The 57,671-nt window shown below is 32.9% G+C and carries 49 protein-coding genes and 1 tRNA gene (2 of these 50 only partly in view); 36 read left to right on the plus strand and 14 right to left on the minus strand.

The features are described from left to right. Positions 1-1,188: the 5' portion of a Tex family protein gene (locus ACNH59_RS05615; RefSeq protein ID WP_418264450.1), read on the minus strand. It extends 936 nt beyond the left edge of the window; only the first 1,188 of its 2,124 coding nucleotides appear in the window; its start codon is at positions 1,186-1,188; the stop codon falls past the left edge of the window. A gap of 54 nt (positions 1,189-1,242) precedes the next feature. Here ACNH59_RS05615 and ACNH59_RS05620 point away from each other — a divergent pair, with 54 nt between their 5' ends. Next, positions 1,243-1,530 (plus strand): DUF1294 domain-containing protein, encoded by a 288-nt coding sequence (locus ACNH59_RS05620; protein WP_418264451.1) that lies wholly within the window; start codon positions 1,243-1,245, stop codon positions 1,528-1,530. Here ACNH59_RS05620 and ACNH59_RS05625 read toward each other — a convergent pair. From ACNH59_RS05625 to ACNH59_RS05635, 3 genes are all read right to left on the minus strand, one after another. Further along, complete coding sequence (locus ACNH59_RS05625) at positions 1,520-2,662, minus strand: ATP-binding protein (protein WP_418264452.1); 1,143 nt, start codon at positions 2,660-2,662, stop codon at positions 1,520-1,522. The two genes, ACNH59_RS05620 and ACNH59_RS05625, sit on opposite strands and share 11 nt — an antisense overlap. Before the next feature lie 316 nt (positions 2,663-2,978). Next, positions 2,979-3,410 (minus strand): ribose 5-phosphate isomerase B, encoded by a 432-nt coding sequence (rpiB, locus tag ACNH59_RS05630; protein WP_418264453.1) that lies wholly within the window; start codon positions 3,408-3,410, stop codon positions 2,979-2,981. Between the two features lie 684 nt (positions 3,411-4,094). Next, a complete protein-coding gene (locus ACNH59_RS05635; RefSeq protein WP_418264454.1) occupies positions 4,095-4,334 on the minus strand; it encodes a DUF2007 domain-containing protein in 240 nt (79 codons plus the stop codon). Positions 4,335-4,477: 143 nt separating this feature from the next. Here ACNH59_RS05635 and rnr point away from each other — a divergent pair, with 143 nt between their 5' ends. The 3 genes from rnr to ACNH59_RS05650 are packed head-to-tail and all read left to right on the plus strand — an operon-like array spanning position 4,478 to position 8,070. Continuing rightward, complete coding sequence (gene rnr / locus ACNH59_RS05640; RefSeq protein WP_418264455.1) at positions 4,478-6,661, plus strand: ribonuclease R; 2,184 nt, start codon at positions 4,478-4,480, stop codon at positions 6,659-6,661. A 20-nt stretch (positions 6,662-6,681) separates the two neighbouring features. After that, on the plus strand, positions 6,682-7,350 hold the full coding sequence (locus ACNH59_RS05645) for a head GIN domain-containing protein (RefSeq protein WP_418264456.1): 669 nt from the start codon (positions 6,682-6,684) through the stop codon (positions 7,348-7,350). Positions 7,351-7,386: 36 nt separating this feature from the next. Next, complete coding sequence (locus tag ACNH59_RS05650) at positions 7,387-8,070, plus strand: LysE family translocator (RefSeq protein WP_418264457.1); 684 nt, start codon at positions 7,387-7,389, stop codon at positions 8,068-8,070. A 287-nt stretch (positions 8,071-8,357) separates the two neighbouring features. Here ACNH59_RS05650 and ACNH59_RS05655 read toward each other — a convergent pair. Further along, positions 8,358-8,428 (minus strand) — tRNA-Cys (locus ACNH59_RS05655). A 104-nt stretch (positions 8,429-8,532) separates the two neighbouring features. Further along, the gene (folB, locus tag ACNH59_RS05660; RefSeq protein ID WP_418264458.1) at positions 8,533-8,892 is read right to left on the minus strand and encodes a dihydroneopterin aldolase; all 360 of its coding nucleotides are present in this window, start codon (positions 8,890-8,892) and stop codon (positions 8,533-8,535) included. A 110-nt stretch (positions 8,893-9,002) separates the two neighbouring features. Between folB and ACNH59_RS05665 the strand changes: the two genes are divergently transcribed. The 4 genes from ACNH59_RS05665 to ACNH59_RS05680 all read left to right on the plus strand — a co-directional run bounded on the left by ACNH59_RS05665 (position 9,003) and on the right by ACNH59_RS05680 (position 12,951). Continuing rightward, entirely contained in the window at positions 9,003-11,126 is a 2,124-nt protein-coding gene (locus ACNH59_RS05665) for a glutamine--tRNA ligase/YqeY domain fusion protein (RefSeq protein WP_418264459.1), read from the plus strand. A gap of 845 nt (positions 11,127-11,971) precedes the next feature. Further along, positions 11,972-12,301 carry a YtxH domain-containing protein gene (locus ACNH59_RS05670; RefSeq protein WP_418264460.1) on the plus strand — a complete coding sequence of 110 codons (330 nt, stop codon included), beginning with the start codon at positions 11,972-11,974 and terminating at the stop codon, positions 12,299-12,301. Between the two features lie 41 nt (positions 12,302-12,342). Further along, entirely contained in the window at positions 12,343-12,693 is a 351-nt protein-coding gene (locus ACNH59_RS05675) for a competence protein (protein WP_418264461.1), read from the plus strand. Positions 12,694-12,696: 3 nt separating this feature from the next. After that, on the plus strand, positions 12,697-12,951 hold the full coding sequence (locus ACNH59_RS05680) for a DUF6327 family protein (protein WP_418264462.1): 255 nt from the start codon (positions 12,697-12,699) through the stop codon (positions 12,949-12,951). A gap of 16 nt (positions 12,952-12,967) precedes the next feature. Here the strand turns inward: ACNH59_RS05680 and ACNH59_RS05685 are convergent, their stop codons facing one another. Further along, positions 12,968-13,948: an SPFH domain-containing protein gene (locus ACNH59_RS05685; protein WP_418264463.1), complete on the minus strand. Its 981-nt coding sequence runs from the start codon at positions 13,946-13,948 to the stop codon at positions 12,968-12,970. Between the two features lie 75 nt (positions 13,949-14,023). On the opposite strand from ACNH59_RS05685, the gene ACNH59_RS05690 reads away from it, so the two are divergent. After that, complete coding sequence (locus tag ACNH59_RS05690; protein ID WP_418264464.1) at positions 14,024-14,665, plus strand: outer membrane beta-barrel protein; 642 nt, start codon at positions 14,024-14,026, stop codon at positions 14,663-14,665. A gap of 65 nt (positions 14,666-14,730) precedes the next feature. On the opposite strand, the gene gltX is transcribed toward ACNH59_RS05690, so the two are convergent. Next, on the minus strand, positions 14,731-16,236 hold the full coding sequence (gene gltX, locus ACNH59_RS05695; protein WP_418264465.1) for a glutamate--tRNA ligase: 1,506 nt from the start codon (positions 16,234-16,236) through the stop codon (positions 14,731-14,733). 158 nt (positions 16,237-16,394) lie between these two features. Here gltX and ACNH59_RS05700 point away from each other — a divergent pair, with 158 nt between their 5' ends. The 5 genes from ACNH59_RS05700 to ACNH59_RS05720 all read left to right on the plus strand — a co-directional run bounded on the left by ACNH59_RS05700 (position 16,395) and on the right by ACNH59_RS05720 (position 24,033). Continuing rightward, the gene (locus tag ACNH59_RS05700; protein ID WP_418264466.1) at positions 16,395-19,709 is read left to right on the plus strand and encodes a hypothetical protein; all 3,315 of its coding nucleotides are present in this window, start codon (positions 16,395-16,397) and stop codon (positions 19,707-19,709) included. Further along, positions 19,706-20,125 carry an rRNA maturation RNase YbeY gene (ybeY, locus tag ACNH59_RS05705; RefSeq protein ID WP_418264467.1) on the plus strand — a complete coding sequence of 140 codons (420 nt, stop codon included), beginning with the start codon at positions 19,706-19,708 and terminating at the stop codon, positions 20,123-20,125. The genes ACNH59_RS05700 and ybeY overlap by 4 nt, the downstream gene beginning before the upstream one ends. 152 nt (positions 20,126-20,277) lie before the next feature. Then, positions 20,278-22,149: a tRNA uridine-5-carboxymethylaminomethyl(34) synthesis enzyme MnmG gene (gene mnmG, locus ACNH59_RS05710; RefSeq protein WP_418264468.1), complete on the plus strand. Its 1,872-nt coding sequence runs from the start codon at positions 20,278-20,280 to the stop codon at positions 22,147-22,149. A gap of 213 nt (positions 22,150-22,362) precedes the next feature. Beyond that, complete coding sequence (locus tag ACNH59_RS05715) at positions 22,363-23,211, plus strand: class I SAM-dependent methyltransferase (RefSeq protein ID WP_418264469.1); 849 nt, start codon at positions 22,363-22,365, stop codon at positions 23,209-23,211. 243 nt (positions 23,212-23,454) lie between these two features. Next, positions 23,455-24,033, plus strand: coding sequence for an OmpH family outer membrane protein (locus tag ACNH59_RS05720; RefSeq protein WP_418264470.1), 579 nt, complete (start codon positions 23,455-23,457; stop codon positions 24,031-24,033). 28 nt (positions 24,034-24,061) lie between these two features. Here ACNH59_RS05720 and ACNH59_RS05725 read toward each other — a convergent pair whose 3' ends face one another. Then, positions 24,062-24,184 carry a hypothetical protein gene (locus ACNH59_RS05725; protein ID WP_418264471.1) on the minus strand — a complete coding sequence of 41 codons (123 nt, stop codon included), beginning with the start codon at positions 24,182-24,184 and terminating at the stop codon, positions 24,062-24,064. Positions 24,185-24,250: 66 nt separating this feature from the next. Between ACNH59_RS05725 and ACNH59_RS05730 the strand changes: the two genes are divergently transcribed. From ACNH59_RS05730 to ACNH59_RS05740, 3 genes are all read left to right on the plus strand, one after another. Next, positions 24,251-26,524, plus strand: coding sequence for a helix-turn-helix domain-containing protein (locus tag ACNH59_RS05730; RefSeq protein ID WP_418264472.1), 2,274 nt, complete (start codon positions 24,251-24,253; stop codon positions 26,522-26,524). 305 nt (positions 26,525-26,829) lie between these two features. Next, positions 26,830-27,783, plus strand: coding sequence for an AAA family ATPase (locus tag ACNH59_RS05735; RefSeq protein ID WP_418264473.1), 954 nt, complete (start codon positions 26,830-26,832; stop codon positions 27,781-27,783). A 6-nt stretch (positions 27,784-27,789) separates the two neighbouring features. Continuing rightward, entirely contained in the window at positions 27,790-30,270 is a 2,481-nt protein-coding gene (locus tag ACNH59_RS05740) for a S8 family peptidase (protein ID WP_418264474.1), read from the plus strand. A gap of 372 nt (positions 30,271-30,642) precedes the next feature. Here ACNH59_RS05740 and ACNH59_RS05745 read toward each other — a convergent pair whose 3' ends face one another. After that, entirely contained in the window at positions 30,643-31,590 is a 948-nt protein-coding gene (locus tag ACNH59_RS05745; protein ID WP_418264475.1) for an SPOR domain-containing protein, read from the minus strand. 103 nt (positions 31,591-31,693) lie between these two features. Between ACNH59_RS05745 and dprA the strand changes: the two genes are divergently transcribed. Further along, positions 31,694-32,794, plus strand: coding sequence for a DNA-processing protein DprA (dprA, locus tag ACNH59_RS05750; protein ID WP_418264876.1), 1,101 nt, complete (start codon positions 31,694-31,696; stop codon positions 32,792-32,794). Positions 32,795-33,059: 265 nt separating this feature from the next. On the opposite strand, the gene ACNH59_RS05755 is transcribed toward dprA, so the two are convergent. Continuing rightward, the gene (locus ACNH59_RS05755; protein WP_418264476.1) at positions 33,060-34,112 is read right to left on the minus strand and encodes a 2Fe-2S iron-sulfur cluster-binding protein; all 1,053 of its coding nucleotides are present in this window, start codon (positions 34,110-34,112) and stop codon (positions 33,060-33,062) included. A 246-nt stretch (positions 34,113-34,358) separates the two neighbouring features. On the opposite strand from ACNH59_RS05755, the gene ACNH59_RS05760 reads away from it, so the two are divergent. From ACNH59_RS05760 to atpG, 10 genes are all read left to right on the plus strand, one after another. Continuing rightward, positions 34,359-36,992 (plus strand): tetratricopeptide repeat protein, encoded by a 2,634-nt coding sequence (locus ACNH59_RS05760; RefSeq protein WP_418264477.1) that lies wholly within the window; start codon positions 34,359-34,361, stop codon positions 36,990-36,992. A gap of 1 nt (position 36,993) precedes the next feature. Then, entirely contained in the window at positions 36,994-37,401 is a 408-nt protein-coding gene (locus ACNH59_RS05765) for a bactofilin family protein (protein WP_418264478.1), read from the plus strand. Next, positions 37,367-37,594, plus strand: coding sequence for an AtpZ/AtpI family protein (locus tag ACNH59_RS05770; RefSeq protein WP_418264479.1), 228 nt, complete (start codon positions 37,367-37,369; stop codon positions 37,592-37,594). The genes ACNH59_RS05765 and ACNH59_RS05770 overlap by 35 nt, the downstream gene beginning before the upstream one ends. A gap of 35 nt (positions 37,595-37,629) precedes the next feature. Continuing rightward, positions 37,630-38,028: a hypothetical protein gene (locus tag ACNH59_RS05775; RefSeq protein ID WP_418264480.1), complete on the plus strand. Its 399-nt coding sequence runs from the start codon at positions 37,630-37,632 to the stop codon at positions 38,026-38,028. A 111-nt stretch (positions 38,029-38,139) separates the two neighbouring features. After that, on the plus strand, positions 38,140-39,300 hold the full coding sequence (atpB, locus tag ACNH59_RS05780; protein WP_418264481.1) for a F0F1 ATP synthase subunit A: 1,161 nt from the start codon (positions 38,140-38,142) through the stop codon (positions 39,298-39,300). A gap of 53 nt (positions 39,301-39,353) precedes the next feature. Further along, positions 39,354-39,551, plus strand: a complete 198-nt coding sequence (gene atpE / locus ACNH59_RS05785; protein WP_008465835.1) for an ATP synthase F0 subunit C — start codon at positions 39,354-39,356, stop codon at positions 39,549-39,551. A gap of 91 nt (positions 39,552-39,642) precedes the next feature. Continuing rightward, entirely contained in the window at positions 39,643-40,143 is a 501-nt protein-coding gene (locus ACNH59_RS05790; protein WP_418264482.1) for a F0F1 ATP synthase subunit B, read from the plus strand. A 5-nt stretch (positions 40,144-40,148) separates the two neighbouring features. Beyond that, positions 40,149-40,682 (plus strand): ATP synthase F1 subunit delta, encoded by a 534-nt coding sequence (gene atpH, locus ACNH59_RS05795; protein WP_418264483.1) that lies wholly within the window; start codon positions 40,149-40,151, stop codon positions 40,680-40,682. Positions 40,683-40,720: 38 nt separating this feature from the next. Further along, the gene (gene atpA / locus ACNH59_RS05800) at positions 40,721-42,298 is read left to right on the plus strand and encodes a F0F1 ATP synthase subunit alpha (protein ID WP_418264484.1); all 1,578 of its coding nucleotides are present in this window, start codon (positions 40,721-40,723) and stop codon (positions 42,296-42,298) included. An 81-nt stretch (positions 42,299-42,379) separates the two neighbouring features. Next, the gene (gene atpG, locus ACNH59_RS05805; RefSeq protein ID WP_418264485.1) at positions 42,380-43,240 is read left to right on the plus strand and encodes an ATP synthase F1 subunit gamma; all 861 of its coding nucleotides are present in this window, start codon (positions 42,380-42,382) and stop codon (positions 43,238-43,240) included. 54 nt (positions 43,241-43,294) lie between these two features. Here atpG and ACNH59_RS05810 read toward each other — a convergent pair whose 3' ends face one another. Beyond that, positions 43,295-45,169, minus strand: coding sequence for an NHL repeat-containing protein (locus tag ACNH59_RS05810; protein WP_418264486.1), 1,875 nt, complete (start codon positions 45,167-45,169; stop codon positions 43,295-43,297). A gap of 209 nt (positions 45,170-45,378) precedes the next feature. On the opposite strand from ACNH59_RS05810, the gene ACNH59_RS05815 reads away from it, so the two are divergent. The 7 genes from ACNH59_RS05815 (at position 45,379) to ACNH59_RS05845 (ending at position 52,622) form a co-directional block, all read left to right on the plus strand. Then, positions 45,379-45,789, plus strand: a complete 411-nt coding sequence (locus ACNH59_RS05815; protein WP_418264487.1) for a DUF547 domain-containing protein — start codon at positions 45,379-45,381, stop codon at positions 45,787-45,789. A gap of 105 nt (positions 45,790-45,894) precedes the next feature. Beyond that, positions 45,895-47,361, plus strand: coding sequence for a lipopolysaccharide biosynthesis protein (locus ACNH59_RS05820; RefSeq protein WP_418264488.1), 1,467 nt, complete (start codon positions 45,895-45,897; stop codon positions 47,359-47,361). A 36-nt stretch (positions 47,362-47,397) separates the two neighbouring features. Continuing rightward, on the plus strand, positions 47,398-47,832 hold the full coding sequence (dut, locus tag ACNH59_RS05825; protein ID WP_418264489.1) for a dUTP diphosphatase: 435 nt from the start codon (positions 47,398-47,400) through the stop codon (positions 47,830-47,832). Positions 47,833-47,989: 157 nt separating this feature from the next. Continuing rightward, a complete protein-coding gene (locus ACNH59_RS05830) occupies positions 47,990-49,006 on the plus strand; it encodes a sugar phosphate nucleotidyltransferase (protein ID WP_418264490.1) in 1,017 nt (338 codons plus the stop codon). A gap of 100 nt (positions 49,007-49,106) precedes the next feature. Then, positions 49,107-50,453: a tetratricopeptide repeat protein gene (locus ACNH59_RS05835; RefSeq protein ID WP_418264877.1), complete on the plus strand. Its 1,347-nt coding sequence runs from the start codon at positions 49,107-49,109 to the stop codon at positions 50,451-50,453. Continuing rightward, a complete protein-coding gene (locus ACNH59_RS05840) occupies positions 50,453-51,256 on the plus strand; it encodes a DUF4292 domain-containing protein (RefSeq protein ID WP_418264491.1) in 804 nt (267 codons plus the stop codon). The genes ACNH59_RS05835 and ACNH59_RS05840 overlap by 1 nt, the downstream gene beginning before the upstream one ends. Positions 51,257-51,317: 61 nt before the next feature. Beyond that, positions 51,318-52,622 (plus strand): murein hydrolase activator EnvC family protein, encoded by a 1,305-nt coding sequence (locus ACNH59_RS05845; protein ID WP_418264492.1) that lies wholly within the window; start codon positions 51,318-51,320, stop codon positions 52,620-52,622. 320 nt (positions 52,623-52,942) lie between these two features. On the opposite strand, the gene ACNH59_RS05850 is transcribed toward ACNH59_RS05845, so the two are convergent. Beyond that, on the minus strand, positions 52,943-55,507 hold the full coding sequence (locus ACNH59_RS05850) for a T9SS type A sorting domain-containing protein (protein ID WP_418264493.1): 2,565 nt from the start codon (positions 55,505-55,507) through the stop codon (positions 52,943-52,945). A 506-nt stretch (positions 55,508-56,013) separates the two neighbouring features. On the opposite strand from ACNH59_RS05850, the gene ACNH59_RS05855 reads away from it, so the two are divergent. Next, positions 56,014-56,700 carry a type ISP restriction/modification enzyme gene (locus tag ACNH59_RS05855; RefSeq protein WP_418264494.1) on the plus strand — a complete coding sequence of 229 codons (687 nt, stop codon included), beginning with the start codon at positions 56,014-56,016 and terminating at the stop codon, positions 56,698-56,700. A gap of 114 nt (positions 56,701-56,814) precedes the next feature. Here the strand turns inward: ACNH59_RS05855 and mfd are convergent, their stop codons facing one another. After that, positions 56,815-57,671 carry the 3' portion of a transcription-repair coupling factor gene (gene mfd, locus ACNH59_RS05860; protein ID WP_418264495.1) on the minus strand. 2,509 nt of this gene lie beyond the right edge of the window, so 857 of the gene's 3,366 nt are visible here — the last part of the coding sequence; the start codon falls outside the window, past its right edge; its stop codon occupies positions 56,815-56,817.

A 57,671-nucleotide genomic window follows, 5' to 3' on the forward strand; every position in this document is an offset into this window, starting at 1 on the left:
TACAGGCCTGTCAAAGGCAATTTTTTTAATAAAAAATTCAGTTTCTCTTGAAGCGGTTCCGTTTCCAATAGAAATAGCATCAATGTTATAAGCATTGACCATCGATTTGATTTTTTTCATTGCCATAGCCGTTTCATTCTGTGGCGCATGTGGATAGATGGTTTCATTATAAAGTAAATCACCTTTTTCATCTAAACAAACTACTTTACAACCGCTTCTAAACCCAGGATCAATGGCTAAAATACGTTTTTCACCCAATGGCGGAGCCAACAATAATTGACTTAAATTTGAGGCAAAAACCTGAATCGAATTGGTATCGGCCTTGGCCTTGGCTTCCTGTAAGGTTTCATTCGAAATAGCAGGCTGTAACAGGCGTTTGTAACTGTCTTCAATCGCTAATTGAACATGAGGTGTTGTGGCATTTTGACCTTTTAATACCAATTCATCAATGATATCATAAGCCTCGTCTAAATCTACTTCAACTTTAAACTTGATAAAACCTTCTTTTTCTGCACGTAACATCGCTAATAATCGGTGCGCTGGTGCTTTGGAAATTGGTTCTGACCAATCAAAATATTGGTTGAATTTTTGTGCAGCTTCCTCCTCTTTTTTTGATTTAACCACCTTGGTTGTTATCGTTGCTTTGCGTTCGTACAAACGACGCAATTGTTTACGAACAAATAAATTTTCGTTAATCCATTCAGCAATAATATCTCTGGCACCCTGTAAAGCTTCCTCTTCATTATTAACATTTTCATTCAAATATTTCGTAGCTATAAAATCAACATCATCATTGTTTTGCGCCATGATAATTTTGGCCAAAGGTTCCAATCCTTTTTCGCGAGCCAGATCAGCTTTCGTTTTTTTCTTCTTTTTGTAAGGCAAATAAAAATCTTCTAGCTCTTGAAGGTCAAAACTTTGCTGAATTTTTTTGGCTAATTCAGGTGTCAATGCTGCTTGTTCTTCAATAGATTTAAGAATGGCTTCTTTTCGTTTTACAATTTCATCGTACTGCTTACTTAACTTGGCAATTTGTTCAATTTGCATTTCGTCTAGATTTCCGGTAACGTCTTTACGGTATCTGGAAATAAAGGGAATGGTACAATCTTCGTTTAATAATTGAACTGTTTTTTGAATGTTGATAGCAGCTGTGGCTACTTTTTTGGAAATGAAATCTATATTGGTCATGAGTGTTTTTTTCGAATAGCTAAAATAATATCTTTGAAACTTAATTTGAGTTAAATGACTGTTTTATTCTACTATATTTTAATTGTCAATATAATTGCTTTTGTATTAATAGGCTACGATAAATTTCTAGCAAAAAACAAAAAAAAGCAAATTCCTGAGAAAACGCTTTTAAGTTTTGTGTTCTTTGGAGGTACATTAAGTTCGGCAATAGCAATGGTAATTTTTAGACACAAAACCTCCAAAAAAAATTATTTGTGGAAATTTTGGAGCATTATGATACTTCAAATACTTCTATTGTACTTCCTATATCAATGTGGTTTTATTTCAAAAATTATAGGATAAAATCTAAATAATTAGATTTATTAATTACTTCAAAACTGGCTTCAGGGTACGCTTTTGCAAATGCAGTAGGAATCTTTACTTTCTTGTTTTCATTCCATTTAAACTCAAAACCTGTTAGCGCTTCTCCCTTTTCTTCTAGCCAATCTAGTTCTTGCTGGTCATAAGTACGCCAAAAATAATTATTGGTTGGAATCCTGTGATATTGTTGTTTTTTTAAACGTTCCACAGCCAAATAATTTTCCCATAAATCGCCCACATCATTTCGAAAATCCAATCGATTAAAATTATTAATAATCCCATTTCGAATGCCGTTATCATAAAAATACCAGCGACTCGACTTTACAATTTCCTTTCTCAGATTACGACTAAAACCTTCGACTTTAAAAATAATAAAGACTTTGGACAATAAATCAAGATAATTGGCTACAGTGTTTTTGGAAATTTGTAATTGGTTGCCTAATTCCTGTAATGAAACTTCCTTTCCTACTTGAAAAGCAATCAATCGCAAGAGATTATAAATCTTATCGGCTTGCTTAATACCTTCAAAAACCAAAATGTCTTTGAGTAAATAGGAATTGATTATTTCAAATAAATATTCTTTTTTCTCTTCCCAATTGGGATACTGAATCAATTCTGGATAACCTCCAAAAAGCATACGCTCTTCCAAATTTTCGATAGTTTGTTTGTAATTTTCTTGAGTTGAAAATTCCATTTGTGCCAATGGATAAAGGAAAATAGTGTTTTTACGACCCACTAATGGTTCTCCCAAATTATTATTCAAATCAAAAACAGAGGAACCCGTAGCTATAATTTTGATTCCATCTATAGAATCTACAATCAATTTTAAAATCAAACCTATTTCAGGAATCGTTTGTGCTTCATCAATAACTAATAAATTTATGTTGTTTAACAACCGTTTATAATTAGCAACCGAACGTTCTTGTAATAAATTAGCATCCTGAATGTCTTCACCATTCAATTGTAAATAACTTTCGGCTGGAATAGTTTCAAGATAATTTTTTATCAATTCTGTTTTACCCACACGGCGTGCACCCAGTAAAATCAATACTTTATTAGGTAAAACTTTCTTTTCAAAATGATTAAAAACGGCTCTTTTTAAATAATTATTCATTACATAAGAATTAAAACACACATCAAATATAACTTAAAAAATACAAATTCCGTCAGTAAACTGACGGAATTAATGTAAATTCAGTCAGTTGATAGACTGAATTAATGTAAATTCAGTCAATATAAAACTAAAAAAACCGCAAACACACTTTCTAAAATTAGTGTATTTGCGGTTCAATATTTTTATAAAACCTAACTATTTAGTAGTTTTATGACATCAATATTCCAACTATTGAAATAAGTAATTATAATAGATATAATCATCCTTAAAAAACTTAGTAACTCAACGACTTAGAATCTTAAAAAAATAAATCTACTTATTTACAAGAGATTTTATCAACTCTATTTTGATGTCTTCCACCTTCAAATTCTGTATTTAAAAAAGTATCAACAATTTCTATAGCTTGTTGTACAGAAGTGTAACGTGCAGGGATACATAGTACATTAGCATCATTATGTGAACGAGTCAAATAAGCTATTTCTTTAATCCAGCATAAACCTGCTCTTACTTTTGGATGTTTGTTAGCAGTCATGGCAATTCCGTTACCACTTCCACAAATTACAATTCCATAATCAGCTTTTCCTTCTGCTACATCTAATGCAACGGGATGCCCAAAATCTGGATAATCAACACTAGCTTCAGAATCTGTTCCGTAATTTGTAACTTCATATCCTTTGCTTTTAAGCATTTTTACAATAGCCATTTTATACTCTGGACCTGCGTGATCGTTCCCTATTGAAATTTTCATTCTATATTATATTAAGTTGTAACTGCAAATTTACCAAAAGATTATTTATTATAACTAGAATCATAAGCATGTTTGCAAAATATTAATACAATTGGTCTAGTTATAAACTTTATAAACTCCTTATTTTAAAGTATTTAGTGGTTATAAACAATTATTAATAATTTATAAAATACTGAAAATCAATAAATAATACTCAGTATTTTAATAAAAAAAAATCATTGTTAATAGAAAATCTTAATTGCTTGATTTTCAGTTAACCTTAAGTTAACATTAAATGTTAATAAGTCAGGAAAGAAAATTAGAACTATTTTTTGGTTGTATTCATAAAAAATGTAATCAAAAATAGGAATTTAAAAACCTAAAAAAGTTTGCTTAATTTTTAGAAAAGTTATCAATACTCATTCGAACTTTATCAACATATTTTTTAAAAATACTTATTTACAATTTCAATTCGTTTTCAATTATTAACCGTTGTTAATTAAATTTAAAAAAATCTTAAAAATGAATACTTTAAGTATAAAACAACTTGTTAATAACTGTTGATAACAAGCAATAACTAATATTCAAAGCAGAAACAAATAAAATTATTGGCACTATTAACAAGCTATAATAACAATAAATAAATTATTTAAATTTAAATTTTCTTTTTGTTGTATTTAATATATGTTGACAACTTTGAAAAATTTAAACGATTCTCAAATTGTTTTCGTATTTCATTTCTTGAAGAATACTTTTGATATTTTCAAAATCGTTAGGATGCACTTTCAATTTGATTCCGCCTAAAGCCGTGGAATACATTGGGGCAAAGGATGACATAATTTCGTTTTCAAAAAAATATTGAAAACCCTCGATATTCAAACGATGTTTGATAATTTCGATTTGATAGGTGTAGTCAAAAATCGCAATGGTTACAAATGTTTCCATATTCTTTAGTATTTGATTATAAAGATAAGTGAAATTTATAGCTGTTGAAAATGGCAGGATTACGTTATTATTTATTTAAAACTTTCTAGAATCGACTTCTAACTGTTAACTATTTTGTAATTTCGAACTTTAAGAAATCAATTATGGGAAAAAGATTAAGAAAACCGATTAAGAAACAACTGGATTTCTCTGATAAAATTATAAAAATACTCTCCAACAGTGCCAATAAAGAATTCAATTATAAGCAAATAGCTGCCAAATTAGAATTAGACGACACTCAAAGTCGCAACCAAATCATCAAAGATTTGAAGTTATTAACGGCTAGTAAGAAAATTGTTGAAACCGAACCTGGTAAATATTTAATAAAAACCGAAAGCAAAGAATATTATCAAGGTAAAATTGATATGACGAGTCGTAGAACGGCTTATTTTATTTGTGAAGATTTTGAAGAAGATATTTTCATTCCTACCAATAATTTGAATCATGCTTTAGATAAGGATATTGTAAAAGTTTATATCTACAACCGTAGAAGAGGTAAACGTCCTGAAGGAGAAGTTATTGAAATTATTGAAAGAGCTAAAACCGACTTTGTAGGTGTGATTGATATTCAAAAAAACTTTGCTTTTGTATCGACAGCCAATCCAAAAATGTACACGGATATTTTTATTCCAAAAGACAAAATAGGAGAGGCGGAGCAAGGTGATGTGGTACTAGTTCACATTGAAGATTGGCCAAAAAGAGCTGATAGTCCTTTTGGAAAAGTAATTAAAGTTCTTGGAAAACCTGGTGAACATGATACAGAGATTCACGCAATTTTAGCTGAATATGGATTGCCAGCAGAGTTTCCTATTGAAGTAGAAACCTATGCTCAAAAAATAGATACTTCCATCACCGAAGCTGAGATTGCGAAGCGCCGTGATATGCGTGATACATTAACATTTACAATTGATCCAAGAGATGCTAAGGATTTTGATGATGCTTTGTCTTTTAAAGTTTTGGAAAATGGAAATTATGAAATTGGAATTCATATTGCAGATGTTTCGCATTATTTAGAAGAAGGGACCATCTTAGATGATGAAGCTTTTCAGCGTGCCACTTCGGTTTATTTGGTAGATAGAGTAGTGCCAATGTTGCCTGAAGTACTTTCTAATTTTGCTTGTTCGTTACGTCCGCAAGAAGAAAAATATACTTTTTCTGCTGTATTTGAAATTACCGATAAATGCCAAGTAGTGAATCAATGGTTTGGTAGAACAGTGATTTTTTCGGACCAACGATTTGCTTATGAAGAAGCACAACACATCATAGAAACCAAACAAGATACTATTCCAGAAGAAATTTCAATTACTGGAAGTTCTTATCAAGTTCCTGCTGAAATTGTCTCAGCGACGCTTAAATTAGATGAATTAGCTAAAATTTTCAGAAGAAAGAGAATGAATGATGGTGCTATTTCTTTTGATAAAGTAGAAGTCAAATTCAATTTGGATGCAGATGGAGAACCAGAAGGAGTTTATTTTAAAATTTCAAAAGATGCCAATCATTTGATTGAAGAATTTATGCTATTAGCCAATAGGAGAGTAGCTGAGTATATTGGTAAACAGAAAAAAACTTTCGTTTATCGAATTCACGATGAACCAAACGAGGATAAATTGATTGCGATGCAAACGGTGATTTCTAAATTTGGTTACAAATTAGACTTCCGTAATCCTGGTGATATTTCTAAGTCATTGAATCAATTAATGGCAGATGTTAGTGGTAAAAAAGAACAGAATTTAATAGATACTTTGGCGATTCGTTCGATGAGCAAAGCCAAGTATTCAACAGATAATATTGGTCACTACGGATTGGCATTTGATTATTATTCGCATTTTACTTCACCTATCCGACGTTATCCTGATGTAATGGTACATCGGCTATTACAGTATTATTTAGACGGTGGAAAATCTGTTGATGAGGAAACCTTTGAAAACAAATGTTTGCATTGTTCCACAATGGAAGGATTGGCTACCAATGCCGAAAGAGATTCTATTAAATACATGCAAGTGAAATACATGCAAGATCATCAGGATCAAGAGTTTTTGGGTGTTATTTCAGGTGTAACAGAATGGGGTATTTATGTTGAAATCATAGAAAATAAATGCGAAGGTATGGTGCGTATCAGAGACCTTAAAGACGATTACTATACTTTTGATGAGAAACAATATGCTATGGTTGGCGCTACTTCGGAACGGTTATTGCAATTAGGTGACGAAATCTACGTTACTGTTAAAAATGCCGATTTGGTTAAAAAACAATTGGATTTTAACTTTATTAGAAGAAGTGAAAAATAATAAAAAAATTAAAGGTCAAAATGAAAAAATTATGGATGATTGCTTTAGTGATGATTTCTCAAATCACTTTAGCACAGGTTACTAAAAATCTTGGTGATTTTAGTACAGTGAGTGTTTTTGATAAACTCAGTGTAAAATTAATTCCAGGTTCTGAGAATAAAATTGTCATAAATGGGGCAAGAGCTTCGGAGGTGGAAACTGTAAATAATAATGGAGAATTGAAATTAAGAATGCCTTTTCCTAAATTATTATCTGGTGAGGATATTAGCATTCAATTGTATTTTAGAAATATTGATGGAATAAATGCTAGTGAAGGTTCGATTGTAACCAGTGACGCAGTTTTTAAAGGTACTATTATTAACATCAGCGCTAAAGAAGGAGCCAAAATTCAAGCTGATATTGAGGCAGAAAAGGTTAATGTGAAAGCTTTTACAGGGGGTATTATTGAATTATCAGGTAAAGCAAATAATCAAGATGTGAATTTAACTTCAGGTGGAAGTCTGGATGCTTTGGATTTGCATACTTCTCAAACCACTATTACTGTTTTTGCGGGTGGAATAGCAGAAATATATGCTACAACCTTAGTGGATGCCAAAGTAAGAGCAGGAGGGACTATTTACATTCATGGAAAGCCTAAACAAATAAATAAAGCTACTGTACTAGGAGGAAAAATTGAGGAAAAAAATTAAATTGCAGGTTTTATTGTAAATTAACTTTAGATTTTGATGATAAATGATATTCTAGCTGGAATTCCTTGGGGTATTTTTTTAAGTTTTATGATTGGCCCCGTTTTTTTTATTTTACTAGAAACTAGTATTATAAAAGGATTTAGAGCGGCGCTAGTATTTGATTTGGGTGTTGTTTTTGCTGACGGTATTTTTATTTCAATTGCTTATCTAGGTAGTTATAGGATGATCAAAAGTTTAGAAGACAAGCCGTCTTTGTTTATTTTTGGTGGTATAATAATGGTAGCTTATGGAATCATTTCTTTTTTAAGTTTGCGTAAAGAAAAGAAAATCAATACTAAAGCAATAGATAATGAAATCATTCGAAAAAATTATGTCAGTTTGTTTTTTAAAGGCTTATTTTTAAATATAATCAACATAGGAGTTTTGGGATTTTGGTTAGCGATTATTATATCCATCGGACCTACTTTAGAAATGCAAACCTCCCGAATGATGACTTTTTTTATTACTGTAATTGTTACTTATTTAGTTATTGATTGCTTGAAAATAGTGCTAGCCAAACAATTAAAGTCCAAAATGACACCTACCAATATTCTTAAAATAAAACAAGGTATAAGTGTTGTTTTAATGATTTTTGGAGTAGTATTGATGTCACAAGGATTGTTCCCCAATGAAAAAGAAATGGTTAAGAAAGCCTTCCAGAAAATAGAACATAAAAACTAAAATGAAACGTCCTTTAATAGGGCGTTTTTTTATGTAATCATTTGTATTATAGTGTAGATGATTTTTTTATTGGATAGATTTAAATAATCTATAGCGAGTCTCATTGATTATTTTGTGAATCTTTTGATTAAGTAGTTCAAATTAGTGAATAAAAAAAACTCTAAATTACTTTAGAGGTTCTTGAGGCATCGTCCGTCCCGACGCTTCGGGAGAACCGTATTAGGAGCTTTTGTTATCTTTAAAAAAAAGACATAAAAAAAACCTCTAAATTGCTTTAGAGGTTCTTGAGGCATCGTCCGGATTCGAACCGGAGTAGGAGCTTTTGCAGAGCCCAGCCTAGCCGCTCGGCCACGACGCCATACATTAACGGAAGGCAAAAGTACTTAAAAAGTTTAAAGTTTAAAAACTTTAGTGGTTATAATTTTAAAAAATATAGATTTTTAATCTTACAATAAGGTTAAATTACTTCCTATATTCCTTTAATTGAATAGTAACTGATTCAACATCACCACCTATAGGAGGATTTAATTTTGAAACTCCAATGATGACTTTGGATACTTGTGGAATTTCTTTAAATATCCTGAAAATGATTCTTTGGGCCACATGCTCTAATAATTGGGAACGAATAGCCATTTCTTCAACTACAATTTTGTTCAACAAAACATAATCTACCGTATCTTTTAATTCATCAGAAAGACAAGAGGCAGTCAAATTTGTTTTAATTTCTAGATCTACACTGTAGTCTGAACCTATTTTAGACTCTTCTACCAAGCAGCCGTGGAAGGAGAAAGTTCTAATATTTTTTAATTTAATGATGCCCATAGATTTTTTTGAAGTTAAAAGTACAAAGGTTTAAGTTAGCTGTGACAAACTTTAAACTTTAAACCATTTTAAACTAGCTTTTTTTATCTTTGCAAAAATAAAAGAAAATAATGGCTACCGAAGAGAAATCCCTTAATTTTATAGAACAAATCATTGAAGAAAGTTTAGCAAATGGTTTTCCACAAGATCAGTTGCGTTTTCGTTTTCCACCAGAACCAAACGGATATCTACATATAGGTCATGCCAAGTCTATTTGTCTTAATTTTGGTTTAGGACTAAAATACAATGCTCCCGTAAATTTACGTTTTGATGATACCAATCCCGCTAAAGAAGAGCAGGAGTATGTTGATGCTATTAAAGAAGATTTGCAGTGGCTAGGCTTCCAATGGGCCGAAGAACGGTATGCCTCTGATTACTTTCAACAATTGTATGATTGGGCTGTGATGATGATTAAAAAGGGGAAAGCTTATGTAGATAGTCAATCTTCAGAAGAAATGGCTGCTCAAAAAGGTACTCCTACTCAGCCAGGTGTTGACGGTCCGTATAGAAATCGTTCTATTGAGGAAAATTTAGCTTTATTTGAAGGAATGAAAAATGGTGATTTTCCAGAAGGAAGTCATGTTTTACGTGCCAAAATAGATATGGCATCTACCAATATGTTGATGCGTGATCCCTTAATTTATAGAGTTTTGCATCGTCATCACCATCGTACGGGTAACGATTGGAAAATCTATCCAATGTATGATTTTGCTCATGGTGAAAGTGATTATATAGAACAAGTTTCACATTCTATTTGTACTTTAGAATTTGTGATGCATAGAGAATTATACGATTGGTTTTTAGACCAAATCTATGATGAAACTAAGGTTAGACCACATCAATACGAATTTGCTCGTCTGAATCTGAATTATACAGTAATGAGTAAAAGAAAGTTATTGCAATTGGTTCAAGAAAATATTGTTACTGGTTGGGATGATCCTCGTATGCCTACTATTTCAGGATTTAGAAGAAGAGGTTATACGCCAAATTCTATTCGTAAATTTTGTGAAAGTATAGGGGTTGCCAAACGCGAAAATATCATCGATTTTTCTTTATTAGAGTTCTGTTTGCGTGATGATTTGAACAAAACTGCTGCTCGTGTGATGGCTGTTTTAGATCCAATTAAAGTAGTTATTACTAATTATCCAGAAGGGAAAGAAGAACTTTTAGATGCTGAAAATAATCAGGAAGATGAAACTGCAGGTTTTAGAAAAGTTCCTTTTTCAAGAGAGATTTATATAGAAAAGGAGGACTTTTTAGAAGTAGCTCCACCTAAATTTTTCAGGTTAAGTTTAGGAAATGAAGTTCGTTTAAAAAATGGGTATATCATAAAAGGAGAGTCTGTTGTAAAAGATGCGCAAGGAAATATTACCGAAATTCACGTAACTTATGATGAAGATAGTCGTAGCGGTAGCGGGACTGAAGCTTCTCAACGTAAGGTTGCTGGAACTTTGCATTGGGTTTCTATCAAACATGCTATTCCAGCTGAAGTTCGATTGTATGACCGTTTGTTTATAGATGAAGCGCCTGATAGCCATAAAGAGAAGAACTTTCTTGATTTTATAAACACTAATTCGTTGAATATTACTAAAGCGTATTTAGAACCTAGTTTAGCTACGGCTCAAGTGGGAGATAAATTTCAGTTCCAACGTTTGGGTTATTTTGCTGTAGATAAGGATTCTACTGCTTCAAATTTAGTGTTTAATAAAACGGTAGGTTTGAAAGATGCTTGGGAAGAAAAAGGAAAAAAAGAGATCAATAGTATTAATAACTCTTTAAAGGAAATCAACAAATATTTTAAAGTTGCAACCAAGCCAGAACGTTTAGCAATTGAAACGGCAATAGGGGAGACCTTATCAGGGATTTCAAATTATAGTTTATTGCAAAATTCATTTGCTAAAAACATCAATAATAATAAAGCTTCGTTGTTGTTTTCTAATTTAATTTTGAAATATGCCAATTTAAAACCATCTGATTTTGATAAAGAAGTGCTTTCTAAATTGTATGTGATGTCCTTACGAAGTGAATCTACTTTTGTTAGATGTAAAGCACTATTAAATTTAAGAGATTTAGAAAATCATTCGGAATTGATTTCTATTATTAAGGATGATATTTTAAAATTAAAATCCAATCCTCCTAAAAGTTCAACTGAAAGAGAGTTGGAAATTATAGAACAGGTAATGAATAAATTTTAGTTATTAAAAGCACTTTTCGAAGTGCTTTTTTTTATTATATATTTTAATTATTGTTATTATAAAAGTTATAGTTTTTAAATATTAATTTTGGCTTTTATATATTGATTTTAAAGGATTATTTTAAGAAGTTAATATGAATTTACATTGTTAAATAAAAACGTTGTTCTAATGTTTTTATTTAAGCTTTTGTAGCTTTTTAATTTATTTTTAACTGGAATGTAAGATTAAAATCAATTCTATTAAATATTTTTGTTTTTGAACTTTTTTTGAAAGGTTTATTGAAAGTAAAAGAGTTGGAATGGTATTCTTAAATTCTAAAATTTGAAAAAGTTCTTCAATTTTTACTTGAGCTATAATTTTTTACTAGTGCAAAATATTATTTTACTTATGAAGTAAGTACAAGATTGCATATTTGAAATACAAAACGACCTCAAATTACAAATAAATTAGACCGAATATTATTGTTATGTCTAAAAATGATTTTGAAAAAGTTAAGTTACTTCAGGAGAATGTAGTAATTAGGATTTGATCAAATTGTTAGTTTTTTACTTTTGTTGGTATTAAACGAGGTGGTTCTTCTTTATTTGTTGATGAGTACAGGATCCATAGAATCAAAAATCAATTTGCAAAATTAAGATATCCTTTTGTAGTTTTTAAAGACAAAAAATGGATGTTAATTGGAAGCAATTGGTAATAATTATTAGTTAATAGATACTTTTATTGAGATAACACTAATAATTGTGCTTAGTGTTATTTTTTTTTAATAGAAAAATATTACTTGCTAATTCGTAGCTATTTCCCTCAAAATTAGTTATCTTTATGGTGAATCTTAAAATTTATATACTATGTCAAACAATACAGGAAACACATTATTAGCACTTTTAACAGGAGCTGCTATTGGAGCTGGGGTAGGAATCTTATTTGCTCCAGACAAGGGATCAAAAACAAGAAGTAAGATTAAAGAAGGTTACAATGATGCTCAAAAAGACCTTAAGAAAAAATATGAAGAACTTTCTGAAGAAGTAAAAAATAAATTTACTACTGCTAAAATTGATTTAGAAGGAAGTTATGAAGATTTGCTTTCCAATATGAGTTATAAAACAGAAGATGTTATTTCTTTTCTTGAAATTAAATTAGCAGAATTAAAAAGTAAAAATGCTAAACTTCAAAAGTAATTAGTCTTTTCATATTATAATTGAAAATTAAAAATTGAAACATGGCTTTTGAAGAACTAAAAGAAAACGCAGAACATATTCAGGAAGAAGTAAAATCATATTTTGAAAATAGTTTGGCTTATTATAAGTTGAAAATTTTCAAATTAATAATGAAATCTAGTGTCACAATTTTAAAAATTATGCTAATTGTGGTTTCATTCATCTTAGTTTTATTATTTGGTTCTTTTGCTTTAGCTTTCGCATTGAGTAATTATTTTGAGAGTTATGCATTGGGATTTTTAGCAGTGATGGTTTTGTATGTATTTATAACCGTCTTTTTGTTTTTGTTTAGAAGAAAATTAATTGAAGGACCAATTTTAAAGAAATTTTCGTTCCTTTTTTTTAATAATTAATTTATGGAGAAAAAAATATACAGTTCGTTTGAACAAATAGAGGTGGAGCTTGAAATTCTATCAATAGAAAGGGAAATTAATCATCAAAAGATTGTTTTAGCCCTTCAAAAGACCAGAGATCAGTTCACTCCAGTAGGTTTTACAAAGAATGTTTTTAGTTTATTTAAAAACGTTCTTTCGGGTTCAAATAGTACTATTTATAAGTTGGCCATTCCATTAATTATTAAATGGATTTTAAACAAAAAAAGAAGCCGTTAAGCTTCTTTTTTTTGTATTAATCTTCTTTATCTTCTTCTAAATCAGGTTCAATTGGATCTGGTTTTTTTATTGCTATATTTTGTTGTTTTCTATTGGCTTTTTTCATCATTTCTCCTACTTGATTAGAAGCACTAAAGGAAGCCACCATATTGTTCAACATCTCGCTGCCCGCTTGAGGGGAATTAGGAAGTAATATTAAATTAGAATTGGTTTCTGCTCCAATAGCTTGTAGCGTGTCATAATGTTGTGTAACAACAATCAAGGCAGAGGCTTCCTGAGAATTGATACCTACTTTGTTTAATACATCTACACTTTCTACTAGTCCTCTTGCAATTTCCCTACGTTGGTCAGCAATACCTTGACCTTGTAAGCGCTTGCTTTCTGCTTCCGCTTTGGCTTTGGCTACAATTCTAATTCTAGATGCTTCCGCTTCAAATTCTGCTACTGTTTTTTCTCTATCAGCAGCATTGATTCTGTTCATTGCATTTTTTACTTGAATATCTGGATCAATATCAGTTACTAAAGTGTTGATAATTGTGTATCCATAAGTGGTCATTGCTTCATTCAATTCTCTTTTTACCGCAATAGCTATATCATCTTTACGTTCAAAAACATCATCCAGTTTTAATTTAGGAACCTCGGCACGTACTACATCAAATACATAGGAAGTAATTTGGTCATGCGGAAATTCTAATTTGTAAAAAGCGTCATAAACCGTTTCTTTGACTACCATAAATTGCACTGAAACTTTTAATTTTACAAATACGTTATCTTTAGTTTTAGTTTCGATGATAACATCTAGTTGTTGAATTTTGAGGTTAACGCGCCCTGCAATTCGATCAATAATCGGAATTTTTAGTTGTAAACCAGAATGTCTAATGCTTAAAAATTTTCCAAATCGCTCTATAATAACAGCTGTTTGTTGTTTGACAGTAAAGAAGGAGGACAGGAAAATAAAGAAACCAATAACGAGAAAAATAATAAATGAAATACCCATTTTTGAAAATTTAAGTTGGATTATTCCTCTAAATTAGCAAAAATATTTTAGGTTTGTGAGGTTCAATTTTATATTATGAAAAAATTACTACTTATTTCTTTTGCCTTATTTTCAATAGTTTCTATTTATGGTCAATATGGTTATAGAGATTCTAACAGAATAGGAATTACAGCAGGTGTAAATCAGGCATCAATGAAAACCACCAATTTTCAAACTAAAGCAGAAACAGGGTGGAATGCTGGTTTATCGATGCGTGGAAATTTCTATAATGATTGGGATATGGTGTATAGTATGCAGTTTAGTGAAAGTAATTTCTCAGTGGATACCAAGTACAATGGTATTATTGAGGAAGATGTCAAATATAAATTACCTTCAGCTCAAATTTCACTTCAATTAAGTTATGTAATCCTTGAGAATCATTTAAGTTTTGAATTTGGACCAATTGTTCAATTCAATGGAAAGTTAAAATTAGACGCTGAGAAGGAAAATAATACTATATCTGGAACCACATTAAGAGCGGGAGATATTGTTGATATTTCTAAGTTTAATGTTTATCCTACGGTGGGAATTACTGCTGGTGGTACGCATTTACGATTTAATGTTTCCTATCAATATGGAATGATGAATACTTTTAGCAATCTTAATTCTAAAAGTTTAGGATATAATTTTAAAGGTAATCCTGGCGTTATTAATGGAAATGTAATTATATATTTATAATACGATCTCTTTATATATTTAAAAAAAGGACGATTTCTAACTTATGAAATCGTCCCTTTTTTGTTTTATAAACTATTGATTGCTTTTTCTAATCTGATTATCGTTTCTTTTTTTCCAATGACTTCAACAATGTCAAATAGGTGAGGACCCTTCAAAGCACCAACCAAACTCAAACGGAAAGGTTGCATGACTTTCCCCATTCCTATTTCGTTTTTAGTCATCCATTCTTTAACAATCGTTTCAATATTTACAGAGGTAAAATCTTCAATACCTTCAAGAACAGTTATTAAATTTTGCATTAATTCTGGCGTTTCTTCTTTCCAGTTTTTGCTTGCTTTGGCATCATATGTTGTTGGAGGAATAAAAAAGAAATCGCTCATTTCCCAAAAATCAGATACAAAACTAGCTCTTTCTTTGATTAGAGACACGATTTTAGTCAAGGTTGCTAAATCTATTGAAATTGATTTTTCTATTAAAATAGGAGCGTAAGCTTTTGCTAATACTTCATTATCCGCTTGAATTAAGTATTGATGATTGAACCATTTGTTTTTTTCTGGGTCAAATTTAGCTCCTGCTTTGTGTACTCTTTTCAAATCAAATGCCTGAACTAATTCTTCCAAAGTATATAATTCTTTATCAGTTCCGTCATTCCAGCCCAATAAGGCCAAGAAGTTGACTACCGCTTCAGGAAAAAAACCTTTTTCTCTATATCCAGATGAAATTGCTTCTTCTGTTTTCCATTCCAATGGGAATACTGGAAAACCTAATTTATCACCATCACGTTTGGATAATTTTCCGTTGCCAACAGGTTTTAGTATTAAAGGTAAATGCGCAAATTCAGGGGATAGCCAACCCAAGGCGTGATATAGTAAGACGTGTAAAGGCATGGAGGGCAACCATTCTTCTCCACGGATTACATGAGTTGTTCCCATTAAATGGTCGTCTACAATGTTCGCTAAATGGTAGGTAGGCATGCCGTCACTTTTAAACAAAACTTTATCATCTAGTAAGTTGGTGTCAAATTTTACATGTCCACGTATAATGTCTGTTAAATGTAAAATTTCATTAACTGGTGTTTTAAAGCGAATCACATAATCTTCACCATTTGCAATTCTTTTTGCTGTTTCTTCAGCAGAAATTACTAGGGAAGTATCTAATTTTTCTCTATTGTGATGATTGTAGATAAAAGTTTTCCCTTTCTCTTCGTGTTCTTTTCTATGGGCGTCTAATGCTTCTGGGGTGTCAAATGCATAATATGCGTTGCCTGATTCTATTAGTTGGTCTGCATATTTCTTATACAGGTGTTTTCTTTCACTTTGTCTGTATGGACCAAATTTTTCATTCTTACCAATTGTTTCGTCTGGAGAGATTCCTAGCCATTCTAAAGCTTCAAGTATGTATTCTTCGGCTCCAGGTACAAATCGATTTTGATCAGTATCTTCAATTCGTAGGAAGAAGGTTCCACCATTTTTCTTGGCAAATAAATAATTAAATAAAGCGGTTCTTACTCCGCCAATATGTAACGGTCCAGTGGGACTTGGTGCAAAACGCACTCTAACTTGCTTTGACATTTGATTAAATTTTAGACAAAGATACAATTTCAATTAGTCAATCCGTTTATTTGAAATTGAGTTTATTAGCTTATTATGGTAAAATTGACATCAGTTAACACTTCTTTTGCTATATAAATTTGTACTTTTATTGGTTAATATATTTAGAAATAGCTATTTTGGAACCAACGCATTTTATTTATCAAAAGTTAGAAGCTTTTATACGCAAGTTTTATACTAATGAACTCATTCGAGGGAGTTTGTTTTTCATTGGTTTGGGATTGTTGTATTTGCTGTTTACCATTTTTGTTGAATATTTTTTATGGTTGCAACCGCTTTCACGTACCATTCTTTTTTGGATTTTTATAGTGGTGGAAGTTTTCCTTTTGGTACGCTTTATCCTTTTTCCACTTTGTAAATTATTCAAACTACAAAGAGGAATTGATTACAATCAAGCTTCTTTGATTATCGGGAGTCATTTTTCAGAAGTAAAGGATCAGTTGATTAATTTTCTTCAATTATCTAACGAAATTAATTTTGATTCCAAGTCAGAACTATTAATGGCTTCTATTGACCAAAAGGCTAATGCTTTGCATCCCATTCCTTTTGGGAAAGCTATTAATATTGCTTCCAATAAAAAATATGTGCCTTTAGCTTTGGTGCCTATTTTGTTATTTTTATTTTTTTATTGGTCTGGACATAATGAAATCCTTTCGCAAAGTTTGAATAGGGTAGTGCACTACAATCAAAAATTTAGTCCACCAGCTCCTTTTGAATTTGTGGTTTTGAACAAAAGCTTAGTCACCGAACAAAACCAAGACTTTGTTTTTAAAGTGAAAACGGTTGGTGCTATTGTTCCAGAAAACGCAACCATACATATTGGCAATGAAAGTTATTTTTTAGAAAGTACTAAAATTGGTGAATTTCATTTTACCATTCCCAAACCTAATGCAAATTTATTGTTTCACGTGGAGGCTAACGGTTTAATTTCTACTGATTATGAATTAAAGGTTGTTCAAGTACCATCTATTTCTAATTTTCAAATGCAATTGTATTTTCCTTCTTATTTGAATCGAAAATCAGAAATTATTCAAGGAACAGGAAATGCAATTATACCAGAAGGAACCCAAGTAGTTTGGAAATTAAATACAATAGCGACTCAAAAAGTAGTTTTTAGGGATGGTTTGCAAGCTTTTCCATTTAATTCTGTTGATGATACTTTTCATTTTAGTAAAAAAGTTTCTCAAAATACAGAATATCAAATTATTACTTCTAATAAATCGATTCAAGACTTCGAAAAATTACAATACCAACTTCAAGTAGTGAAGGATCAGTATCCAACGATTGATGTTGGCTTTGCCCCCGATAGTTTGAAGATAAAATCTAAGTATGTTTTAGGTCGTATAGCCGATGATATTGGTTTACATAAATTACAAATTGTCTATTATGAACATGGGAAGGAAGCAACTTCCAAACGTGGAACAATACCGTTGAAAGGCAAGACTGTTGATCAATTTGTCTTTTCGTTTCCAGCCAATCTTCCGGTTGTTAAAGGGGTAGTTTATGATTATTACTTTGAGGTATTTGACAATGATATTTTACATAATAATAAAAGTGCAAAGTCTTCTGTATTCTCAAATCGAATTGCTACAGATGAGGAAAAAGCTGATTTTATGTTACAAGAACAATCAGATAATATTAATGGTTTGCAGAAATCTTTGAAAGAACAAAATAAACAAATTTCATCTTTAGATAAACTACAACAATTAGGGAAGGAAAAAAATAATTTTGATTTTAAAGACCAACAAAATGTAAGTGATTTTATTCAACGTCAAAAAAAACAAGACGATTTGATGAAACAGTTTACTGAAAAAATGAAGGAGAATCTAAATAACTTTAAAGACAAAAAGAAAGATGCTTTCAAGGAGGAATTACAAAAACGTTTGGAAGAAAGTAAAAAAGATTTAGATAAAAATGAAAAGCTTTTAAACGAATTAAAAGAATTGAATGATAAAATTAAGAACGAAGATTTACTTCAGAAGTTAGATAATTTTAAACAGAATAGTAAAAATCAAACCAAGAGTTTAGAGCAATTGGTGGAGCTTACTAAGAAGTATTATGTGGAAAGAAAAGCTGAACAGATAGCAGACAAGTTGGATGCACTTTCAGAAAAGCAAAACAAATTAGCTGATAGTCCAAACGTGGATGCTGCCAAAAAGCAAGACAATATTAATAAAGAATTTTATAATTTGCAGCACGTTTTGAAGGATTTATTGAAAGAGAATAAAGAATTAAAGTCACCAATTGATTTGCCAAATAACGATGCTGATCAAAAAAGTATAGAAGATGATTTGGGTCAAGCCAAAGATGATTTAGAAAAGAACAATGCAACCAAAGCTAAACCTAAACAAAAATCTGCTGCCCAAAAGATGAAGTCTATGTCCCAAAAAATGAAGCAGAGTTTAGGGGATAGCGATAAAGAACAATTGGAAGAAGATGTCAAAATGTTACGTCAAATCTTGGATAACTTATTAGCTTTTTCAAATTCCCAGGAGGATTTAATGAAGCAGTTTAGAAATCTCAAATCAGGTTCTCCGTCGCTAAATCGTAATATTAAATTTCAACAAAATTTAAAATTACAATTCAAACATATAGATGATAGTTTGTTTGCGATGTCCTTACGGAATCCAAAGATAGCTGAGAACGTCACTAAGGAAATTGGAAATATTCAATATAATATTGATAAATCATTAGACAGTTTTACCAATTCACAACTAGGAAAAGGATTGTCTCATCAACAGTATACTATTTCTTCTGCTAATGTCTTGGGTGATTTTTTAAGTAATATTTTGTCTAATATGCAAATGTCTTTGTCCGGTTCTCAAGGTGGCAAACCCAAACCTGGACAGGGTAGTGGATCAGGAATGCAGTTGCCAGATATTATTAAGAAGCAACAAGGTTTAGGAGATAAATTAAAAGAGGGAATCAAACCTAGTAACGAAGATGGAAAATCTAAAGACGGTAATTCAAAAGAAGGTTCTCAATCGGGGCAAGGTAAAGATGGGCTAAATGGAGAAGATGGTGAAGGTGATGCTAAAGTGATTATGGAAATTTATAAAGAACAAAAACAATTGCGTGAATCCTTAGAAAAGGAATTAAATAAACAAGGTTTAGGTAGTAGTGGAACTAATGCTTTGGAACAAATGAAACAGATAGAAAAGCAACTTTTAAATAAAGGTTTTAATAATGAAGTTTTGCATCGTATTCTAAATGTAAAACAAGAATTATTGAAATTAGAAACTGCTATTCAGGAACAAAATCAAGATAATAAACGTCAATCTGAATCGAATAATAAGGAATTTCAAAACCGTTCTAATGCACTACCAAACGCTCTTTTAGATTATTTAAACAGTATTGAAATTTTAAATAGACAATCCTTACCTTTGCGCTCTAATTTTGAGCAGAAAGTTCAAGAATATTTTAATAAGAAATGATTAGTTTTAATTACGAAAATGATTTTAGTTTAGAAAACGAGGATGCTTTTGCTTCTTGGTTATCTCTAGTGATTGAATCAGAAAAGAAAAAGGAAGGCGAGATTAATTATATATTTTGTAATGATGATTACCTTCATAAGATAAATCTTGAGTATTTGAATCATGACACCTTAACGGATATTATTAGTTTTGATTATTCAATGGGTAACGAATTACATGGAGATATTTATATTTCGGTGGAAAGGGTTTTAGATAACGCTAATGATTATGAAGTTTCATTTGACGATGAATTGAAGCGAGTGATGGTACATGGTGTGCTACATTATTGCGGTTATAAAGATAAATCAGAATCAGACGAACTGTTGATGCGTGCCAAGGAAGAAGAGAAAATGAAGATGTTCCACGTGGAACTTTGATGTAAAAATTAAGGCTGACTTAGCTTGTGTTCCACGTGGAACGTTTAGTATGTTGTTTGTTAATAGGTTGTGGTTCCACGTGGAACATTTGCTTTTTTAGCAAGAATAAAATAAGTACAAATCCCAGCGAAGCTGGGTAAATTATATAGAAAATGTTTCAAGAAGAATATGATGTAATTGTGGTGGGTGCTGGTCATGCTGGTTCTGAGGCTGCGGCTGCGGCTGCAAATTTAGGTTCCAAAACCTTGCTGGTAACAATGAGTTTGCAGAACATTGCACAGATGTCGTGTAATCCTGCTATGGGAGGAATTGCCAAAGGACAAATTGTTCGTGAGATTGATGCGCTAGGAGGATACTCTGGAATAGTTTCAGACAAGACTGCAATTCAGTTTAAGATGTTGAATAAATCTAAAGGTCCTGCAATGTGGTCTCCGAGGGTTCAATCTGACCGAATGCGTTTTGCAGAAGAGTGGCGAATGATGTTGGAAGGAACTCCAAATTTGGATTTTTACCAAGAGATGGTCAAAGGATTGATAATCGAAAAAGGTCAAATCAAAGGAATCAAAACTTCACTTGGAGTTGAGATTCGTTCGAAGTCTGTTGTTTTGACCAATGGTACTTTTTTGAATGGTTTGATTCATATTGGAGAAAAACAGTTTGGTGGAGGAAGAGCAGGGGAAAGTGCTGCTTTTGGTATTACTGAGGATTTGGTTAAAGTTGGTTTTGAGTCAGGTCGAATGAAAACAGGAACGCCTCCGCGTGTGGATGGACGTTCTTTGGATTTTTCGAAAATGAATGAAGAAAAAGGTGATGCTAAACCAGATAAATTTTCGTATTCTGATGAAACAAGTCCGCTGGTTCATCAGCGTTCTTGTCATATGACTTATACTTCTTTAGAAGTGCATGATATTTTGAGAGAAGGTTTTGATCGTTCTCCGATGTTTAATGGTCGTATTAAAAGTATTGGTCCAAGATATTGTCCTTCTATTGAAGATAAAATTAATCGCTTTGCTGATAAAGAGCGTCACCAATTATTTGTAGAGCCTGAAGGTTGGCAAACTTGTGAATATTATATTAACGGTTTTTCAACTTCCTTGCCAGAGGATATTCAATTTAAAGCGTTGCGTTCTGTAGCTGGTTTTGAAAATGTGAAATTCTTCCGTCCAGGTTATGCTATCGAATATGACTATTTTCCACCAACACAATTAAAGCATACTTTAGAAACAAAGTTGGTGGAAGGTTTGTATTTTGCTGGTCAAATTAATGGAACTACTGGATATGAGGAAGCTGCTTCTCAAGGTTTGATGGCAGGAATTAATGCGCATCTAAAAGCTCATGAGAAAGATCCTTTTATTTTAAAACGTGACGAAGCTTATATTGGAGTTTTGATTGATGACTTAATAACTAAGGGCACTGAAGAGCCATACAGAATGTTTACTTCTCGTGCAGAGTATAGAACCTTGTTGCGTCAAGATAATGCCGATTTTAGATTAACACCCATTTCCAATGCTATTGGTTTGGCTTCGGATAAACGTTTGCGTCGTATGGAGCATAAGTTCAATGAATCTGAAAAGATGGTTGCTTTTTTCAAAGAAACAAGTGTTAGAATTGAAGAAACCAATCCTATTTTGACAGAGAAAGGCACGGCAGTTATTTCGCAAGGGGATAAGATGTTTAAGATTTTCTCACGTCCACAGATTGATTTGGAGGATATGAAAAAGTTTGAAAAAGTAAAAGAGTATATTGCTTCGAATGCTGTTGACGATGAAATTTTGGAACAAGCAGAAATTCAAGTCAAGTATTCTGGTTATATAGAGAAAGAGCGAAACAATGCTGATAAATTGACTCGTTTAGAAGATGTGAAAATCCCAGAAGATTTTGATTATCATAAAATCAAATCCATGTCTATTGAAGCCAAACAAAAATTAAGCAAGATTCGTCCCGTTACCATTTCGCAAGCTTCGCGTATTAGCGGTGTTTCGCCAAGTGATATTTCGGTTCTGTTAGTGTATATGGGAAGATAGTGATTCAGGTTTCAGGATTTTTTGATATAGGATTGTAATTCCTAAATTTAGGATTGCTTAATTCTTATTAAAAACATGTTCCACGTGAAACTACTTTCGCAAGCCCTGCTGTTGCTGATAAAAAGTTGTTTCAATAATTAAATTAATTGCAAAGTTTTATTTTTAATCTAAATAAACTGAAGACTAAATAACTGACCACTGACCACTATAAAAATGGATATTTCAAACAAAAAATATTTTCTTACTGTAAAAGACCATTCGGTTTCCAAAGAGATTTTCGACTTGTATCATGATGAAGCTTTGGATATGTTGATGACACATCCGCAACCGAGTTTGGATGTTTTAGGTAAATATTACGAAAGTGAAGATTATATTTCGCATACCGATAATAAAAGATCTTTATTTGAAAAAGCCTATCATTTTGTAAAAGGCATTGCGCTTAAAAACAAACTGAATCTCATAAACGAATTGCAACCTAAAAAAGGAACTATTCTGGATATAGGAGCGGGAACAGGAGAATTTTTAAATGTTACCAAAGATAACGGCTGGAAAACAATTGGAATCGAACCTAGTGATCGTGCCAAAGGAATTGCGATTTCCAAAGGTATTGATTTTGTAAAGGATACAACCGAATTAGAAAACCATTCTTTTGATGTGATTACTATGTGGCATGTTTTAGAGCATGTACCTGATTTGGATTTTCAAATCAAAGAATTGAAACGTTTGTTGAAGCCTTCGGGTTCGTTAATAATTGCAGTTCCAAATTTCAAATCTTTCGATGCTAAACATTACAAAGAATTTTGGGCAGCTTATGATGTGCCGATTCATTTTTGGCATTTTTCTAAAAAAGCCATTCAGAATCTTTTTGCAAAGGAGAATATGCAATTGGAAAAAATCCTTCCCATGAAATTTGATTCCTTTTATGTGAGTTTGCTTTCTGAAAAATACAAAACAGGAAAGATGAATTTTATAAAAGCCTTTTTTATTGGTTTACAGTCAAATTTAAAGGCAAAGCGAAATTTAGAGTATTCATCACATATTTATGTGCTTAAAAACAGCTAAAAACGATTTTTAAGCGATTTAAGACTCGTTTTTCTGCTTCAATAAGGATTTACTATGCTTTTTTTTAAAAATCGCTTAAAATTAAGCTGTGAAACTGTTTTTTTATAGCTTTCAATTATGTTTTTTTAAACTTCCATAATTAAATCTAATAGCGGTAAAAAAGCATAATTATCAAACAATTTTAGGTTGCTACCTATTTTTTTATATTTTTGTTCCAATCACAATAATCACAAATAAACCAAAATGAAGAAAGCGTTAATAATTGCCGCAATGGCAGTTTCAATTTTATCATGTCAAAAAGCGGTAGAAGTAAAAGAAATGAAAACCGCTTATGTTGATACTTCGGAATTAATGAAAGAGTACACAGAAGCAAAAGATCTTGAAGCAAAATACAAAGCACAGTCAGAAGAAAAAGGAAGACAACTCGAAGCAGAGATTAATCGCTTCAAACAAGATGCTTCTAATTTTCAATCTCAAGCACAAGCAAATGGTCAAGAATGGGCTCAAAAAAGAGCTGCCGAATTGCAAAAAAGAGAACAACAATTAGGTTATGCACAACAAGCATTATCACAACAATTGCAACAAGAAAGTGGTGCTGAAATGGATACATTGGTAATGGGCGTTAAAAAATTTATCAAAGACTACGGTAAAAAGAATGGTTACGCTTATATCTACGGTACAGGTGATGTAGCTTCTGTTTTATATGCTGAAGATAAATTTGATATTACTAAAACAATCATCAAAGAATTAAACGATAAGTATGCTTCTAAAGGTAAAAAAGAAGAAAAAGTAGAAGAGAAAAAAGAAGAAGCTAAAAAGTAATTCTTTATAAATAATATCTTAAAAACCTTCATTCTGAATAGGATGGAGGTTTTTTTATGCAGTTTTGTCCAATGGATTGGAATGATTCATTATAAGCATAATTATACCCTGTTGTCAAATCGAGCGTAGTCGAGATTCCATTTTCTTTCATTTTTTCAATGTTTTTTATATCCAAAAAAATTCTAAATTTACTATTTCAATTTTTATATTATACGCCATGCAAACCCTAACCGAAGCCGCAAAATACACTTTGCAATTTATCAATCAAACCCAGCGTTCTATTTTCCTTACAGGAAAGGCTGGTACAGGAAAAACAACACTTTTACGTCAAATTATTGAAACCACCCACAAGAATACGGTGGTGGTTGCGCCCACTGGAATTGCAGCACTTAACGCTGGTGGTGTAACGATTCACTCGATGTTTCAATTGCCTTTTGGAGGATTTATTCCGGCGTTTAATGTGGATTCTAAGTTTAACGAACGCGTGAAGTTTGAGTCTAAAGACACTTTGCGTCGCCATTTTAAAATGAGTGGTACCAAGAAAGCTGTAATTCAAAACATGGAACTGCTTGTCATTGATGAAGTCAGCATGTTGCGCGCCGATTTACTGGACGCCATTGATTTTATGATGCAAACCGTTCGTAAAAAATCCATGCCTTTTGGTGGTGTTCAAGTTTTGTATATAGGAGATTTATTACAGCTTCCACCAGTGATTCGAGACGAGGAGTGGAGTACGTTGCGACAGTATTACCGTGGGAAATTTTTTTTCCATTCTCATGCCGTGCAACAAAGTCCGCCCTTGTATATCGAATTGTCCAAAATTTTTCGTCAAAGCGATGATCAGTTTATTGCTGTACTCAACAATTTGCGTAATAATACCATTACAGCTGCCGATGTGCAAGCCTTGAACCAATACGTACAACCTAATTTTGATTTAAAAGCCAACAAAGGTTACATTACCCTCACTACTCACAATGCCAAAGCGGATCGAATGAATGCCCAAGCTTTGGAGGATTTGGAAGGAAAAGTAGTAACCTACAAGCCGGAAATCACTGATGATTTTCCGGAGAAAATGTATCCGCTCGAAAAAGAACTGGCCCTCAAAGTAGGAGCACAGGTGATGTTTGTCAAGAATGATTTGTCTGCAGAGAAGCATTATTTTAATGGAAAAATGGGAATTGTAACATCGCTTTCACCTAAGGAAGTTCGTGTGCATTTTCCAGAAGAAGACAAAACTATTGAAGTCGATAAGTACGAATGGCAGAATATTCGCTACACCGTAGATCCGCTCACTAAGGAAATTGAAGAAGAGATTTTGGGGACATTTGTACAATATCCACTCAAGTTGGCCTGGGCGATTACCGTACACAAAAGCCAAGGACTTACCTTTGATAAAGCTGCGGTCGATGTTTCGCAAGTTTTTATGCCCGGACAAGCTTATGTGGCATTATCGCGTTTGCGTTCCTTAGAAGGGCTTATTTTGCTTTCTCCGCTGCGTATGAACGGAATTTCGAACGACGAAGAAGTCATGGAATACGCCCAAAATAAGGCCACGGATGAGCTTTTGAAAAATTCCCTACATTTTGAAACCAAGAATTTTATCCATAACTATTTGATAAACAGTTTTGATTGGCAAGAATTAGCACAAGAATGGCGTACACACAAATACAGTTACAACGAAGATCCCGAATCTCCAGCCAAATCAGCACATGCGGTTTGGGCCAACAACTATTTTCTAAAGATGGACGAGCTGTATGTGGCTGCTCAAAAGTTCATCGTGCAACTCAACAAAATTTTCGCCAAAGAAACCGTCGATTTAGTACATGTTTCACAGCGTATCGAAGCGGCTTTCAATTATTTCTTGCCTGCATTAGACGAGTTGGTGTTTGAAATCCTTTGGAAAATCGAAGAAGTAAAGCGTTTGCAAAAAGCCAAAACCAGATACGAAGAACTTAAAGTTTTGGAAGATTTGCAGTCCAAATCGGTGTTGCGATTGATGAAAGCCAAGTTGCTGATCGAAACCGTAGTGGCCGGTGAAAGTATTTCAAAAGAAAAACTAACATCGCCCGATATCAAGAATTATTTGTCTCGAAAAACTAACGCCATCCAAAACCAATTCAAGGAAACTCATGTGACTTTAATTGAAGACGAAGCAGATGCCAACCGCTATACTTCGAAGAAAAAAACCAACAAGAAAGAACCTAAAAAATCCACCGTTCAAGAAACCTACGACTTGTGGCTACAAAAAAATACAATTAAGGAAATTGCATCCATTAGGAAACTCACACAGGAAACCATTTTAAGTCATTTGACTAAGTTAATCCATGCTAAAACCATTACAATCAATGATGTTTTGCCCGAAGATAAAATTCAAGAATTAACCGAAGCTTTCCATGGTTACATGGAAGAATCCGTTTCGCCACTAAAAGAAAAATATGGCGATAAATTCAGCTGGGAAGAACTCAGGATGTTCAAGGCAAGTTTGAATTAGTTTTTTTGGAGGGGCTGAGTGGCAAAGAATCTGAGAGACTAAGGGTTTTTAGGAGCAGAACGATTGGTTTTCATAATCACAGTTGTCCCGCTATTCGTTACAATCTCTTGTATTGGCTATCGCCATACAAGAGGATTTTCATTGCTATCGGGGCTACAAAGGGATATTTAGTTATGATAATATTAAAGTTTATAATAGTGAGTTGTTCTATTAGGTTGGATAAACTTCAATTTTTATCCAATGTAGTATTCTCTAAAGTAGCTTTAAAATGATTATTAAATCTCTTTTTTCATTACTTTTGCGATATGGCTACAGCAGAACAATTAAAGTCTTTATTGCAATCTCATTACAAAAATGATAATGAGAGATTCACTTCTATTGCTCTTCAAGTAGCAGCACATGAAGCGAGGCAAGGACATATGTCTATTGCAAAAGAGATTAAAGATTTAGTTGATAGGTCAAAGACGGATGGTTTTAAAGTAATTAAAATAAATCCCGATTTAAGCGATTTAGTTCTTGTTTATTATCCTGAAAACAGATTAAATGAACTAATACTTTCTAATGAAGTTTCAATTAAATTAAATAGAATAATACTAGAGTATAAACAGCGTGATAAGATTTTAAAGCACGGGTTACAAAATCGCAGAAAAGTTTTATTATCAGGTCTTCCAGGAACAGGAAAAACAGCTACAACTTCTGCAATATCAGGGGAATTAAAATTACCATTATACGTTGTTATGATGGATAAATTAATGACCAAATACATGGGTGAAACAGCTTCTAAATTGAGACAAATTTTTGATATGATGGTTTCAAATAGAGGAGTTTATTTATTTGATGAGTTTGATGCTATTGGTGCAGAAAGAGGAAGGGATAATGAAGTTGGTGAAATGCGAAGAGTATTAAATTCATTCCTGCAATTCATAGAACAAGATTCATCAGAAAGTATAATTTTTGGAGCTACAAATAATATCAAAATATTAGATTCAGCTTTATTCAGACGATTTGATGATATTATTACATATTCTTTACCAAACAAAGAAGAAATTGGAGATCTAATAAAACTCAAATTACATAAATTCCTTGGAGACTTCTCTCTTAAAACAGCAGTTGATGCTGCAAATGGATTAAGTCATGCAGAAATAACGAATGCTTGTAATGATGCATTAAAAGAAATTATTTTGACTGATAAAAATTTAGTGACCCAAAAATTGTTAGTTCAAATGATGAAAGATAGAAAAACTAGCCATTTGATTTAATCATGTATGAGCGACAATTTTAAGCCACATCTTTTTGTGAAAAATGTTCACTCTTCACAAGAGTACACTACTCCTCCAGGACCGCCTATTAAAACTATATTACCGCAAAGAGATCGCGAAATTCACGGGAATTTTTTGTTTTCCTCTTTAAATCAGATATGGGATATTCATAATCAAGAAGTTAATCAAAGATCGAAAAATGGTTTACCTGTTAAAGATGGAGAATATATTACATTTTTTAGCGCCGAAAAGCAATTATTAGAATTAAGCTCTTTGAGTTCTGATGGAGCAAAATTGTTAAATGTTAAAAGCATTCAAGATGACAAACTGCAAATAGCTACTGTTTTTATTCCTGACAATAAAAAAGAAAAGTTAATAGGGAAAATACAAAAGTATATTAATGAAGATAATAAAACGGGTCTTCCTGTTAGTCAAAAATTAGTTGAAAAAATAGAGCAAATCCAGAGAACAGCTATAGAATATATTTGGAGTGGCTCAAATAAATACATGCCAAAAGAAGATACAGTTTGGTGTGAATTATGGCTAGCTATTGAAGAATCAGAAAGAAATAATAAGTTAAAAACATTAAGTAGTATTTGCGACTTTTTTAACATCCAATTCTCTCATGAATTAACAATATTTCCAGAAAGAATTATCGTTAATGTGAAATTAAATTATAAGCAATTAGTAGAACTTATATCCTCTTTTGGATGGATAGCTGAAATACGTCGAGCAGAAGAATTAAATAGTTTTTGGTTAGACCAAACAGTTGTTAGTCGTGAAAATTGGATTGAATCAGCCAGAAGTAATATCACATTTAATCATTCAAATAATTATATATCCATATTAGATTCTGGCATAAATAATGGTCATCAATTATTGAAAGATGCATTATTTGATAACGACCGTCTTACTGTTGATATAAATTGGGGTAAAAATGATTCTGGACATAGTGGGCACGGTACAGCAATGGCAGGAATTGCTCTGTACGGTAGTTTAAATTCTATATTAGAAAACAACTCGCCATTAGTAATTAGATATAGATTAGAATCAATTAAAATTCTTCCTCCTGATGGTGTAGAAAACGAACTAAATAAATGTCATTTTATTACTCAAAACGCTGTCAATACTGCTATTATAAGTAATGTTGACTATAATAGAATATTCTGCATGGCAGTAACTGGTAAAAACCAAAATGATTTTGGTAAACCTTCCACTTGGTCAGCTTTTCTAGATAAAATAATTTTTGGTGAGGATATTAATGATAAAAAGATTTTTGTAATTAGTGCTGGTAATGTAAGAGAGGAAGATGATTGGAAATCATATCCTGAAAGCAATAAAAATCTTTCTGTAGAGAGTCCTGCGCAAGCATGGAATGCTATAACGATTGGTGCATTTACTAATAAAATTTTACCCGAAACAAATACAGTTGCTAATAAATTTGAATTATCGCCCTATAGTAGAACATCGAGTTCTTGGGAAAATCCATGGCCAATAAAGCCAGAAGTTGTTTTTGAAGGTGGAAATTTAAAAAAACTAGAAAATGGTAGTATTGATTATCATGAAGATTTAGATATTTTAACAACATCTTCAAATACGGCTATAAATGCATTTGCTAGATTTAATGCAACTAGTGCAGCAACTGCATTTGCATCAAATTTTTTAGCGAAATTAAGAGATGCTTATCCAAATGCTTGGTCTGAAACTCTTAGAGCATTAATGATTCATTCAGCATCATGGAACTCTGAAATGATTGATCAATTTAAAATAGATTTAAAAAAAGTTGGAGATAAGCAAAGACTACTAAGGATTATTGGGTATGGAATTCCAAATTTAGAAAAAGCCATAGAGTGTAAATCAAATTACTTAACATTTATTTCAGAAGAGGTAATACAACCGTATAAATTCGATGGTACTGTAAAAACTAATGAGATACACTACTATGAGTTTCCTTGGCCTACCGATATTTTAGCAAATCTTGGAGATGCTAATGTTACATTAAGAGTCACGCTATCATACTACATTGAGCCAAATCCAGGGGATAAAGGATATTCATCAAAATATGCTTATCAATCTTGTGCTTTAAAGTTTTTATTGATTAATCCAACAGAAGATTTTGATAATTTTAAAATAAGAACTAATAAAATAAATATTGATAATCTTAAGGAAGAAAAGGGTGGAAAATTAGAAGAAGGAGATTATGATAAAAACCAAGAAAAAAGATGGTTTCTGGGTGCTGAGACTGTTTTTAAAGGTTCTATTCATAGTAATTTTTGGAACGGTTCTGCTGCTGAAATTGCAGCTTGCAATAAATTAGCAATATTTCCATTAGCATCTGGTTGGTGGAAATTATTGAAAAAGCAGAAAAAATATGATTCTCAATTGAGATATTCCCTAATTGTATCAATTGAAACTCCGGAAAACACTACAGATATTTACACTCCAATCGCTACTCAAGTTGCATTTGAAAATTCAATTGTTATTTAAAAAAAGCAAGCTTAAATTTTATAAAAAGGAGATGTGAGAATTTTTTGTATAAAGATTAGCAAATGCAGTACTTCAAATACAAACCAAGATTGCTTCGCCTGTTCGCTTTCACTCGAGTCTTCCTTCGCAGAATGACAAGTTTGCGGAAGTGGAGGATGGAAGATGAGGGTTTAGTTAAGTTCTTAAATGAAGTTTTCAACTCACAGCAGCGTATACCTTTTAAAAAGCATTAAACAAGCGTTTTTTACACGTAAAACAATCTCAGAAGTCTAGCCTTATTTTTGTTGAAAAAGGCTTTAAAACAGCAAAAAAAACCTCCAACAAGCTACCAGCTTTTTGGAGGTTTTTTGTATTACCGCAAAGCGGATTATTTTATAAAGATTCAATCAAAATCCAAGCATCTGGATTGTCTTGATCGTTGATTTCTTTTTTGGCTTTTTCAGCTTCGGCAAAAGTTTTGTAACTGCCATAAATTACCGGATACAAACCACTTTTATTTAGAGGAATTCTTTTAGCTTCAAAACCTGCTTTTAACAAACGTTTTAAAATTTTGTTGGCATTGTTTTCATCTCTAAAAGCACCTGCCATCACGTGATAAGACATCGTAACAGCTTCTGTTTTATTTTCTTTGATTGAAAGTGTTACAGCTGGCAATGGGTTTTTGATAAAAAAAGTAGCTTCTTGAATTTTAGTTTCTACTTGTTTTTGAACGGCTTTCTCAACAAGAGTTTGTTGGTTTGCCATTTCATTTTGGTATAACGGATAGCCGATAGATCCTGCTAATCCTAATCCTAACACAAAAACAGCAGCGTATTTCAAGTAAGAACGTCCGTTAGAAGTTTCAGGTACGAATGCGATAACTTCTTTTTCTTCAAAGGTTTCAGTTTGGCTATCAATGGCTCTTTTGATCGCTGGAGAAATGAACGAACTCAATCCAAAAGAACTGGTCATGTAATTGTTTTGTTCTGTAGGTTTGAAAACAAGGTTGTTCTCAGCATTCAAATGAATATCTCCAATCTCTTTCAAGGAAAGGGTTTGGTTTTGTTCCAATGTTTTTTTCCAGTTCATCACCGCATGTTGAATAGCACTTACAGCATAACTATAAGATGTTTTTTCAGCATTAGCAATATGATTGGCTAATAAACCATCATTAGTTTTAATGTTGGCATTAAAAGAGACCAATTTCTTTGGAGGAAAAAACGAATGAGTCGCTTCCACCCATTGAGCTGATTGAATTTCTGTCAAAAAAGCACCAAAACCAGGTACGGTAACGCATTGGTAACGGTATAAAAGCTGTGTGATGTAATGTTCGATATTCATATTTACAAAGTTATACAATGAAAATAGTTATCAAAATTTTATTCACAATTTTTATTAACAAATGCCACAAAAATTTTATACTTTTCAGTCACAATTCATTAGCATGACAGAACAAGATTTATTTTATCTATTAGCCTTACAAAGAGTAGAGGGAGTGGGCGATATTATGGCCAAAAAACTACTTTCACACTTTGGATCTGCCGAGGAAGTTTTCAAATTAAAGGCGCAACAATTGGCATCTATCGATGGAGTAGGTACCGTGTTGTTGAAAAATCTCAAGGACAAATCAGTTTTTGATAAAGCAACAAAGGAACTTCAGTTTATTGAATCGAATAAAATCAAAACCTATTTTTTTCAGGACGAAAATTATCCCGAACGCTTGAAACATTGTATTGATGGTCCAGTTTTAGTATTTGGCTCTGGAAATATGGATTGGAAAAATCGAAAGTTGATTAGCATTGTAGGTACGCGTCAAATTACGTCTTATGGAACCGAATTTTGTAAAAAATTAATTGAAGATTTGGTTCCCTTAAATCCGATTATCGTCAGTGGATTTGCATACGGAGTGGATATTGTAGCCCATCAGTTGGCTATGGAAAATGATTTGCAAACCATAGGTGTTGTGGCTCATGGACTGAACCAAATTTACCCAAAACCACATAAAAAATACGTGGCCAAAATGGAGGAGAACGGTGGTTTTTTGACCGAGTTTTGGAGTACTACTAATCCCGACAAGGAGAATTTTGTACGCCGCAATCGCATTGTGGCTGGAATGACTGAGGCAACTATTGTGATTGAATCTGCAGATCGAGGCGGTTCATTGATTACTGCTAATATAGCCAATGATTACAATCGGGATGTGTTTGCCGTTCCTGGTCGTGTAACCGATAAGTACAGTCAAGGTTGTAACAATTTGATCAAAACACAAAAAGCAAATGTGCTTACTTCGGCAGCTGATTTGATATACAATCTGAATTGGGATATCCAACAAGAAGTAAAACCCGTACAAAAACAATTGTTTGTAGAGTTAGAACCAGACGAGCAAAAAGTCTATGATTATTTACTGAAAACCGGTAAAGAATTAATGGATATTATTGCCTTGCATTGCGATTTTCCGATCTATCGAATATCAGGATTGTTACTCAATATGGAACTCAAAGGGGTGATTCGACCACTTCCGGGTAAATTATTTGAGGCGATTTAAGTTTAACTGCAAAGGCGGAAAGGAGCTAAGATTTTTTTGTGAGCAGAATAATATAGCGAAGCGGTTATTTGTGAATGCTATAAAAAAAAATTTGACAACCTTTTGAAAGTTGTCAAATCTAAATAGTGTATATATTCTAAAGATTAGGATTAGTTGGTTCTTATGACGTTTTTAATTAAAAAGGGCTTCGACTCCCGAAGTTTCGGAACAGCCTGACAATAGAAACGCCTTCAAAATCTTAGAATCTCAGTGTCTCAGAACCTCATTAAACATCATCATAATCGATATAAATCGAATCTGAAGTAGGGTGTGCTTGACAAGTTAAAATCAATCCTTCGGCAATTTCTTTGTCAGTCAAAATAGAGTTTTTCTTCATTTCAGCAGTTCCTGAAGTCACTCTAGCTAGACAACTACTGCAAATTCCGCCTTGACAAGAATAAGGAGCATCGATTCCTTTTTTCAAAGCCGCTTCAAGAATGGTTTGTTTTTGCGACATTTCAAAAGAAGTTTCATCATCATCCACCATTATAGTGATTTTAGAATGTCCTTCTAGGGATTCCTTGATTTCAAGTTCTTGAGAAGAAGCCGTAAAAAGTTCGAAAAGTATAGCCGAATCTTTAACGTTTTTCTCTTTTAAAACTGTCGAAACGGTATTGATCATTTCTTCAGGGCCACACAAGTAAAACTTGTCAAAATCAATTTCTTTGTGTTTGTTATTCAATGCAAAATTAACAATAGCTTTGTCAATACGACCATATTGAGCATGCTCAACTTGCACTTGGCTATACACATAATCCACAAAAAAACGATTGACATATTGCAGGTGTAAATCATGCAGCTCTTGGTGAAAAATAGTTTCCTCAGGTGATTTATTTCCGTAAACGAGAACAAACGAACTTTTTGGTTCGCTTTTCAAAACAGATTTAATTATCGAGATTACAGGCGTGATGCCACTTCCTGAAGCAAAAGCGATATAATTACTTTGTTTGTCGGCAACAGGTTCAAAAGTAAATTTCCCTTCTGGTTCTCCTACTTCAATCACATCACCAGCTTTTAATTGGTTGTTTGCAAATTGAGAAAAAACACCGTCTTTTACTGCTTTCACTGCAATACGCAATTCACCACTTTCTGGTGAAGAACAAATAGAATACGCTCTACGGATTTCTTTTCCGTCAAGGGTTAATTTCAAATTCAGGTATTGTCCCGCTAGGAAACTATAATCTGATTTTAACTCTTCAGGCACATTAAAAAGAATAGAAACTGCATTAGCTGTTTCACGTTTTACTTCTTTTATAATTAATTTTAAAAATGAAGGCATAGATTAAATTTTTTACAAAAGTAGGAAACCTTGATAAATTGTACCTATTAAGCAGATTATTTTTTGTAATATACTAATAAATAGTGTCAAATATTAGTTATTGATAATTTTGAAAATGCTGATAAATAGATTTTTGAAACTGTTTTTCGGACTTTAAATTTCTATATTTCAAAAAGAAACGTATTTTTACCAGTCAATTATACTATATAAGTATTTTAAAAGTTAACAGATAAAAAATACATTCAATTGAAAACCAAAATAGCTCATGCTTCACTTACGTTAGGACTTTTCATTCTATTGGGCGCTTGTTCAACAAAAAGAGATAATTTTTTATCAAGAAACTCACATGCTTTAAGTACCAAATACAATATTCTGTATAATGGAGAAATTGGTTTAGACAAAGGCCTAGCCGGTATTCAAGATAATGATAAAGATAATTTTTGGAAACTTTTGCCTATTGAAAAAATGCAATTCAATGAGGATTTAGTGGGCGCAAGTAAACCAAAAAACGCTGATTTTGAGTTAGCAGAAAAAAAAGCGACTAAAGCAATTCAAAAACATTCCATGAACATTGAGGGCATAGAACGCAATTATCAAACCGATGAAGCTTATTTGTTACTAGGAAAAGCCAGGTATTTTGATCAACGATTTATCCCTGCCTTGGATGCTTTCAATTATATTTTGTACAAATATCCTAATAGTAGTAAGATTTATGAAGCAAAAGTATGGCGTGAAAAGACCAATATGCGTTTAGGAAATGACGGCTTAGTTATCAACAATATCAAACGACTTCTGGGAGGTGGTAATCTTCAAAAACAAATACGTTCAGACGCCAATGCTTTATTGTCTGAAGCCTATTTAAATTTAGAAGAAAAAGATAGCGCCGTAACGAGATTAATATTGGCGGAAAAATTCACAACAAATAATCAACAAAGAGCACGCTATCGCTTTATATTGGGACAATTGTATGAAGAATTAAATAGTCCTAAAAAAGCGATTGAAAGTTATGAGTCTGTGATTGCTATGAACCGTAAAGCGGAAAGAAAATATGTGATACATGCACAGGCTAAAAAAGCACAATTGTTCGATTTTCAAAACGGAGATACGTTGGTGTTTTTAAAAACCTTTGATAAACTTTTAAAAGACAGAGAAAATCGTCCCTTTTTGGATGTGTTAAACCATCAAGTGGGTCTTTTTTATGACAAACAAGACAACACAAAAAAGGCGTTACAGTATTACAATACTTCTATTAAAAAATCGAAATCAGATCAATATTTATTAGCGTCTAATTATAGAAACATCGCCAATATGTACTTTAGAAAAGCTGAATATCCTTTGGCAGCGAAATATTATGATAGTACATTGACCAAGTTAAGTGACAAAAACAGGGAATTCATTCACATTAGCAAAGTTCGAAAAGATCTCGACGATGTAATTCTTTATGAAGGTATAGCTGTTAGAAACGATAGTATTATCGATGTTTTGTCGATGTCCAAATCTGAGCGCGTGACTTATTTTGAAGAATACATCACTGAGCTGAAAAAAGAGGATGAGGAAAAAAGAGTCCTTGCCGAAAAGCAATTGCAAATTCAGAAAAACATTGAGAATAATAACAAATCTAACGTAGCAGATAATGCAATCTCTGATCAAAATTCTGGGATGCCAAGGCCTAAGATGGCCGCTTTACCTCCTTCTATTGGTGGAATGAATCAAAATACAACAGTTTTTTATTTCTATAATCCGTCATTAGTTTCTTTTGGAAAAATAAAATTTAAAAGTACTTGGGGAAACCGTTCCGCTAATGGAAATTGGAGAATGTCAGGATCTGGAGTAACAAATGGTCAAGATGTTTCGCTAGAAGCTGATGAAAATGAAGTAGTAGCCGAACAAAATAATAAAAAACAAGAAGAGGAAATCATAGCGGAATATACTACTGATTTTTATTTGAATCAATTGCCTACTGATAAAAAAGAGGTAGACAGTATTTATAAAGAACGCAATTTTGCCTACTACCAGTTAGGTGTTATTTATAAGGAAAAATTCAAAGAATATCAATTGGCAACAACCAAATTAGAGCAGTTATTGCGACAAAATCCTGAGGAGAAATTAGTATTACCTACATTGTATAATTTGTATAAAATCTACCAGATTACCAATAGTGCTAAGGCAAATGAAGTAAAAAACGCGATTTTGACTCAATTTCCAAATTCGAGATATGCACAGATTATTAGTAATTCTAAACTGGATGCAGGAGTCGTTGATTCGGCGGAAAATAGTTACGATCAGATTTATACTTTGTTTAATGAAGAAAAATTTGAGGCTGTGTTAGAAAAAACAGACGTATTGATAAATCAGTATGCAGGTGACGAAATTGTATCCAAAATGGAATTTTTAAGAGCGAATGCTATTGGAAAATTAAAAGGATTAGCAGCTTATAAAAATGCTATACAATATGTAGCAGATAATTATCCCAACACAGAGGAAGGGAAAAAATCCATGGAAATTATCAATACACAAATTCCGGTTTTGGAAAATATGAACTTTAAAACAAACGATTCCAAAAATTGGAACATACTTTTTAAAGTTTCTAAAACTGACGATAGTAAATTAAAATCAATTGAAGCAAAGGTGAAAAAGTTTATCGCTAATGAAAACATTCAACAACTAGGTTATCGTTGGGAAGATTATAAAGAAAAAGATCGTTTTTTAGTCATTCAAGGAGCACAATCAGAAGAATATGCTAAAAGTGTTAGCACGATTTTAAAAGACAATCAAAACTATAAAATTGAAGAACCTGCCATTGTTTTGTCCAATGAAAATTACAAAATAGTTCAAATCAAAAAGAATTTGGACGATTATCTAGCTTCAAAAAAACAATAATATGTTTGACAAAAAATCAAAATCGTATACAGACCTTTTAGGGAAAACCAATCGAATTGTTGAAGGAACGGTTATCAATGGCGATATCATTTCTCAGGCTGATTTCAGATTGGATGGAGAACTCATTGGGAATTTTCAATCTACCGGAAAGCTCGTAATTGGACCCTCTGGCAGTGTTACTGGAGATATCATTTGTAAGAATGCAGATATTGAAGGAAGTTTTAACGGAAAAATTCAAGTAGCCGAAATTTTGAATGTAAAATCCAAGGCATCGATTCATGGAGAGGTAACCGTTGGGAAACTATCTGTAGAACCAGGAGCTGAATTCAGTGCCTCTTGTATCATGAAAGACAACAAAAAACTATTACTTACCGATGGAAAAGAAACCCCAAAAAAACAAATCGAGTAAGTGGATTGCACTTATTAATATTCCCGTTCAAATGGGAACAATTATATTTTTATTCTCTTATGCCGGTGACTGGTTGGACGAAAACCACCCTAGTGATAAAGTATATTATAGTCAAATTCTAGTTCTTATAGGTGCCGCAATTGCAATGTATAATGTAATTAGGCAAGTCAGTCAAATTAATAAGGAAAAATAAATTAGATATTATTCCAAAGAATTACCCCTTTTTATATGTTTTCAAATAACTATTTTTCTTTTTTGTTGCTGGCTGTTTTTTCAGTTAGCTTGTTTGTTATTCATTATTTTGCCTTTGCGTTATTAGAATTTGACACAAGTACTTTTTATTATTCTTTGGGGTTTTTGTATGCGCTCTTTTTTGGTTTGTCTTTAGCGGTTTTAATAACCTTAATAATTGTCAAAAAGAAAAGTTATGAACAAGTTGGTATGAGTTTTTTGTTGGCTTCATCAATAAAAATGATTGTTTCTTATGTAATATTGAAGCCAATCTTGGTGAAAATAGATGAAAATTTAGTGTTAGAAAAAATGAGTTTTTTTATGACATTCATTTTGTTTTTGATAATAGACGTCTACATAACTATAAGAATATTAAACGAAAAGCAACAAAATTAAATCTGATTGTGAAAAATTTAAAAATATTTTTTTGATATTCTTTTGAGTATTAATAAAAAATGTACCTTTGCACCAAATTTTAGAAACGTAAAAAAATAAGATTTTAACAATATGGTGATTTCAAACAAACCACTCAAACTTGTCCTAGGGGCTTTTATAGCTTTTCTTCCTGTAATGAGTTTTGCAAACTCAGAAATTGACTCTACTCATGTTCAAACTCAGGTTGTTCATGAAGCTACTGTCGCTACTAGTGAAAATCATGAAGAATTGGGTCATGCGGCTCAAGATCCTAAAGAAAAAATCAATGCTTTTATTGATCATCACTTGCAAGATTCACATGATTTTGTTTTCTTTTCAGATGAAAAAGAGAATAAACATTATGGTTTTTCATTACCAATTATCCTTTTAGATGGAGGATTAAAAATCTTTTCTTCTTCAGAATTTCACCATGGAGAGCAGGTTGCTGCTGTTGATGGCAATTACTATAAGTTAGTGCACGGTAAAATCTACAAAACCGATGCTGAGGGGACTATCAATTATGATGAGCACCATCACCCAACTAACGAACAACCTTTAGATTTTTCTATTACAAAGAACGTAGTTTCAATGCTAGTAGTTTCAGTATTGTTGTTCTTAATGTTTACAGGATTAGCGAAGTCATACAAAAAAGGCCCAATTCCTACTGGTTTTGGTAGAGTTTTAGAGCCACTAATTATCTTTATCAGAGACGAGATTGCGATTCCAAATATTGGAGAGAAAAAATACAGAAAATTTATGGGTTACCTATTGACTGTATTCTTCTTTGTATGGTTGTTAAACTTATTAGGAATGACTCCTCTAGGAATCAACGTAACAGGGAATATTGCAATCACAATTTGTTTGGCATTATTTACTTTCATTATTACACAGTTTAGTGCAAACAAAGAATACTGGGGACACATCTTTTGGATGCCAGGAGTTCCAGTACCAATGAAAATCATTTTAGCTCCAATTGAGTTATTAGGAACATTAACAAAACCTTTCGCTTTATTGATTCGTTTGTACGCTAATATTACTGCTGGTCACGTAGTTATCATGAGTTTGATTGCGATGATATTTGTAGGTAAGAATTTAGCAGCAGATTTGCCAATCTCTTTAGGTTTAACATTGTTTATTTCAGTAATCGAAGTTTTAGTTGCATTTTTGCAAGCCTTTATCTTTACAATGTTGTCTTCTTTGTTTATCGGTATGGCGGTTCAAGACCATCATCATGAAGAACATGCAGCGCATTAATAGGGACAATTTTTTTAATTTTTGAAGTTTAATTTTATATATATATATACTTTATGGGAACAATTCCAACTTTAGTAGGTGCAGGTTTAGTAGTAATCGGTGCAGGTTTAGGATTAGGTAAAATCGGTGGATCTGCAATGGACGCTATCGCTCGTCAACCAGAAGCTGCAGGTAAAATTCAAACTGCGATGATTATCATCGCGGCTTTATTAGAAGGTTTAGCATTTGCTGCTTTAATCTTAGGAAAATAATAAAGAAGACCATAACAACATCTTTAACGGTTGGTTAAAGGTGTTGTTATATTTTAAAAAAGAAATTTAATTTTATTAAAAGTTATATATAATGGAGAAGTTAATTAATGATTTTTCATTCGGTTTATTCTTTTGGCAAGCAATTATCTTATTAATATTAATTGTTTTATTAGTAAAATTTGCTTGGAAGCCTATCATGCAATCTATTACAGATAGAGAAGAAGGGATTAAAGATGCTTTACTTTCAGCTGAAAATGCTAGAAATGAAATGCAAAATTTACAAGCTGATAACCAACGTATTTTACAAGAAGCGAGAGTTGAGCGTGACAACATGTTTAAAGATGCTCGTGAAATGAAAGAGAAAATGGTAGCTGATGCTAAGAACGAGGCACAAGTGCAAGGTCAAAAAATGATTGAGCAAGCGAAAGCAGCTATCGAAAGCGAAAAAAATGCGGCTATGGCAGAATTGAAATTGCAAGTTTCAACTTTATCATTGAATATCGCTGAGAAATTATTGAAAGACGAATTATCTAACAAAGAAGCTCAAACTAAATTGGTTGAGAAAATGTTAGGTGATGTAAAGATAAACTAATCATTATGGCAAGTACAAGAGCAGCAATTCGTTATGCAAAAGCAATTTTAGACTTAGCAAATTCCATAGGTATTGCCGATGTTGTGAATAAGGATATGCAAACGATCGCTACAACTGTTAATGGTAATGCGGAATTGAGTGCTTTCATTCAAAACCCAACAGTTACTGTTGAAGTTAAAGAATCGGCCCTTTTAGAAGTTTTTGGAGATATTAATGGAGTAACTAAAGGTTTGTTCCGTTTGTTATTTGAAAACAAAAGATTTGAAATTCTTGGTGTTATAGCGCAAGGATACAGTAAGTTGTTTGATGAGAGTATGGGAATTGAATTAGCAAAAGTTACTACAGCTTTCCCAATGGATGCAGCTCTTGAAGCTAAGGTTTTGGCTAAGATTGCAACACTTTCTGATAAGAAAATTACAATTGAAAGTAATGTAGACCCTTCTATCATTGGAGGTTTTATTTTAAGAATAGGTGACCAACAGTATAATGCTTCGGTTGCTAACAGATTACAAGTATTAAGTAGAGAATTAAGTAACTAGTTTTATTGCACATTTAAGTGTCTAAATTATAAATTAAGATGGCGGAAATCAAACCTGCTGAAATTTCAGCAATATTAAGAAAGCAAGTAGAAGGTTTTGAATCTGGCGCTACGCTAGAAGAAGTAGGAACCGTACTTCAAGTTGGAGATGGTATTGCTCGTATTTACGGGCTTTCTAATGTTCAATATGGTGAGTTAGTTGAATTTGAAAATGGTCTTGAGGCTATTGTATTGAATCTTGAAGAAGATAACGTAGGGGTGGTACTTTTAGGACCATCAACAGGTATCAAAGAGGGTTCTATCGCTAAAAGAACACAACGTATCGCTTCTCTTAAAGTGGGTGAGCAAATGGTAGGACGTGTAGTAAACACTCTTGGTTTTCCTATCGATGGAAAAGGACCAATTGGTGGTGAATTATTCGAAATGCCATTAGAAAGAAAAGCTCCTGGAGTTATCTTCCGTCAGCCAGTTACTGAGCCATTACAAACAGGAGTAAAAGCAGTAGATGCTATGATCCCAGTTGGTCGTGGACAACGTGAGCTAGTTATTGGTGACCGTCAAACAGGTAAATCAACTGTTTGTATCGATACTATCTTAAATCAAAAAGAATTTTATGACGCAGGAAAACCAGTTTTCTGTATCTATGTAGCAATTGGACAAAAAGCTTCTACAGTAGCAGGTATTGCTAAAATGTTAGAAGAAAAAGGTGCAATGGCTTATACTGTAATCGTTGCTGCAAACGCATCTGATCCAGCTCCAATGCAAGTTTATGCTCCTTTCGCAGGTGCTGCAATTGGTGAGTATTTTAGAGATTCAGGTCGTCCAGCATTGATTGTTTATGATGATTTATCTAAGCAAGCGGTAGCTTACCGTGAGGTGTCTCTTTTATTAAGAAGACCTCCAGGACGTGAGGCTTACCCTGGTGACGTTTTCTTCTTACACTCTCGTTTATTAGAGCGTGCTTGTAAAGTAATTGCTGATGATGGTATTGCTAAAAACATGAACGACTTACCAGATTCATTGAAAGGTATCGTTAAAGGTGGTGGTTCATTGACTGCTTTACCAATTATCGAAACTCAAGCTGGTGACGTTTCTGCTTATATCCCAACAAACGTAATCTCGATTACTGATGGTCAAATTTTCCTTGATGGAGATTTGTTTAACTCAGGAGTTCGTCCAGCCATTAACGTAGGTATCTCTGTATCTCGTGTGGGTGGTAACGCTCAAATTAAATCAATGAAGAAAGTATCAGGTACATTAAAATTAGATCAAGCACAATTCCGTGAATTGGAGGCGTTTGCTAAGTTTGGTTCTGATCTTGATGCAGTTACTTTGAACGTAATTGAAAAAGGAAAAAGAAACGTTGAAATCTTGAAACAAGGTTTGAATGATCCTTATACTGTTGAAGACCAAGTAGCAATTATCTACGCAGGTTCTAAAAACTTGTTGAAAAATGTTCCTGTTGATAAAGTTAAAGAATTCGAAAAAGATTTCTTGTCTTTCTTGAACAACAAACACAGAGCTACTCTTGATGCTTTAAAAGCAGGTAAATTAACAGACGAAATTACAGATGTAATCGAAACTGTTGCAAAAGAAGTTTCAGCAAAATATAACTAATTTAAGTTTACTGTTTTTAGTTTATTGTTTGTGGTTCTCCCAACAATAAACTAAAAACTAAAAACAACAAACAGCATATAAATGGCAAATTTAAAGGAAATCCGTAATAGAATTACTTCCGTTTCATCTACGATGCAAATCACATCAGCGATGAAAATGGTTTCTGCAGCTAAGCTAAAGAAAGCACAAGATGCAATCACAGCTATGCGCCCTTATGCCGAAAAACTAACGGAATTATTACAAAATCTTTCTGCTACTCTAGATGGAGGTGCCGGAGAAGAGTTTACGACACAGCGTGAAGTAAAGAAAGTACTAGTTGTTGTGATTACTTCAAACAGAGGTTTGTGTGGTGCTTTTAATACGAATGTTATAAAAGAAGCTAAAAACCGTGCTGAATTCTATGCAGGAAAGCAAGTTGATTTTTTTGCTATTGGTAAAAAAGGAAATGATGTTTTAAGTAAAACCAATTCAGTTGTCGAGAATAAAAGCGAAATTTTTGATGATTTAAGTTTTGACAATGTAGCAACCATAGCTGAGGCATTAACTGAGAAATTTTTAGCAGGTGAGTATGACAAAATTGAATTGATTTACAATCAGTTTAAGAATGCCGCTACTCAGATCGTTCAAACAGAACAATTTTTGCCTTTAGCGCCAGTTAAATCTGATTTGAATGTTACGCCTTCAGATTATATTTTTGAACCTTCTAAAGAGGAAATTGTGTTGACTTTGATACCTAAGTCTTTGAAAACACAATTATACAAAGGAATTAGAGATTCATTTGCTTCTGAACATGGAGCTCGTATGACTGCAATGCACAAAGCAACTGATAATGCAACAGAGTTGAGAAATCAATTGAAATTAACATATAACAAAGCACGTCAAGCAGCTATCACTAATGAAATCCTTGAGATTGTTGGTGGAGCTGAAGCTTTGAATGGATAATATTATATTGAAATATAAATAGTAAAGCCTCGCAATTTGCGAGGCTTTTTTTGTCTAAAATGATTGTAGTTTTAAGATTCGATTATCATATTTGTCAAACACATAAATCGCATCTTCAAATGCTTTTATTTTTAAGCTGTTATTATACTCACTAAAATTATTGTCTTTATTCTGTCCAATTGTGTATTCATGTACGAATATTGAGGAGTTTAAATTTTTATCTATCTTAATAATACGCGTCCTATTGTGATCCGTTACGTATAGATTACCATATTTATCTATCGTAATATTTTCCGGTTCGTTTAATGTAATTCCGTTGTTTGTTGTGATTATTTGCGCTTTGTTGTTCCCAAAAACTTTTACAATTCGGTTATTTCGTGAGTCACACAGGAACAAATTGTCTTCATTATCGATTGTAATTCCTGCAAGCTCATTGAAGGTTATCGGGATATCAAGTTCAATTTTATTGCCTTGTGCGTCAAATTTGTGTATTGTGTTTTTTTTACTATCAGTAATGTATAAGTTGTTTTTTGAATCAATTGCAAGATCTTGTAATCTTTCATAATCAATTCTTTTTTGTTTTGGATTTATGAAAATGGATGAATGTCCGTTTGTATCGATTTTTATTATCTTAACGTCTTTCCAATCCCCATTGATTACATATAGATTGTTAGCATTATCAATAGCAATCGATTCAGGGTATTCAAAACTGGTAAAATGTGGTTTTCCTACTGTTTTACCATAACTTCCGTTGCCACAAAAGGTAGTTACCAAACCTTCTTTTGAAATTTTTCGAATTAAATTATTTCCTTTGTCGAGGACAAATAAATTACCATTTTTATCAAAAACTCCATCAAAAGGTAATTTATAACTAGCGGTTTTGATGTCACCATTTCTTGAGGTTCCATTTTTTAAACCATATTGCGTTATTTTAGAATTTTTATCAATACAGTTTACGAAGTCTTTTGAGGTTAGAATAATGTTATCCTTCTCATCTGTTTTCAACTTAACTTGAAAACTAAAATCTTGAGAAATCAACAATTGATCTTTGATTGTTTTAAGTAATTTCCCTTGTTGGTCAAATTCTAAAAGTTGTTTGACCTCACTATCAAAAACTATTACTATTCCTTTACTGTTAACCGTTATGGAAGCGGGCCATTTTATAATTCCTTTTGGAATAAATGTTGAAACAGTGCCATCCTGACTAAGCTTTTTGACCTTTCTATTGACTTGGTCAACGATGTACAATTCTTGTAGTTTGTTTAAGGCTATGTCAGAAATTTGATGAAATCTAGCATCTTCTGCTTTTCCTATTTCGTCACCTTGATCCTGATTACCTGCAATAGTTGTTACGGTTCCTTTTAAATCTATTTTTCTAATGCTATTTTTATCAGCAACAAATATTTCGTTATTAGGTGTTATGGCAAGCCCGCTAATAAACCTATAGGAAACAAGATGAATTTCACCATCTTGACCAGCAATACCATCTATTGAGCCTCTGTAACGTCTTCCTGAAAATAATTCCGCATTTCCTAAACTGTCAATTTGGTAAATCTGGTTGTAATTTACAGAAACGTACAGGTTTTTTTTCGAATCAATCACTATGTTTTCTGGTCGGTTCAATGAAGCATTGACACCTTGTCCATCTTTATTTTCTTTTATTCCGTTACCTACATAAGTAGTGATTTTATTGTTTTCTATTTTTCTGATTAGATTATTTTCAGTGTCCGCTACCAAAATTTTATTTCCACTTCTGACAGCACTTGATGCCCAGTCAAAGCAGGTGTCGTTTGTTCTTAAAACACCACTATAAACAGTGATATTTGCAGTTTTATTTGGTTCTTTTTTTGGCTTTAAATTGTCTGGTTTAGTAGAGGAGCAACCCAGTAGGGTCAAAACTGTTAATGATGTAATGATTTTTTTTGGCATAAAAGTGACTATTTTAAATTCGATATTAAATCTATACAAATTTCTTTTAATTAGATTTTAGAAGCTTACGTTATTAGCTTCTTTTTTGTTTTTTGTAAGTATAAAGTAGCATATATTGATAGATGTTAAATAAATTAACGTTTTTGTTGTCAAATTAGATTTATGGCATTGTTTTTTTGTAAATTCGACCAAATTTTTCCAAAAATACCATGAAAAACTATCCTTTAGAGCTCTCAGAGCAGCTTTTGCAGTACGTGAAAACGGGTAAAGACACCAAAGAGTTAAGACGTGAACTTTTTTACGTTAGAGCAAATAAACTTTGTGGTTATTTGAGTAACGATGAATTAAAACAACAGTTTTGGATTAACATTTACAATGCCTATTTGCATTTACTGAAAACGGAATCCCAAATTAATAAAAGTACTTTTGACGTAAAAAGAATCAAAATAGGTTATAATCGCATTTCTTTGAATGATATAGAATTCCGTATTTTAAAAAAAAAAGGTTTAAAAAATTACTGGGGCATTGCTAATTATTTTGATTCTCCATTTATAAAAAAGTTGTCTTTGCAAAATAGCGATCAATCCATAATATCTCAATTAGACAAGTACGGGATTTAATTTTTTGTCTTCAGGTTTAAAAAGTTAGAACATGAATCTCTTTTACTTGAATGATTAAACCAAAGAAATGGTTATTTTTGTTTCAAATTAATAGAAATAACCATTTTGGGATTATATAAAAAACTTTTTAAGCAAACCGCTATTTATGGATTGGCTACTGTATTGCCAAGGATGTTTAGCTTTTTGTTGGTACCACTTTATACTAATTTACTTCCAAAGGCTGAGTACGGAAAGGTATCCATCATTTTTGCTTGGATGATATTTTTTAATGTCATTTTAGCTTATGGAATGGAAACCGCTTTCTTTAGGTTTTACAATAATGAGGAAGATAAACAATCCGTGGTAGAGACTTCGATGATTTCTATTTTTTGGACCACCATTTTGTTTTTGTTTATAGCCTTACTATTTAGAACAACACTGGCAGATTGGTCTGGAATAGACGGTCAATATATTACCTATACAATATGGATTTTAGCACTTGATGCTTTGGTTATCATTCCTTTTTCAAAATTACGTGCTTTACAAAAACCCATGGTCTATGCTACGATAAAAATTGGGAACGTTTTAATCAATTTGATACTAAGTGTTCTTTTTTTATTGTATTTCCCCATTTTAGTAAAAGAAAGTCCAGAGGGGTTTGTGAGTTCACTATTCATAGATAATTTTGAAATAGGATACATTTTCTTGGCCAATATCATCGCTAGCTTACTAACCTTCGTAGTCTTGTCTCCTGATTATGTTTTTCTAAAATGGAAATTTAATTTTTCGCTTTGGAAAAAAATGCTTCGTTATGGTCTGCCTATTATGGTCGCTGGAATAGCATTTGCCATTAACGAACAATTTGATAAAATTTTATTAGCAAAATTACTGCCTTCAAGGATTGCTGAAGCCGAAGTAGGGGTGTATTCTGCTTGTTATAAATTGGGGCTATTTATGGTGCTGTACCGTACTGCTTATACATTGGGAATTGAACCTTTCTTTTTCAGTCATGCTTCTGATAAAAATGCGCCACAGACCTATGCTACTGTAACCAAGTATTTTGTCATCTTTGGCTCTTTTATCTTGCTAAGCGTGATTGTATTTGCCGACTTATTCAAATTTTTAATGATACGTGATTCTTCGTATTGGGTAGCCATGAAGGTGGTGCCATTAATTATTTTGGCCAACTTTTGTTTGGGTATTTATACCAATCTTTCCGTTTGGTATAAATTAATTGACAAAACCTACATTGGCGCTTACATTTCAATTGCGGGTGCTTTGATTACATTGGTGTTGAATTTTTTATTAATTCCAACAATGAGTTATTACGGTTCAGCGATTGCTACTTTAGCGGCTTACGGGAGTATGATGGCGATATCGTATTTCTTGGGAAATAAATATTACCCAATTCCATACGATTTAAAAAAGATTGGAAGCTATCTAGGAGTGTCCATTCTATTTTCAATAGTCTCTTTTTATAAATTTAGAGAGAATTATTTCGTTGGAATTGCGTTATTAGTAGCATTCATGTATTTCATTTATTACAATGAAAAAGAAACTTTATTAAGGATAGCCAATAGAAAAGAAGAATAAGCATCATTCTTTTTCAAAAATATAATACTTATAAAAATGAAAATAAACATTATTAATAAATCACAACATGCTTTGCCTAGTTATGAAACCATTGCTTCAGCAGGAATGGATTTAAGAGCTAATTTAAGCGAACCAATAACATTGCAGCCTTTAGAGCGAACAATCGTTAAAACAGGCCTTTTTATCGAATTACCGATAGGATATGAGGCACAAGTACGACCGAGAAGCGGTTTAGCTTTTAAAAACGGAATTACGGTACTAAACAGCCCTGGAACTGTTGATGCTGATTACCGTGGTGAGATAGGGGTAATTCTAGTAAATTTATCCAATCAGGATTTTGTAATTCAAAACGGGGAACGCATTGCCCAACTAATTATTGCTAAACACGAACGCGCCGAATGGTTTGAAGTAGCTGAATTAACAGAGACTTCTAGAGGCGCTGGAGGATTTGGAAGTACGGGTGTTAAATAGTATTCAGTTTTCAGAGATTGAGTAAACAGTCCGAAAATAGTCAATGTATATATTAAACTAATTAATAAAACCTTTGTGAACTTTGTATATCATCCTTTCCCGATGTTTCGGGAGTTGAAGGACTTTGCGAACTTTGCGGTTAAATAAATAATCAAAAATGAAAATAATAGTTCCTATGGCAGGACGTGGTTCTCGTCTTCGCCCACATAGTTTAACAGTCCCTAAGCCATTGATTCCTGTTGCTGGGAAACCTATCGTACATCGATTGGTAGAAGATATTGCTAAAATCCTTAAAGAACCGATAGATGAAATCGCCTTTATTCTTGGTGATCCTGCATTTTTTGGTGATGATGTGGTGAAAAGTTTAGAGAAATTAGCAACTGATTTGGGGGCTAAAGCATCCATTTACCGTCAAGATTTACCTTTAGGGACTGGTCACGCGATTATGTGTGCTAAAGAATCGTTGTCAGGACCTGCTGTTATTGCTTATGCAGATACTTTGATTAGAGCTGATTTTGAATTAGATCCAACTGCTGATGCCGTAATTTGGGTGAAGCAAGTAGACCAACCTGAAGCCTATGGAGTGGTAAAGTTAAACGACAATTCTGAAATTGTGGAATTGGTTGAAAAACCAGCCGAATTTGTGAGTGATTTGGCAGTAATTGGTATTTACTATTTCAAAGAAGTTGGTGATTTAAAGAAAGAATTACAAAATGTTTTAGATAACAACATCCAGAATGGTGGTGAATACCAAATCAATGACGGTATCAAGGCGATGATGGCCAATGGTAAGGTTTTCAAAACCGGAAGTGTTGATGAATGGATGGATTGCGGTAATAAGAATGTTACGGTAGAAACGAATTCTAGGATGCTTGGTTTTTTACAGTCTGACGGTGTGGAACAGGTGGCTGCTAATGTGAAATTAGAAAACAGTACAATTATTCCACCTTGTAATATTGCCGAGGATGTAATTTTAATCAATGCCACTGTTGGTCCTAATGTTTCGCTTGGGAAAGGTTGCCATGTTATCGATAGTACCATAAAAAATAGTTTGATTCAGACTCATGCGCATATTAAAAATGCTCATTTAGACAATGCTATGATTGGTAATCATGTTAGCTTTGATGGTAAATTTACAAGTATCAGTATTGGAGATTATTCGGTTTTAGAATAATGTTTGCCAATAAATAATATTAAGTTCAGAGAGAAAATAGTAGTTTTATCCTTTTTCTTTCTGAACTTTGTTTTTTTGTAGTAATTCAGTTTTTGAAATGATGCGTCAATTGATTTTAGTATTTGTGTTCCTAGTTTTGCTATGCAATTCAAATAGTCTATGGGCGCAGACTGAGATGGATTACAAGCCTACCGATAAAGACAAGTTTCATGATTTGTTTTTTGAAGCCTTAAAACAAAAAGGAATTGAAAACTACGATAAGGCTATTGTTTCTTTAGAAAAATGTCTAAAATTAGAACCCCAAAATGCGACTGTTTTTTATGAATTGGGTAAAAATTATTTAGCACTAAAAAACTACAAAAACGCAATTAATTCATTCGAAAAAGCCACTCAAATTGATCCCACTAATAAATGGTTTTGGGTAGGTATTTATGATGTCAATTATGAAACCAAGGATTATGTTGGGGCCATTACCACCATCAATAAATTGATAACTTTCGATCCTAAATTTAAAGAAGATTTAACCTCATTGTACATGAATACCGCCCAGTTTGACAAGGCTTTGGCATTAATCAATGAGCTGAATGAAACCGTAGGCAAGTCGGACCGCAGAGAATCCTATAAAATCCAAATTTTATCACAAGGCAAATACCAAAATACGGAGATTCAAAATCTGGTTGAGCAAATTAAAAAGTACCCTAAAGAAGAGTCAAATTATATATCATTGATTTATTTGTATTCCAAAAATAATGAGATTAAAAAGGTAATTGAAACAGCTCAACAACTAGAAAAAGAAATCCCTACATCCGAATGGGCTCAAGTGAGTTTGTTCAAATTTCATCTAGAAAATAAAGAAGGAGACAAGGCCGTTGAATCCATGAATACGGTTTTGGCAAGTAACAAAATTGATTCGAAAATTAAACACCGTGTTCTCAATGAATTTTTAATTTTTGTCAATACCCAACCTCAATATGCCGATGCTTTGGAGCATGCTGTGGGTTATTTTGATCGTGATACTGAAGTAGATGTATCCAAAGAAGTGGGTAAATTTTATCATTCTAAAAAAGAATGGAGCAAGGCTGTCAAGTATTATGAACTTTCGAATAGTAAAGCAACTCAAATAGATATTGAAAATAATTTGCTTTTGCTTCAAGTTTATGCTGAGCTCAAACAGTTTGACAGTCTTACAGAAAAGGCTGTAAACTTGGTTGATTTTTTTCCTAATCAGCCTCAATTTTACTATTTTTCAGGCTTAGGGTACAATCAATTGGGAAAATATAAAAAAGCGAAGGAAATGCTCGAAATGGGTATGGATTTTGTTGTAGAAGATAGAGCTTTAGAAATTAATTTCAATATTCAGTTAGGAGAGGCTTATAATGGTTTAGGGGATGTTGCCAAAAAAGAGTTTCATTTTTCCAAAGCCAATCAATTATTAAAAAACAAATAATGCATACAAAATCAATAATTAGAAGAAGTGTTTTACTTTTTTTTCTTGCATGTACCTTGATACAGGTATCTTGTAAATCCAAAAAAGCTTTGGTTCAAAATAACAGTGCAGCGCCTGTTGAAGATTTAAAAACGAATGAAATCATTGGAAAGCACTACAACTTGAAAACGGAATTTTCATCAATTTACATCAAATCCAATGTGCGATTTGATAATGGTAGCCAAACGCAAAATGTAACAGCGGATATCCGAATTAAAAAAGACGAACAAATCTTAGTCAGTGTTCGTTTCTTAGGAATCACCATGGCAAAGGCTTCTATCACTCCAACAAAAGTTAGTTATTACGAAAAAATAAAAGGAACTTATTTTGAAGGTGATTTTAGTGGTTTGAGTCAGTGGTTGGGAACAGATTTGGATTATGATAAAGTTCAAAATATGCTGTTAGGAGAATCTCTGGACGACCTTAGAAAAGGCAAATACTCGCAAACTCTTGACGAAATAGCGTACCGTTTAGTAGACAAAGCCAATAATACTACCCAAAAAACGTTTTATATTGATGCCGCTAATTTTAAGGTGCGAAAACAAGAAGTGATCCAAACCGACAAAGGAAGGAAAATCGAAATTAAGTACGGTAATTACAGCAATTTCGACAAAAATATTGTGCCAAAACAAGTACATATTGAGGCCCTCCAAGAAAAAGGAAAAACAGAAATTAATATGGAATACGAGGACATTAACTTCAATGAATCACTTTCTTTTCCATATAGTGTTCCAAATGGTTATAAAAGAATTATAATTAATTAAATTTGCACCAAAATATATTTTTAAGATGCCAAAGTTTTTTCTAAGCCTAGTTTTTATTTGTATGACTTCAATCCTTTGGAGTCAATCCTCTCAACAAGAAAAGTTAGAGCAACGTAAGGCTCAAATTCAGAGAGAAATTAAGGATAATGAAAAGATGTTAAAGTCGGTTCAGTCCAAAGAAAAATCTGCTATGAACGTGTATCTGATTCAAAAGAATAAAATCAGGTTGAAAGAGAATTTGATTAATACTACGGAGAAGCAGACCAAGTTATTGGCCAATGATATGTATTTGAATCAATTGAAGATTAACAAGCTAAACAAAGAGCTCTTGGTTTTGAAAGAAGATTATGCTAAGAAGATTGTGCAATCTTATAAGAGTCGTTCAGAGCAGAGTCGTGCCATGTTTATTTTATCTTCGGAGAATTTTCTACAAGCCTTTAAAAGAGTGCAATACCTAAAGCAATATACTAATTTTAGAAAAGCGCAAGGTGAGGAAATTAAAGGGAAATCCTTGGAACTAATTGCAATCAATAAAAAATTAAATGAGCAAAAAGTTGCTAAACAAAAGCTCTTAGAAGAAAATAAAAAAGAACGTCTGTCACTTGAAAAAGAAAGGGTAGAACAAGAAAAATTAGTAAACGAAATTAAGAAAGATAAAAACCGAATTGTTTCGGATATTCGTAAGAAACAAAACGAATCTAAAAACATCGACAGACAAATTGATCGTTTGATACGTGAAGCAATTGCTGAAGCCAACAGAAAGGCCGCTGCGGAGAAAGCAAGAGCTTTAGCAGAAGCCAAAGCCGCTGCAGCAGCAGATGCAGCCTCAAAAGCGCCAAAATCATCCAAAAAAGCAGCTGCGGCTCCTGTGGTGGTAGAAGAGGCTCCTGTAGCAAGGACAGAAGTATCTTCTTCTCGTATTGAGTTAACTCCGGAATCAAAGTTAATAGCGGATAGTTTTAGAGCGAACAGAGGAAAATTACCTTGGCCAGTTGAAAAAGGTTTTGTCTCCTTAGGTTACGGAAATCAAGCGCATCCTATTTACAATACCTTAGTGATTCATAATAGTGGTGTAGAAATTACAACCGAAGAAGGCGCTAATGCTAGAGCTGTTTTTGGTGGTGAAGTGGCCAGTGTAATGATATTGTCTCCAGTGAATAAGGCGGTGATGATACAACATGGAGATTACTTTACGGTGTATCAAAATTTAAGCTCTGTTTCTGTGAATAAAGGAGATAAAGTGGGAATCAAGCAAAACTTAGGACGTGTAAGAACAAGTGGTGAAACGGGTAAAACAGTAATTAAATTTTTGTTATTACAAAATACAACTTATGCAAACCCCCAAGGATGGCTTTCAAATATGTAATTTCAGGTCAGAGTGGAATAAATATAACTCCAAAAATTTTCGAATTTTTGGAGTTTTTTTTGGCTTTATAATAACGAATCTGGATTAGCTGTTTAATTCAAACAGATTATCAATTGCATAAAGATTCAAAATTTAGTAGATTGTTGTCTAATGGAGAATTCTAATGTATTTATTAGCTATTGAGCTACTATAAAATGAAATTCAAGATAATCCGTTCATGATGTGGATTTTACTTTCCTGTGAATTTTTATCCTTTTGTAAAAAACAAAAAGGCCTCCATTTCTGGAAACCTTTTGAAGTATGTACGAATCTAAAGTACCTTATTTTTTAATAATTATTTTGCTTGTCACTCCTTTTGTTGTAGTCACTCTTACAAGATAATTTCCAGGGGTAAGGGAATCTAATTCTAACCTGTTGCTGTCGTTATTTTGTGTTTTTACAAGAGCACCAGAAAGACTATATATTTCAACCGTCTTAATATTTTCGACATTGGCAATGTTTAAAACATTTGAAACAGGATTGGGATAGAGTAAGGCCTTATTTTTTTCAAAATCATTTACACCTAATGAATATTCTGTTTTGATGTAATAAAGATCAGTGGTGTCGCCTTTGCTAATGGTATAGGTTCCTGCAGCAATTGACGGAATTGTAACTATACCGTTTACAGCTGTATAACTGGTAGTGTTTACAGCAATATCGGTTCCTACTGTAAGTTTTATTTTTCCACTAAAGCCCGAGTTAAACACCAAAGTTAAAGTTGAAGTAGCTGTACTGGTATATGTTATTCGTGTAGCAGATTCAATTTTGAGACGTTTTGTCAAGGTCAAGCCGTCATAGGACTGCGTGCCATCTGTAGAGTTCATGTTTCCTGAAATGGCATAAAAGGTGCTAGTCTTTAATGAGTCTGTAAAGTTGTGTATTTCACCACCAGTATTAGTTCCAGGTGGCACTACCGTTATGGTTCCTGACTGTGTTGATGTAGTTCCTGTGGTTCCAGTAGTTGTAACAGTGTATGAAATGTTTGCTGTAGGACTGCCAGAAATAGTTAACGTTTTATCCGTAGGGTTTTTTATAAAGTTGATTCCTGAAGCAGGTAATCCTGTTACATTTACGTCAGTGGCGTCACCACCCCAAGTAAAGACAATAGTTTCAAGAGCCTCACCTTGTACCACATCTTGGTTGCTATTAGCGGTTGTAACTACTAGAGTTTGAGTACTTGGTTGTGCTTCCCCTTGGATGTAAACTATTTTTGTAGCATATCCTGTTAATGCTGCCTTAAGCGCTGGTAAAACTGCGTCTGAAGTGTCATCTACGGTGTTGTTAAAAGTCCATTTTAGGTCACCTCCCTGCATGCGTCCTGCTAACTGCATTGTTTTGTTTTTTGCATCTAATGGACTGTCTGGAGTATAAGAATACATAATAGTCGCATTAGTATCAAAGTTATTATAAGTGTTCGCTCCTTTGAATGATTTTACTGTTAAAGGTACTTGTTCATTTCTTGAGGTCACTACATAGGCATCAAAATCAATTGTAGAATCAATTTTACCTGCAATATTGTACAAAGGATTAGGGTCTCCGTAGGCTACAAATCGCATAGAATTGGTTGCAATATCGGCATCAAAAAAGTTGTTAAAGGCTTTTATAGATCCCCCGTCTTCTCCAGAGAAAGTACCTTGGTTACTTGGGTCATTGGCTTGTTTTGAAGAACTCCAAACATCCGTTCCTTGCATAGAAGTCATCATCGGGTTTTTAGCATTTCGATAATAATTTGCTTCTATAAATAAATCGGATCCCAAAGTTGATCCCGAACCATATTTAGAATTGCCATCAAAATAGTTGTTGTAGATGTGAACCGAGTAGTAACGAACACGAGGATGGCGAGAGTCAGAGTGATCGTACCAATTATGATGATAGGTGATATAACCAGGTTCAGCCCCTTCGCTCAACCCTAATAAATTACATTTTCCAGAATCCCAAAAGTGATTATAAGAAAAAGTCACATAGTTTGATTTTTTACTATCTAAAGCGCCATCACCTTTGGCTTGATCATTAGCACTACCTGCATGACCATAAAAAAGGTCACAGTTATGTACCCATATGTAGTCATTGCTTTGTTGGAGTCCAATATTGTCACCTTCGCTACTGTTACAATTCATAGTGCCTAGATTACGAACTTCAATATTAGATGCATTTTTTATACGAATACCCCAGCCATTGGCAACAGCATCATTACCAATCCCTTCTAAGGTGATGTAACTTGCCGCGTTATTGGCGTTTTCTATAACGATATCACCTCCAAGCATATAACTGAAATCCGTGATATTTCCTATCATTCGAACTATTAATGGACGCAAATCTTTTCCTTTTTTAAATCCGTCAAGTATAGTTTGCAGTCCCACACAAGGGTTGGCGTTAGCTCCTGTTACCGTTAATGAGATGGAATTTTTAGTCGATTCTGTAACGTATAGGATTACTGCATTGGCTTTTGGTGTTCCATCTGCTTTGTAGGCGCCTGGAACTCTTCCATTTGAAAACGAAAATCCGGTGCGATCGTGTGCCGAAACTGCAATCGTACCAGTTGTAGTTCCAGCTTCTTCAGTTCCAGCAATAACAGGTTTTACTGTAAGGGCATAGTTTCCTGCTGCAATACCGGGAATATCTGCTCTAAAATAGCTTCCATAGCTACGGATTAAGGGATTGTCAATTTTTTGATTGGTGATACCATTGCCTGTGTAATACACATTGTAGCTTGTAGCTCCTGATACAGGTTCCCATTTTACATAGGCTGTTTCTAGCCAGCCACCTGATTCAGTAATGTTTACTGACTGTGCCCATCCTTGTATTGATGCGAAGATGAGAGTCAAATAAAGTACAATTTTTTTCATTCTTTTTGTTTTAATAGTTAGTTATGATAGTTTTTGTGGTATTTAAAGGTTTAATAGCTTATTGTGATCGATTACATTTTTACTTAAATTTTTTTATTTTCAGTTTAGCAATAACAATGATTTTAAAACCTACATCTTGTAATCGATTGCACAAATATATTATTCTTTTTCAAATAACAATTTTTTTTCATGAATTAAATTGTTTTTTTATATAAAGTATTTTATTTCAATAGTTTATAGCGTTGTTTTGAGAATTTGAAATTCATTATAGAATATTCAATATAAAAGTTCTAAAGATTTAAAAAATTATTATTTCAAATGTGAATCAAAGCAATTTGTGATTTTAATCTAAAATAAAGAATATTTTTAAAAGTAAAATAAGTTACTAGTTCGTAAGAAAATAGGATGTCCGTAAAATAGGATTTTTTGATCAGGCTTAATAGTGTTATGGGGAATTAGTTTCTTTATTTTTTATATCTTTAAATGATTAATAAACAGGAGTTTGTATGTTAGAATGTCAAAGTTTTGAATCAAAGGATATTGCATTAGAAAACATTGAGAAAATTTCCAAAAGCTTAGGCTTGCCATTGAAAGTTGGAAAATTATCTCAAGGAAATCTTTGTTTTGTAAACAATCGGGAAGTACGTCCCGAGTTTAGAGAGTCAGTGACAGAAATAGAAATTATTGATTATTGTTACGCTCTGTACCATTCGTCAAAATTTTGGAAAAAGATTGGCTTTCAAAATGATGATTTATCACAATATCCTTTACCAACCAATGATTCCAAGTTTTGGAAGCTTGTTAGTTTTGGGGCTAAGTTGAGGCAATTGCATTTGAAAGATAGCATAGCACAAGAACAAATCATAACACAATTCCCACTGAAAGGAAATAACAAAGTGCTACTTTCTAATGTTCGCTATTCACCTCTAAAGGAGAGAAATAGCAACGGATTAATTTTAGGAAATCTTTATATTAATGAAACTCAATATTTTAAAAATGTCCCCGAAAAAGCCTGGGATTTTAGATGGAAAAAAGAAAAACCTGCTCAAAGATGGTTGCAAGATCAGGCAGACTGTGTTCTGACTTTAGAGGCTATTTTAGAATATCAAAACTTGATTGCGATTCTAACGCAAACGGCTACTATTATTGAAGAAATAAAAAAAGTGGATGCAACCAAACTCAAAAAGCTGTAACCAAGCTACGAACAAAAACATAAAATAAGTTCCCAAAGTTTTGATTTTTGCAATTGTCTTTTGCTTTTTGATTTTGCCTTTTGATTTTGCCTTTTGATTTTGCCTTTTGAAAACTTATTTCCCAAATAGTTCCATCAACTCTAATGCTTTTTTAATTGATTTTACATTCTCAAAAGTCAATAAAAGTCGCAATCCGTTTTTAGTTTGTTTTTCTTTCATGCGACAAATGGATGCTTGTTTTTGTACAAACTGCATAACGGTCATAAAACGATTGGATTGGTAAAAATCCGATTGTTGATCCGATACAAAATACCCAATCATTTTACCTTGTTTCATCACTAGTTTCTCAATTCCTACTTGGGTAGCAATCCATTTGATGCGGATGCTATTTAATAGTGCAATGGCTTGTTTTGGCAAAGGCCCAAAGCGGTCTATTAATTTCTTTTCGTATTCTTGAAGTTCTGCTTCTGTTTTAACAGCGTTTAGTTCGCTATACAAGCTCAAGCGTTCTGTAATGTTGTTGATGTATTCGTCAGGGAATAATAATTCAAAATCGGTGTCGATTTGTAGGTCTTTGACGTATTCCTTGGTTTCGATGTCGTTTTCTTCGGGATACAGGTCTTTGAATTCGTTTTCCTTTAATTCCTCAATCGCTTCATTCATGATTTTTTGGTAGGTGTCAAAACCAATTTCGTTTATGAAACCACTTTGTTCACCACCTAATAGGTCTCCAGCACCACGAATTTCTAAGTCTTTCATCGCGATATTAAATCCGCTTCCCAGTTCGTTAAATTGTTCCAAAGCTTGAATACGCTTTCGAGCATCATCGGTCATTGCTGAATAGGGTGGACAGATGAAATAACAAAAGGCTTTTTTGTTGCTACGTCCCACACGACCGCGCATTTGGTGCAAATCCGACAGTCCAAAATTATTAGCATTATTGATGAAAATCGTATTGGCATTCGGAACAT

The organism is Flavobacterium faecale (genome assembly GCF_048320115.1).
GTDB classification, from domain to species: domain Bacteria; phylum Bacteroidota; class Bacteroidia; order Flavobacteriales; family Flavobacteriaceae; genus Flavobacterium; species Flavobacterium faecale_A.

Excerpts from the sequence above, each read along its gene's own strand:
- ACNH59_RS05620 (WP_418264451.1), top strand. The coding sequence starts at position 1,243 with ATGACTGTTTTATTCTACTATATTTTAATTGTCAATATAATTGCTTTT.
- ACNH59_RS05625 (WP_418264452.1), bottom strand. The coding sequence starts at position 2,662 with ATGAATAATTATTTAAAAAGAGCCGTTTTTAATCATTTTGAAAAGAAA.
- rpiB (WP_418264453.1), bottom strand. The coding sequence starts at position 3,410 with ATGAAAATTTCAATAGGGAACGATCACGCAGGTCCAGAGTATAAAATG.
- ACNH59_RS05635 (WP_418264454.1), bottom strand. The coding sequence starts at position 4,334 with ATGGAAACATTTGTAACCATTGCGATTTTTGACTACACCTATCAAATC.
- rnr (WP_418264455.1), top strand. The coding sequence starts at position 4,478 with ATGGGAAAAAGATTAAGAAAACCGATTAAGAAACAACTGGATTTCTCT.
- ACNH59_RS05645 (WP_418264456.1), top strand. The coding sequence starts at position 6,682 with ATGAAAAAATTATGGATGATTGCTTTAGTGATGATTTCTCAAATCACT.
- ACNH59_RS05650 (WP_418264457.1), top strand. The coding sequence starts at position 7,387 with ATGATAAATGATATTCTAGCTGGAATTCCTTGGGGTATTTTTTTAAGT.
- folB (WP_418264458.1), bottom strand. The coding sequence starts at position 8,892 with ATGGGCATCATTAAATTAAAAAATATTAGAACTTTCTCCTTCCACGGC.
- ACNH59_RS05665 (WP_418264459.1), top strand. The coding sequence starts at position 9,003 with ATGGCTACCGAAGAGAAATCCCTTAATTTTATAGAACAAATCATTGAA.
- ACNH59_RS05670 (WP_418264460.1), top strand. The coding sequence starts at position 11,972 with ATGTCAAACAATACAGGAAACACATTATTAGCACTTTTAACAGGAGCT.
- ACNH59_RS05675 (WP_418264461.1), top strand. The coding sequence starts at position 12,343 with ATGGCTTTTGAAGAACTAAAAGAAAACGCAGAACATATTCAGGAAGAA.
- ACNH59_RS05680 (WP_418264462.1), top strand. The coding sequence starts at position 12,697 with ATGGAGAAAAAAATATACAGTTCGTTTGAACAAATAGAGGTGGAGCTT.
- ACNH59_RS05685 (WP_418264463.1), bottom strand. The coding sequence starts at position 13,948 with ATGGGTATTTCATTTATTATTTTTCTCGTTATTGGTTTCTTTATTTTC.
- ACNH59_RS05690 (WP_418264464.1), top strand. The coding sequence starts at position 14,024 with ATGAAAAAATTACTACTTATTTCTTTTGCCTTATTTTCAATAGTTTCT.
- gltX (WP_418264465.1), bottom strand. The coding sequence starts at position 16,236 with ATGTCAAAGCAAGTTAGAGTGCGTTTTGCACCAAGTCCCACTGGACCG.
- ybeY (WP_418264467.1), top strand. The coding sequence starts at position 19,706 with ATGATTAGTTTTAATTACGAAAATGATTTTAGTTTAGAAAACGAGGAT.
- mnmG (WP_418264468.1), top strand. The coding sequence starts at position 20,278 with ATGTTTCAAGAAGAATATGATGTAATTGTGGTGGGTGCTGGTCATGCT.
- ACNH59_RS05715 (WP_418264469.1), top strand. The coding sequence starts at position 22,363 with ATGGATATTTCAAACAAAAAATATTTTCTTACTGTAAAAGACCATTCG.
- ACNH59_RS05720 (WP_418264470.1), top strand. The coding sequence starts at position 23,455 with ATGAAGAAAGCGTTAATAATTGCCGCAATGGCAGTTTCAATTTTATCA.
- ACNH59_RS05725 (WP_418264471.1), bottom strand. The coding sequence starts at position 24,184 with ATGAAAGAAAATGGAATCTCGACTACGCTCGATTTGACAACAGGGTAT.
- ACNH59_RS05730 (WP_418264472.1), top strand. The coding sequence starts at position 24,251 with ATGCAAACCCTAACCGAAGCCGCAAAATACACTTTGCAATTTATCAAT.
- ACNH59_RS05735 (WP_418264473.1), top strand. The coding sequence starts at position 26,830 with ATGGCTACAGCAGAACAATTAAAGTCTTTATTGCAATCTCATTACAAA.
- ACNH59_RS05740 (WP_418264474.1), top strand. The coding sequence starts at position 27,790 with ATGAGCGACAATTTTAAGCCACATCTTTTTGTGAAAAATGTTCACTCT.
- ACNH59_RS05745 (WP_418264475.1), bottom strand. The coding sequence starts at position 31,590 with ATGAATATCGAACATTACATCACACAGCTTTTATACCGTTACCAATGC.
- dprA (WP_418264876.1), top strand. The coding sequence starts at position 31,694 with ATGACAGAACAAGATTTATTTTATCTATTAGCCTTACAAAGAGTAGAG.
- ACNH59_RS05755 (WP_418264476.1), bottom strand. The coding sequence starts at position 34,112 with ATGCCTTCATTTTTAAAATTAATTATAAAAGAAGTAAAACGTGAAACA.
- ACNH59_RS05765 (WP_418264478.1), top strand. The coding sequence starts at position 36,994 with ATGTTTGACAAAAAATCAAAATCGTATACAGACCTTTTAGGGAAAACC.
- ACNH59_RS05770 (WP_418264479.1), top strand. The coding sequence starts at position 37,367 with ATGGAAAAGAAACCCCAAAAAAACAAATCGAGTAAGTGGATTGCACTT.
- ACNH59_RS05775 (WP_418264480.1), top strand. The coding sequence starts at position 37,630 with ATGTTTTCAAATAACTATTTTTCTTTTTTGTTGCTGGCTGTTTTTTCA.
- atpB (WP_418264481.1), top strand. The coding sequence starts at position 38,140 with ATGGTGATTTCAAACAAACCACTCAAACTTGTCCTAGGGGCTTTTATA.
- atpE (WP_008465835.1), top strand. The coding sequence starts at position 39,354 with ATGGGAACAATTCCAACTTTAGTAGGTGCAGGTTTAGTAGTAATCGGT.
- ACNH59_RS05790 (WP_418264482.1), top strand. The coding sequence starts at position 39,643 with ATGGAGAAGTTAATTAATGATTTTTCATTCGGTTTATTCTTTTGGCAA.
- atpH (WP_418264483.1), top strand. The coding sequence starts at position 40,149 with ATGGCAAGTACAAGAGCAGCAATTCGTTATGCAAAAGCAATTTTAGAC.
- atpA (WP_418264484.1), top strand. The coding sequence starts at position 40,721 with ATGGCGGAAATCAAACCTGCTGAAATTTCAGCAATATTAAGAAAGCAA.
- atpG (WP_418264485.1), top strand. The coding sequence starts at position 42,380 with ATGGCAAATTTAAAGGAAATCCGTAATAGAATTACTTCCGTTTCATCT.
- ACNH59_RS05810 (WP_418264486.1), bottom strand. The coding sequence starts at position 45,169 with ATGCCAAAAAAAATCATTACATCATTAACAGTTTTGACCCTACTGGGT.
- ACNH59_RS05815 (WP_418264487.1), top strand. The coding sequence starts at position 45,379 with ATGAAAAACTATCCTTTAGAGCTCTCAGAGCAGCTTTTGCAGTACGTG.
- dut (WP_418264489.1), top strand. The coding sequence starts at position 47,398 with ATGAAAATAAACATTATTAATAAATCACAACATGCTTTGCCTAGTTAT.
- ACNH59_RS05830 (WP_418264490.1), top strand. The coding sequence starts at position 47,990 with ATGAAAATAATAGTTCCTATGGCAGGACGTGGTTCTCGTCTTCGCCCA.
- ACNH59_RS05835 (WP_418264877.1), top strand. The coding sequence starts at position 49,107 with ATGCGTCAATTGATTTTAGTATTTGTGTTCCTAGTTTTGCTATGCAAT.
- ACNH59_RS05840 (WP_418264491.1), top strand. The coding sequence starts at position 50,453 with ATGCATACAAAATCAATAATTAGAAGAAGTGTTTTACTTTTTTTTCTT.
- ACNH59_RS05845 (WP_418264492.1), top strand. The coding sequence starts at position 51,318 with ATGACTTCAATCCTTTGGAGTCAATCCTCTCAACAAGAAAAGTTAGAG.
- ACNH59_RS05850 (WP_418264493.1), bottom strand. The coding sequence starts at position 55,507 with ATGAAAAAAATTGTACTTTATTTGACTCTCATCTTCGCATCAATACAA.
- ACNH59_RS05855 (WP_418264494.1), top strand. The coding sequence starts at position 56,014 with ATGTTAGAATGTCAAAGTTTTGAATCAAAGGATATTGCATTAGAAAAC.